Source organism: Holtiella tumoricola, assembly GCF_027857615.1.
Lineage (GTDB): Bacteria > Bacillota > Clostridia > Lachnospirales > Cellulosilyticaceae > Holtiella > Holtiella tumoricola.
Genome location: NZ_JAQIFT010000059.1, coordinates 57,672 through 106,353, shown reverse-complemented (window position 1 = coordinate 106,353; position 48,682 = coordinate 57,672). Strand labels below are relative to the sequence as shown.

At 34.9% G+C, this 48,682-nt stretch carries 45 protein-coding genes and 1 riboswitch (1 of these 46 running past the window's edge); of the genes, 4 read left to right on the top strand and 41 right to left on the bottom strand.

Translation table 11 applies throughout. From position 1 onward, the window contains the following. Nucleotides 1-158: 158 nt before the first annotated feature. From smc to pta, 8 genes are all read right to left on the bottom strand, one after another. A complete protein-coding gene (smc, locus tag PBV87_RS16760) occupies nt 159-3,749 on the bottom strand; it encodes a chromosome segregation protein SMC (protein ID WP_271013019.1) in 3,591 nt (1,196 codons plus the stop codon). A gap of 14 nt (nt 3,750-3,763) precedes the next feature. Then, on the bottom strand, nt 3,764-4,483 hold the full coding sequence (gene rnc / locus PBV87_RS16755; RefSeq protein WP_271013018.1) for a ribonuclease III: 720 nt from the start codon (nt 4,481-4,483) through the stop codon (nt 3,764-3,766). Nucleotides 4,484-4,605: 122 nt separating this feature from the next. Next, complete coding sequence (acpP, locus tag PBV87_RS16750) at nt 4,606-4,842, bottom strand: acyl carrier protein (RefSeq protein WP_053983982.1); 237 nt, start codon at nt 4,840-4,842, stop codon at nt 4,606-4,608. A 68-nt stretch (nt 4,843-4,910) separates the two neighbouring features. Further along, nucleotides 4,911-5,900: a phosphate acyltransferase PlsX gene (gene plsX, locus PBV87_RS16745; protein ID WP_271013017.1), complete on the bottom strand. Its 990-nt coding sequence runs from the start codon at nt 5,898-5,900 to the stop codon at nt 4,911-4,913. 78 nt (nt 5,901-5,978) lie between these two features. After that, nucleotides 5,979-6,155: a 50S ribosomal protein L32 gene (gene rpmF, locus PBV87_RS16740; RefSeq protein ID WP_053983984.1), complete on the bottom strand. Its 177-nt coding sequence runs from the start codon at nt 6,153-6,155 to the stop codon at nt 5,979-5,981. Nucleotides 6,156-6,174: 19 nt separating this feature from the next. Continuing rightward, a complete protein-coding gene (locus tag PBV87_RS16735; RefSeq protein ID WP_053983985.1) occupies nt 6,175-6,684 on the bottom strand; it encodes a YceD family protein in 510 nt (169 codons plus the stop codon). A 65-nt stretch (nt 6,685-6,749) separates the two neighbouring features. Continuing rightward, the gene (locus PBV87_RS16730) at nt 6,750-7,946 is read right to left on the bottom strand and encodes an acetate/propionate family kinase (RefSeq protein WP_271013016.1); all 1,197 of its coding nucleotides are present in this window, start codon (nt 7,944-7,946) and stop codon (nt 6,750-6,752) included. Between the two features lie 39 nt (nt 7,947-7,985). Next, a complete protein-coding gene (gene pta / locus PBV87_RS16725; protein ID WP_271013015.1) occupies nt 7,986-8,981 on the bottom strand; it encodes a phosphate acetyltransferase in 996 nt (331 codons plus the stop codon). A 180-nt stretch (nt 8,982-9,161) separates the two neighbouring features. Between pta and PBV87_RS16720 the strand changes: the two genes are divergently transcribed. Both PBV87_RS16720 and PBV87_RS16715 read left to right on the top strand, forming a co-directional pair. After that, nucleotides 9,162-10,397, top strand: a complete 1,236-nt coding sequence (locus PBV87_RS16720) for a nucleotidyltransferase (protein WP_271013014.1) — start codon at nt 9,162-9,164, stop codon at nt 10,395-10,397. Between the two features lie 148 nt (nt 10,398-10,545). Further along, on the top strand, nt 10,546-11,643 hold the full coding sequence (locus tag PBV87_RS16715; protein WP_271013013.1) for a hypothetical protein: 1,098 nt from the start codon (nt 10,546-10,548) through the stop codon (nt 11,641-11,643). A 124-nt stretch (nt 11,644-11,767) separates the two neighbouring features. On the opposite strand, the gene PBV87_RS16710 is transcribed toward PBV87_RS16715, so the two are convergent. From PBV87_RS16710 to PBV87_RS16685, 6 genes are all read right to left on the bottom strand, one after another. Continuing rightward, a complete protein-coding gene (locus PBV87_RS16710) occupies nt 11,768-12,328 on the bottom strand; it encodes an ATPase (RefSeq protein WP_271013012.1) in 561 nt (186 codons plus the stop codon). Further along, entirely contained in the window at nt 12,329-12,820 is a 492-nt protein-coding gene (gene coaD, locus PBV87_RS16705; protein ID WP_053983991.1) for a pantetheine-phosphate adenylyltransferase, read from the bottom strand. A 1-nt stretch (nt 12,821) separates the two neighbouring features. Then, nucleotides 12,822-13,373, bottom strand: coding sequence for a 16S rRNA (guanine(966)-N(2))-methyltransferase RsmD (gene rsmD / locus PBV87_RS16700; protein ID WP_053983992.1), 552 nt, complete (start codon nt 13,371-13,373; stop codon nt 12,822-12,824). 74 nt (nt 13,374-13,447) lie between these two features. Beyond that, on the bottom strand, nt 13,448-15,508 hold the full coding sequence (gene recG / locus PBV87_RS16695; protein ID WP_053983993.1) for an ATP-dependent DNA helicase RecG: 2,061 nt from the start codon (nt 15,506-15,508) through the stop codon (nt 13,448-13,450). A gap of 104 nt (nt 15,509-15,612) precedes the next feature. Then, nucleotides 15,613-17,247 (bottom strand): DAK2 domain-containing protein, encoded by a 1,635-nt coding sequence (locus tag PBV87_RS16690; protein WP_271013011.1) that lies wholly within the window; start codon nt 17,245-17,247, stop codon nt 15,613-15,615. A 32-nt stretch (nt 17,248-17,279) separates the two neighbouring features. Then, nucleotides 17,280-17,639, bottom strand: coding sequence for an Asp23/Gls24 family envelope stress response protein (locus tag PBV87_RS16685; RefSeq protein ID WP_053983995.1), 360 nt, complete (start codon nt 17,637-17,639; stop codon nt 17,280-17,282). Between the two features lie 232 nt (nt 17,640-17,871). Between PBV87_RS16685 and rpmB the strand changes: the two genes are divergently transcribed. Next, nucleotides 17,872-18,057, top strand: coding sequence for a 50S ribosomal protein L28 (rpmB, locus tag PBV87_RS16680; RefSeq protein ID WP_053983996.1), 186 nt, complete (start codon nt 17,872-17,874; stop codon nt 18,055-18,057). Nucleotides 18,058-18,247: 190 nt separating this feature from the next. Here the strand turns inward: rpmB and PBV87_RS16675 are convergent, their stop codons facing one another. The 15 genes from PBV87_RS16675 to PBV87_RS16605 all read right to left on the bottom strand — a co-directional run bounded on the left by PBV87_RS16675 (nt 18,248) and on the right by PBV87_RS16605 (nt 32,297). Next, nucleotides 18,248-18,388 (bottom strand): hypothetical protein, encoded by a 141-nt coding sequence (locus PBV87_RS16675; protein ID WP_198524893.1) that lies wholly within the window; start codon nt 18,386-18,388, stop codon nt 18,248-18,250. Between the two features lie 150 nt (nt 18,389-18,538). Further along, on the bottom strand, nt 18,539-19,171 hold the full coding sequence (locus PBV87_RS16670) for a thiamine diphosphokinase (protein WP_053983997.1): 633 nt from the start codon (nt 19,169-19,171) through the stop codon (nt 18,539-18,541). An 8-nt stretch (nt 19,172-19,179) separates the two neighbouring features. Beyond that, nucleotides 19,180-19,836, bottom strand: a complete 657-nt coding sequence (rpe, locus tag PBV87_RS16665) for a ribulose-phosphate 3-epimerase (protein WP_053983998.1) — start codon at nt 19,834-19,836, stop codon at nt 19,180-19,182. Continuing rightward, nucleotides 19,836-20,729, bottom strand: coding sequence for a ribosome small subunit-dependent GTPase A (gene rsgA / locus PBV87_RS16660; protein WP_271013020.1), 894 nt, complete (start codon nt 20,727-20,729; stop codon nt 19,836-19,838). The genes rpe and rsgA overlap by 1 nt, the downstream gene beginning before the upstream one ends. 5 nt (nt 20,730-20,734) lie before the next feature. Beyond that, entirely contained in the window at nt 20,735-22,846 is a 2,112-nt protein-coding gene (gene pknB, locus PBV87_RS16655) for a Stk1 family PASTA domain-containing Ser/Thr kinase (RefSeq protein ID WP_271013010.1), read from the bottom strand. Next, nucleotides 22,840-23,604 carry a Stp1/IreP family PP2C-type Ser/Thr phosphatase gene (locus tag PBV87_RS16650; protein WP_053984000.1) on the bottom strand — a complete coding sequence of 255 codons (765 nt, stop codon included), beginning with the start codon at nt 23,602-23,604 and terminating at the stop codon, nt 22,840-22,842. Before PBV87_RS16650 ends, pknB begins: the two co-directional genes overlap by 7 nt. A 1-nt stretch (nt 23,605) precedes the next feature. After that, nucleotides 23,606-24,643: a dual-specificity RNA methyltransferase RlmN gene (rlmN, locus tag PBV87_RS16645; protein ID WP_053984001.1), complete on the bottom strand. Its 1,038-nt coding sequence runs from the start codon at nt 24,641-24,643 to the stop codon at nt 23,606-23,608. Between the two features lie 12 nt (nt 24,644-24,655). Beyond that, nucleotides 24,656-25,966, bottom strand: coding sequence for a 16S rRNA (cytosine(967)-C(5))-methyltransferase RsmB (gene rsmB / locus PBV87_RS16640; RefSeq protein WP_271013009.1), 1,311 nt, complete (start codon nt 25,964-25,966; stop codon nt 24,656-24,658). Between the two features lie 49 nt (nt 25,967-26,015). Continuing rightward, nucleotides 26,016-26,708: a zinc metallopeptidase gene (locus PBV87_RS16635; protein ID WP_053984003.1), complete on the bottom strand. Its 693-nt coding sequence runs from the start codon at nt 26,706-26,708 to the stop codon at nt 26,016-26,018. A gap of 16 nt (nt 26,709-26,724) precedes the next feature. Next, entirely contained in the window at nt 26,725-27,660 is a 936-nt protein-coding gene (gene fmt / locus PBV87_RS16630) for a methionyl-tRNA formyltransferase (protein WP_053984004.1), read from the bottom strand. Nucleotides 27,661-27,669: 9 nt separating this feature from the next. Then, nucleotides 27,670-28,140: a peptide deformylase gene (gene def, locus PBV87_RS16625; RefSeq protein ID WP_053984005.1), complete on the bottom strand. Its 471-nt coding sequence runs from the start codon at nt 28,138-28,140 to the stop codon at nt 27,670-27,672. A 15-nt stretch (nt 28,141-28,155) separates the two neighbouring features. Further along, nucleotides 28,156-30,420, bottom strand: a complete 2,265-nt coding sequence (gene priA / locus PBV87_RS16620; protein ID WP_271013008.1) for a replication restart helicase PriA — start codon at nt 30,418-30,420, stop codon at nt 28,156-28,158. 47 nt (nt 30,421-30,467) lie between these two features. Then, nucleotides 30,468-30,764 (bottom strand): DNA-directed RNA polymerase subunit omega, encoded by a 297-nt coding sequence (rpoZ, locus tag PBV87_RS16615; protein WP_053984007.1) that lies wholly within the window; start codon nt 30,762-30,764, stop codon nt 30,468-30,470. A 15-nt stretch (nt 30,765-30,779) separates the two neighbouring features. After that, the gene (gmk, locus tag PBV87_RS16610) at nt 30,780-31,382 is read right to left on the bottom strand and encodes a guanylate kinase (RefSeq protein WP_330680467.1); all 603 of its coding nucleotides are present in this window, start codon (nt 31,380-31,382) and stop codon (nt 30,780-30,782) included. Between the two features lie 36 nt (nt 31,383-31,418). After that, a complete protein-coding gene (locus PBV87_RS16605) occupies nt 31,419-32,297 on the bottom strand; it encodes a YicC/YloC family endoribonuclease (protein ID WP_053984009.1) in 879 nt (292 codons plus the stop codon). 106 nt (nt 32,298-32,403) lie between these two features. Here PBV87_RS16605 and PBV87_RS16600 point away from each other — a divergent pair, with 106 nt between their 5' ends. Next, nucleotides 32,404-34,173: an Rqc2 family fibronectin-binding protein gene (locus tag PBV87_RS16600; RefSeq protein ID WP_271013006.1), complete on the top strand. Its 1,770-nt coding sequence runs from the start codon at nt 32,404-32,406 to the stop codon at nt 34,171-34,173. An 82-nt stretch (nt 34,174-34,255) separates the two neighbouring features. On the opposite strand, the gene PBV87_RS16595 is transcribed toward PBV87_RS16600, so the two are convergent. The 12 genes from PBV87_RS16595 to ytaF all read right to left on the bottom strand — a co-directional run. Next, nucleotides 34,256-35,452, bottom strand: coding sequence for an MFS transporter (locus PBV87_RS16595; protein ID WP_271013005.1), 1,197 nt, complete (start codon nt 35,450-35,452; stop codon nt 34,256-34,258). A 57-nt stretch (nt 35,453-35,509) separates the two neighbouring features. After that, nucleotides 35,510-36,928 (bottom strand): L,D-transpeptidase, encoded by a 1,419-nt coding sequence (locus PBV87_RS16590; RefSeq protein WP_271013004.1) that lies wholly within the window; start codon nt 36,926-36,928, stop codon nt 35,510-35,512. Between the two features lie 102 nt (nt 36,929-37,030). Then, on the bottom strand, nt 37,031-37,714 hold the full coding sequence (locus tag PBV87_RS16585) for a TIGR00266 family protein (RefSeq protein WP_271013003.1): 684 nt from the start codon (nt 37,712-37,714) through the stop codon (nt 37,031-37,033). A gap of 70 nt (nt 37,715-37,784) precedes the next feature. Beyond that, nucleotides 37,785-38,930, bottom strand: coding sequence for an alanyl-tRNA editing protein (locus tag PBV87_RS16580; protein WP_271013002.1), 1,146 nt, complete (start codon nt 38,928-38,930; stop codon nt 37,785-37,787). Nucleotides 38,931-39,068: 138 nt separating this feature from the next. After that, nucleotides 39,069-40,676: an aspartate 4-decarboxylase gene (gene aspD / locus PBV87_RS16575; protein WP_271013001.1), complete on the bottom strand. Its 1,608-nt coding sequence runs from the start codon at nt 40,674-40,676 to the stop codon at nt 39,069-39,071. A 41-nt stretch (nt 40,677-40,717) separates the two neighbouring features. Continuing rightward, entirely contained in the window at nt 40,718-41,539 is an 822-nt protein-coding gene (locus PBV87_RS16570; protein WP_271013000.1) for an Mrp/NBP35 family ATP-binding protein, read from the bottom strand. Between the two features lie 93 nt (nt 41,540-41,632). Beyond that, on the bottom strand, nt 41,633-42,010 hold the full coding sequence (locus tag PBV87_RS16565; RefSeq protein WP_271012999.1) for a hypothetical protein: 378 nt from the start codon (nt 42,008-42,010) through the stop codon (nt 41,633-41,635). 157 nt (nt 42,011-42,167) lie between these two features. Beyond that, nucleotides 42,168-43,115 carry a DUF7916 family protein gene (locus tag PBV87_RS16560; protein ID WP_271012998.1) on the bottom strand — a complete coding sequence of 316 codons (948 nt, stop codon included), beginning with the start codon at nt 43,113-43,115 and terminating at the stop codon, nt 42,168-42,170. Nucleotides 43,116-43,124: 9 nt separating this feature from the next. Then, entirely contained in the window at nt 43,125-43,571 is a 447-nt protein-coding gene (gene rnhA, locus PBV87_RS16555; protein ID WP_271012997.1) for a ribonuclease HI, read from the bottom strand. A 134-nt stretch (nt 43,572-43,705) separates the two neighbouring features. Next, a complete protein-coding gene (mgtE, locus tag PBV87_RS16550) occupies nt 43,706-45,049 on the bottom strand; it encodes a magnesium transporter (RefSeq protein ID WP_053984020.1) in 1,344 nt (447 codons plus the stop codon). A gap of 217 nt (nt 45,050-45,266) precedes the next feature. Then, nucleotides 45,267-45,428: riboswitch (M-box (ykoK) riboswitch) on the bottom strand. A gap of 29 nt (nt 45,429-45,457) precedes the next feature. Continuing rightward, nucleotides 45,458-48,196: a calcium-translocating P-type ATPase, PMCA-type gene (locus PBV87_RS16545; protein ID WP_053984021.1), complete on the bottom strand. Its 2,739-nt coding sequence runs from the start codon at nt 48,194-48,196 to the stop codon at nt 45,458-45,460. Between the two features lie 186 nt (nt 48,197-48,382). Beyond that, a protein-coding gene (gene ytaF, locus PBV87_RS16540; RefSeq protein WP_053984022.1) for a sporulation membrane protein YtaF crosses the window boundary here: on the bottom strand, nt 48,383-48,682 show its end. Its footprint extends 324 nt past the window's final position; the window shows 300 of its 624 coding nt (coding positions 325-624); the start codon falls outside the window, past its right edge — the gene reads right to left on this strand; its stop codon occupies nt 48,383-48,385.

Here is a 48,682-nt window from a genome sequence, read left to right as displayed (position 1 = left end):
TCCTCAGCTTCTTTAGCTTCTTCTGCTAATCTTGCTTCCTCAGCTTCTCTAGCTTCTGACTCTAGATTTTGACTTTCGTCTATATGAGCTCCTTCAACTGGCTTAGTCTCTTCTTTTCTTTTGAATAATTTCTTAAAAAATGACACGTATGGTCCTCCTTAACTTGTCTTTTTATCTAAATATTTTGTTGCCTCTTCAAGTTTAATTGAAAGGACAGTGGAAACACCTCTCTCTTGCATAGTCACACCATAAAGTGTATCTGCACGTTCCATTGTACCTTTTCTATGTGTAATAACAATGAATTGAGTGTCTTTTGAAAGATTTCCTAGATACTCTGCAAAACGTAATACGTTGGCATCATCTAGTGCCGCTTCAATCTCATCCAGTACGCAGAATGGTGATGGTTTAAGCTTAAGAATACCAAAGAGCAATGCAATAGCTGTTAGCGTTCTCTCTCCCCCTGATAGAAGGGTCATATTTTGTAGCTTCTTACCTGGTGGCTTAGCAATAATCTCAATCCCTGATTCAAGAATGTTCTCTTCATCCACTAATTGTAAGAATGCCATCCCACCGCCAAAGAGCTCTTTAAAGACATAACTGAAATTTTCTGCAATAACTGTAAACTGCTCTCTAAAGATTTCATGCATTTGCGCTGTAAGCTGATCAATAAGCTCCATTAATGTTGCTTCAGCTTTTTCAATATCTTGTCGCTGAGTAGATAAAAATTCAAAACGTGTTTTAGTCTCATCAAACTCTACTACTGCATTTACATTAACATGACCAATTACTTTTATTTGTGCACGTAATCTATCAGCTAATTTTTTCATTTCTACAATAGGCCCCATATCTTTCTTAAATGGTAAACATGCAGAATAAGTCAGTTCATACTGCTCCCACATATTATCGCTTTGTTTCTTCTCTTCTAGCTCTACCATTTCTTTTCTAGTCGTTAACCTATAATGTTCTTCTTTTAACTTCGCAACACGTTCTAATATACGTTCGATTTCTTTTTCATAATTTGATAACGTTTCTTCTAATTGAACACGCCCTTTTTCTAAGTCCACTTTACTTTGTTTGGAGTTTTCAATCTCCTCACCTAACTTTTTAATAGTTTCATGGGTATCTTCAATCGTAAGTCGAATTTTCTTCTCATCCTCAAGTAAAGAATCTTTACGTTCTATAATATTTAAATGTTGCTCATCCGAATTTGATAAGTTATGTTCAATATTTTTTATCTGCTCTTCAATATGTTTACGATTTTGAACTAACGTTGAAAGTGCAATTTTTTCTTCTGTTAATTCATTTCTTAGTGCCTCTCGCCTAGATTTAAGGCTTTCTAACTCTGCCTCTAATGCTTTAAGGCTTTCTTGATCCATAACAATAGTTTCTTCTAATGCTTTGATCTTGTCATAGACTTCATCCTTGCCTTTTGCTGCAACTTCTTTCGCTTCTTCTATGGAGAGTTTTTCTTCTACCAATTGAAGTTGAGATTGTTTTGTAAGCTTAAGACTATTTTCACCTTTATCTATTTCTAAGATAATCGTTTTTTCAGTTTCTTTTAAGCTTTCACATTGCTTGTATAGTGTTTCCCATTCTACTCTGAGGGTTTCTTTTTCTGCTTCATGGTCTTTAATCGCTTGACCTAATACTACCGTTTCTTCTTCTAACTGTACGTGTAAAGCCTGAAGCTCCTTGAGTTCTCTTGTACGAGAGAAAATATTATTCTTATTATTTTTACTTGCACCACCACTTAATGACCCCCCTGCATGGAACACCTCTCCATCCAAAGTTACAATTTTGTATCGGTATTTATACTTGCGTGCAATTTGTGAGGCATGATTCATATTGTCTACAATCAAAATACGCCCAAGTAGATTGGCTACAACAGGGCCATATATGTTATCAAAGGTAACAAGTTCACTCCCCAGTCCTAGGAATCCTGTCTCCTTGCGTAGTGCCGCTATATCCTGAACAGCTCCAAATGCTTGAATAGTATCCAAGGGTAAGAAAGTTACTTTGCTAATATTACGTTGTTTCATAAGTTGAATCATCGCTTTAGCATCTTGCTCAGTTTGTGTAACAATATTTTGCATTGCACCACCTAAAGCGGTTACAATAGCAATTTCATAGTCTTTTGGCACTTGAATGACATCGGCTGTAATACCTAGTATTCCTTGCCACTTTTCTGGCTCTTGCTTTTTAATAGTCAGAACTTGCTTGACACTTTGATAATAACCTTCAAAGTCATTCTTCACCTGTTCTAACCAAGCAATCTGCCGCTTTGCCTGATCCTTTTTCTGAGCATTAGAATGCCAGCTACGCTCAAGCTCTGTAAGGGTATCTTGAAGAATTTTTCTTTGTTCTTCAAGTTTATTAAAAGCTGTTTGTGCTTGCTCTAGCTTTTCTTTTGTTTCCTTTTCTTTTTTACGCCCCACTTGTAAACTTACTTCCTGATGCGTAATATCGCTATTTAAAGTTTGAATAGCCTCAGTTAATTGACTATAACGATAATCCATCTGTTCTTCAATCGAACTTTGCTTATCTATTTCTGACTTCAAAAGGTCTATTTGATGTATTTTATCAAATACCTCTGCCTTAGAGCTTTCAAGATTCTTTTCTTTTTGTTCCAGGCTCATTTGTTCTGTTTCAAACGCTGCCTCTTTTTTAATTAAGCGTTCTCTTTTTGTTGCTTCCTCTAATTCTAGAGCTGTTCCTTTAACTTTAAGCACTTGATGCTCATTTTGCATTGTTTCTTTATAGTCTTGTTGTTTCTTTGTATCCTTATCAATCTGATCAATCAATTGATGAATACTGCTAATACGTTCTTCGCTAATTTGAATGCTCGCTTGTTGACGCTGTTGGTCTTTTTCTAACTGACTAATATGATTAAGTAACTTTTCAAGTTCACTAAAAAGCTCTTGACGTTTTTCTTTGCATTCAGTTTGTCTAGTAAGTATGGTATCTTTTTGTGCGTTAGTATCCTTTAACTCACGTTCTATATTTTCTAACGTTTCACCTAGCTTTGCAGTATCTTGTTTAATACGCTCAACTTCTTCAATATAAAGATTAATGTCTACTTCTTTAAGTTCATCTTTTAATTTCCAATAAGACTTTGTCTTTTCTGCTTCTTTTTCTAAAGGCTCTAAACGTGATTCAATTTCACTCATAATATCATGTATACGCAGTAAATTTTCACGTTCTTTTTCAAGCTTTTTCTCTGCTTCTAGCCTTCTGACTTTATATTTATAGATACCTGCAGCTTCTTCGAATAAGCTACGTCTATCTTCTGGTTTTGAGCTTAAAATCTTGTCAATCTGACCTTGTCCAATGATTGAGTATCCTTCTTTCCCAATCCCTGTATCCATAAAGAGTTCTTGAATATCTTTAAGCCTACAATGTGACCCATTAATAAAATATTCGCTCTCTCCTGATCTATATACACGTCTTTTAATCACAACTTCTTCATATTCAATAGGAAGAACATGATCATCATTTTTAATATACATGGCTACTTCTGCATAACCTAAAGATTTTCGTTTTTCAGTTCCTGCAAAAATAATATCTTCCATTTTAGTCCCACGCAATGTCTTTGCACTTTGCTCTCCTAGAACCCATCTAATGGCATCTGCTACGTTACTTTTTCCACTTCCATTTGGACCAATAACGGCTGTTATCCCTTGTGGGATACTTAGCTTAACCGCATCACCGAAAGATTTAAATCCATGTATCTCTATTTTCGCTAGATACATATATCACCTCATCATTATTTTTCTAAAGCTTTTAAGGCTGTTTGAGCTGCACGCTGTTCGGCTTCTTTTTTACTTTTTCCTACCCCTTTACCTAGACATGCTTCACCATGGTAAACGGCAACATAGAAATCTTTATCATGATCTGGCCCTTTTTCATCAACCACCTCATAATGTAGTGGTTGAAGGCTTTCTCTTTGAATATTCTCTTGTAAAATGGTTTTAAAATCTGTATAAAGTGCATCCACTGAAAGGTGATCCACATTTTTTATAAGCGTAGCTGTCAAAAAGGCAACAACATCTTCAAACTGTCCATCTACAAAAATTGAACCTGTTACTGCTTCAAAGGCATCTGCCAAGATAGAATTACGTGTACGACCTCCAGTCATCTCTTCTCCTTTACCAAGAAGAATATAGCTTCCTAGCTCCATAAGACGTGCTGTCTTTGCTAATGAGCCTTCACAAACAATACTTGCTCTAATCTTCGATAAATCGCCTTCTGGCATACTTGGATATTTATCAAATAAATACTTACTAATAATTAAATCTAAAATAGCATCGCCTAAAAACTCCAGACGTTCATTATCTTTTATTTGTAAATTACGATGCTCATTGGCAAATGATCTATGTGTCACTGCATTTCTTAAATGTTCCAAGTCATTAAACTTATAACCTATACGAGCTTCTAACTCTATAAGTTTTTTTTGACTCATTATAGTTCCTAATTTTTTGTGCATATTAATCGCTCCTAATTTAAGTGAATAGCACACTTTAAATAGATTGTTGAATAATTAATAGATTTACCTATTCAACATTCTATTTAAGATATGCGAAAAGCCCCGCTAAGCGAGGCTATTTATTAATCTAATCCATTTGCTTGTTTAATGAATTCTACAACATCCCCTACTGTTGCAATATTTTCTGCATCTTCGTTGGAGATTTCTAAATCAAATTCTTCTTCTAAAGCCATTATAATTTGAAAAATATCCAGAGAATCTGCATTGAGGTCATCCGTAAAAGATGTTTCTAATGTTACATCTCCTTCTGAAATATTAAGCTGTTCACTAATAATTTCTCTGACTTTCTCAAATACCATACTAACACCTCTTATGAAAATTTATACTTTGATAATATTATATACATGTTTTGTAGTCAATATTATTTTTAACTAAATTTAGAAGCTATTTTCTCAACTAATTGATCTTCAATGAACTGTTCAGTTTGTAAGATTGTAGCATAAATCTGTTCTCTTTTAGAATTACCATGAGTTTTAACCACAAGTCCATTCACGCCTAGAAGTGGTGCACCACCTTTTGAGGCATAATCAAACTTCTGCTTAATATTTTTAATTCCTTTCATTATAAGTGCCGCAGCAAGCTTTGTGATGAAATTACGTTTGAATTCGGTCTTAAGCATGGAGAATACCCACATCCCGAATCCCTCCATAAATTTGAGCACTACATTCCCTACAAAAGCATCACAGACTAAAACATCAGCATGTCCAGCTGGTATTTCTCTTGCTTCAATATTTCCAATGAAGTTAACCTTGTCATCTTCTTTAAGAAGTTTGAAAGCTTCTTTTGTTAAACTATTACCTTTTTCTTCTTCTGTACCCACGTTAATGAGACCTACTTTAGGATTTTTAATACCCATACATTCTTCCATATAAACAGTTCCCATACGTGCAAACTGAGTAAGATAAGAAGGTTTTGCGTCCATATTAGCACCACAGTCAATAAGTAATGTATTGCCTGTCTTAGTTGGAATAATAGGGGCTAATGCAGGGCGTTCTACACCTTTAATTCTTCCCACTATTAAAGTTCCTCCAGCAAGTAATGCACCAGAGTTCCCAGCAGATACAAGGCCATCTACCTTTTTATCTTTAACAAGATTTAATCCAACTACCATTGATGACTCTTTTTTTGAACGAATTGCGCTAACAGGATGGTCTTCCATTGTAATACAGTCTTGGGCATCCACAATTTCAATTTTACTTGAATCATATGTAGTGTCCTTGAGTTTCTGGCGAATTACAGCTTCATTCCCTACAAGTACAAGTGTACTTTTGATTTCTTTAGAAGCTAAAATACATCCTTGAAGTACTTCGTCGGGTGCATAATCTCCACCCATAACATCTACTGCTATCCTTGGCATTTTCATCACCCTTTATCATTTACTACAATTTAACTAAATATGCAAAAAGACAGCATATAGCTGCCTTCTTGCCGAAAATTAATCTACTTTAACTACAACGCGATTTGCGTAAGAACCACATGCTTTACAAACACGGTGTGGCATCATAAGTTCACCACATTTAGAACATTTTACTAAGTTAAGTGGAGAAAGTTTCCAATTTGCTTTACGTTGGTTTCTTCTTGCTTTACTAGTCTTTCTTTTTGGTACTGCCATGTTAACACCTCCTCAGTTGCTATTCTTTGCTATTAAGACAAAAAATATCTTTTAGCGCCTCTAGTCTTGGATCGATGTCAGCTTTATCACATTTACATGTGACTTCATTCAAGTTGGCACCACATTCTAGGCACATTCCTTTGCAATCCTCTTTGCAGAGGGATTTCATTGGCATGGCCATAGCAATACTCTCTAAAATGGTATCTGACAAATCAACACTAGATTTTGTCACACGTTTAATATCCTCATCCCCTATAAGCAATTCCTCGCTTGTAGAAAATTGGTCATCAAGTATGGCATGCAGAGGATAATCAAACGTACGCATGCAACGATCACATACAAGCTTAAGTGTGATGTCGACTTCACCTTTTACAGTGTAAAGCTCACCGCTTTTTTCGACTGTCCCATATACTCTTGCAGTGTAATCTGTCACCTTGCTTAACAATCTTAGATTTGGTAAAGAAATTTGTATTTCTTTATCAAATTCTAGTATGTCTTGTTTTGTAAGTGTCTGGATATTTATTATCATTCGTTTTCACTCCACTAGGTAACACTTCTGTAATTATACATATCCTAGGATATTTTGTCAATGGATTATTTGTGAAGTAATCTTTTAGCGTCTCTTGCAATCATAAGTTCTTCATTTGTTGGTACTAATAACATACGAACTTTTGCATTTTCTGCTGATAGATCTCTTTCTACACCACGACATTTATTTTTTTCAACATCGATTTCAACGCCTAACCATGTAAGCATATTTGCAACTTCTTCTCTCATGATTGCATTGTTTTCACCAAGGCCACCTGCGAAACAGATTGCATCTACACCATTCATAAGTGCTGCATATGCACCAATGTATGATACTAAACGATGTTGGAATGCATCCATTGTGAAACGAGATGCTTCATCACCAGCTACAACACCATCTTCGATTTCTCTAAAGTCACTACCCATTTCAGATAATGCAAGTACACCTGATTTTTTGTTAAGCATAGCATCTACTTCTTTAGCGCTCATGCCTTCTTTTTCCATTAAAAATGGAATAATAGCAGGATCGATATCTCCTGAACGTGTACCCATTACAAGACCTGCAAGTGGTGTGAAGCCCATTGATGTTTCCACAGATTCACCATTTTTAACAGCACATACACTTGCACCGTTACCTAAATGACATACAATGATTTTAGCTTCTTCAACTGGTTTACCAATCATTTCAGCAGCTTTTTGTGATACATATTTATGTGATGTACCATGGAAACCATATTTACGAACACCATGTTTTTTGTAGTATTCTTGTGGAATAGCATACATAAAAGCTTCTTTTGGCATTGTTTGGTGGAAAGCAGTATCAAATACAGCTACCATAGGTACACCTGGCATAAGTTCTTCACATGCACGAATACCTGTTAAGTTTGCTGGATTATGAAGTGGTGCAAGATCACAACAATCTTCGATTGCTTTGATAACTTCATCTGTGATTACTACAGAGTCAGTGAATTTTTCTCCACCATGTACGATACGGTGACCTACTGCATCAATTTCATCAATTGAAGATACACATGCAGTTGTACCTGTTGTAATCATCTCGATCATTTTTTCTAGTGCTTCTTTGTGAGTATGGAATTCACATGGAATTTTCACTGTTTCTTGACCTTCTGTTGTGTGTTTGATGAAAGAACCATCAATACCTATTCTTTCACAGATACCGATAGCTAATACGCTTTCGGTTTCCATGTTTAATACTTGATACTTAAGTGATGAACTACCACAGTTTACTACTAAAACGTTCATTGAACTCTCTCCTTAAAAATAAATTATAATAATTTGTTACTAGTTATTTTGAGCTTGTACTGCTGTAACTGCTACAACACCAACGATGTCATCTGCGCTACAACCTCTTGATAAGTCATTTACAGGTTTAGCAATACCTTGTGTAATAGGACCATAAGCTTGCGCTTTTGCAAGACGTTGTACAAGTTTGTAACCGATATTACCTGCATCTAAGTCAGGGAAAACAAGTACATTTGCTTTACCTGCTACTTTACTTTCTGGTGCTTTTGCAGCCCCAACTTCTGGTACGATTGCAGCATCTAATTGAAGCTCGCCATCAACAGTAAGTTCTGGATATTCAGCTTTTGCAATACGTGTAGCTTCTACAACTTTATCTACATCAGCGTGTTTTGCACTACCGTATGTAGAGTGAGAAAGCATTGCTACAATAGGTTCTTCCCCTACTAATTGTTTAAAGCTTTTTGCTGAACTATCAGCAATTGCTGCAAGTTCTTCTGAATTTGGATTTTGGTTAAGTCCACAGTCAGAAAATACGAAAATACCCTTTGAACCTAAGTCACAATTTGGTACGTCCATTAAGAAGAATGAAGATACAAGTTTTGTACCTTTAGCTGTTTTTAAGATTTGAAGAGATGGTCTAAGAACATTAGCTGTTGAGTTGACTGCACCAGCAACCATACCATCAGCTTTGCCCATTTTTACCATCATTACACCTAAGAATAAAGAATCTTTTTGAAGAAGTTCAGTTGCTTTTTCAGTTGTCATACCTTTAGCACCACGAAGTTCTACAAGTTTCTCAATATAAGTATTCATTTCTTCAAATGTTTGAGGATCTACAATTTGAGCTTTTTCTAAATTTAAGCTATCTGCTTTATTTAAAATCTCTTCTCTGTTACCAATAAGAATAAGATCTGCAATTTCTTCCTTTAAGATAGCATGTGCAGCATTAAGCGTACGCATATCTCCTGTTTCTGGTAAAACAATTGTTTTCTTGTCACTTTTTGCACGTGCTTTAATTGAATCTAAAAAAGACATAATAAAACCCCTTTCAAATTTTTCCTTTTATCAATTCCTCTTTTCATATTATATAAAATGTATCTCGTGTATACAAGAGTGAATTTGAAAAAATTCGTCTTTCTTGTAAGTTTAGTCTTTAATCTGACTATACTTTAAGATAAAATAGAAACCACTTACTTTATACTTTTGGAGGTCTGTATGCATATTATTGGTATAGTTGTAGAATATAACCCGTTTCATAACGGACATTTCTATCAAATTCAACAAATACGCAAGAAGTATCCAGGATGTGCAATCGTCGTAGTGATGAGTGGTCATTTTTCTCAAAGAGGCCTTCCTTGTGTACTTGATAAATTTTCTCGTAGTGAAATGGCTTTAGCCTGTGGTGTTGACTTGGTCCTAGAGCTTCCAGTTGTCTATGCTACTGCAAGTGCTGAACGTTTTTCTCAAGCCGCTGTTAGCCTCTTACACAAATCTGGAATTGTAGATATACTCTGTTTCGGAAGTGAAACACCGGATCTTGCACTTATGCAAGAGCTTGCTTCTTTATTACTTGAAGAGCCTCCTTTCGTGTCTGCTCAAATAAAAAATTATTTGTCTCAAGGTGAAAGCTATCCCCGCGCTCGTCTTTTAAGTATAAAAGAATACTTATCCACTTATACTAAGGATACCGTAGATACACTAGAAACCATTCTTTCAAGTCCTAATAATATTTTAAGTATTGAATATTTAAAGGCTTTAAAACATTTAAACTCTCCTATTCAGCCTTTTCCTATTCAGCGTCATATAGCTGGTTATCACGAGACGACCATTGAGGGACCCATTGCTTCAGCTACAGCAATCCGACAGGATCTCGCACTTGGAGAAGGACATAAAGCTAAAGGAAGTATGCCAGAGCCTGCATATCATCTTCTTAATCAATATACACCTAAATCGATTAATCTTGATGATTATTCAGAGCTCTTTCATTATAAGATGATTATGTCCAACCTTGAAAGTTTATATGCGGTATGGGATATTCCTTCTAACTTATGTCGCTCTCTATACCATGCTAGCAAGACACTTCAGCCACTCTCAGAGATTGTCAATCAGGTTACCTCAAAAACCTATACGCGTGCTACGGTTCAACGTGCTATTATCCGTATTTTGCTCAGCGTTCAAACTGATGATTTGTTAGCTTTAGAAAAACTTAATTGGATTCCATATATTCATGTCTTAGGTTGTAATAAAACTTCTACGGCCTTACTTTCTCTCCTAAGTCAAAAATCAGAAGTTCCCCTACTTATTAATGTAAGTAAAGATGAAAATAATCTTGATGACTTAGGCCAAAAACTCTTTAACTATGAGCTTCAAGCAAGTAAACTCTATGCTTTACTTAGCCAAGATGCTATACTCTTAGAAAAAGATTATAAATATCATCCCATTAGACGTTAAAAAAAGGTATGTTGCATAAAAACTTTATGCAACATACCTTTTTTATTTTTAATTTCCACTTGTCCTAAAACTGTTATTTTTTATATAGGCTTGTCATACAATAGATAAAGCCATTAATGGCATGAATCCTCAAAAGGAGATGCATACTATGCGAAAAGCTTTTACTGCCTGTTTTATTATTTTCCTTATGCTCATTATGTTACTTGAACCAGGCATCTGCATTGAAGGAGCCACTTCAGGTCTGTTACTCTGGTTCCAAAAAGTTTTGCCTTCATTATTACCTTTTATTATTCTTATTAACTTACTCTGCTTCTTAGGAATAGTTTTCAAATTTAGCAAAGTGATTACACCTGTTACTACTAAACTTTTTCATCTATCTGGAAGTGCTTTCTTAGCCTTTGTATTAGGTCTTATTAGTGGTTATCCAATGGGTGCAAAACTAATCAAAAACTTATTAGAATCAGGTGAAATAACCTTTGAAGAAGCTCAGAAAGCATTGTGTTTTTGTTCTAACTGTGGCCCTTTGTTTATCATTGGGACCATTGGAACGCTTATGCTTGGCCAAACCAACTTAGGCTACTTTTTACTTCTCGTACACATCTTGTCTGCTTTTCTTATGCTCTTACTTAGCCGTTTCTATCATCTATCTTCTACTAACAGTGTATCAAAAAGCTTACCCACAAATAGCAAAATGAGTTTTTCACAAGCCTTTACTGCAAGTATTCAAAATGGTATGGATACGATCGTTTATGTAGGTGGCTATATTATTTTCTTCTCAATGCTTATGAAATTACTTGGTCACTCTGCATTTTATAACAAGTTCACGCAAATATTAGGTCAGCTCATACATATTGACGGTACACTTATACATACCTTTTGTTTAAGTTTATTTGAATTCTCAAGTGGAAGTGCTGCGCTTACAAGCTTACTTCCAAAAGGTGTACCCTTATTCGCCTGCCTTTCAGCTCTTGTTGCATTTGGTGGTATTTGTGTACTTTTTCAAACCCAATATGTTCTTCAGGGATCAGGGCTTTCTATTAAACCCTACATACTCTCAAAGCTTCTACAGGCACTTCTCGCTTTTATTCTAACCTTTGTACTCTTCCCTATTTGGAATTATTTCTTTAATAGTATACCTTATAATTTTAATGTAATCTGGTCTATTTTGCTTGGTATGGCACTTCTTTGTATTTGTTATTTCTTTAGAAGTTTAGCATCCTCTATGAAAGTACTTGAACGCAGTTAACATACTTTCTCCTAAAGATCATTCCACAGTAAGATATAAAAAAGATGAGTCCCATTATATAAATAATGGGACTCATCTTTTTTATATCTTACTCTTAAAACACACCTTAAATTAAGAATATTATCTATTCTTGTTCTCTCACTTCTTGAATTTGCATTGGAGCAGGATGAATCATATCTTTTAATTCTTGTCTATGATCATAAAGAATACGTAATTCACTTGTAATATAGTTTTCAAATTTTTGAGTTTCTCTATGAATAGAATCTAATGTTGCTTTAAGCTGTTGTTCTGCTACTTTTACCGTTTCATTAGCATATTCAATGGAACCAATACGAATATCTCTTGCATCTTTACGTGCATTTTCTAAAATCATTTGTGCACGTTCCTCTGCATATTTTGTAATTTCATGTTGCTCAATCATTTTTGATAGGGTTTCTTGAGCCTCTTGTATAATCAATTGCCCTTCATTATGAGCTTCTGCTAAAATTTTGTTACGTTCATCTACAATCCAAACAGATTGTTGTAATTCATTTGGAAGTTTCATACGCATATCTTTGATACACTCTAAAAAATCATCACGATCAATAGAAACTTTACTACTCATAAAGCTACTTTTAGCTTCTTCTAATAAATCCTCCATTTGATCAAGTAAAGACATAATTTCTGTTTCCTTAGTATATTCCACTTACATTTCCTCCCTTTTAAATCTTTTCTCTAGCGCCCCCGCTACATATTCTGGTACAAGTTCATGAAAACGGCCATTAAATCTAACCAGTTCACGTACTGAACTCGAGCTCAAAAATGAATATTGTGCATTTGTTACTAAAAATATTGTTTCAACTCTTGGTAATAAACTTTTATTAATTTGTGCCATCTGCATTTCATACTCAAAATCTGTCACTGCTCGTAGGCCACGAATAATTACATCTGCGTCTTTTGCTTTTGCATAGTCTACTAATAGTCCTGAGAACGTTTCTACTTTTACATTTGGAAGATGTGAAATACTTTTTTCAATAAGCTCCATACGCTCTTCAGTCTTAAACATTCCTTCACCCTTATGAGGATTTGTAAGAACAGATACATACAGAAGATCTACCAGTTTAGCTGCTCTTTCAATGATATCCATGTGTCCTTTAGTTATAGGGTCAAAACTCCCTGGATAAACTCCTATTTTCACGCTACTGTATCCTTTCAAAAAAACTTAAAGTTGTCGTTTTATATGTCTTTTCTTTAATCAATGTAAAATGATCAAATTGAGGCGTGTGTTTGGTTGTACCGCGTTCTAAAATGATATACCCTCCTTCATTAAGTAAAGCATATTCATTGATACATTCAAATACACGTTCAATGCCTTCTATTGCATAAGGTGGATCCATAAATATAATATCAAATTTCTCATTTTTGTGCTTTAATTTTTGTAATGCTGTATATATATCTATATTATACACAATTGCATCATCTTGCAATCTTGTTTTTTCTAAATTTGTTTTAATACACTTCAACGCATCTGAGTGATGTTCTACCAAAACTGCACGTTCTGCCCCACGACTAAGTGCCTCAATAGCAATTGCACCACTACCGCTAAATAAATCTAAAAATTTACATCCAGGTATATCAAAGCTAATCATATTAAAAAGTGTTTCTTTAATACGGTCTACTGTAGGACGTGTATTCACCCCTTCAGGTGCTTCTAATTTTGTTCCTCTGTTTTTTCCACTAATAACGCGCACATTCTGTCTCCTTTACATTAAACTTCATGCCGTATTATACCTTATCTCTAGAATCTTGTCATCCGTTAATCGAATTATAAGGCTTTATGCATTTGTTCTCCATCTGTATAATCTAGTAATTTCTCCTTTAAGCCTTGATGAAGAGGATGGCTTAAGTCTGGATCCTGTCTTAAAAGTTCTGAGGCTGCCTGTTGTGCTACCTTTAAAACTTTAGCATCTGTATAAAGGTTTGCAATCTTCATTTCTGGTAGCCCATGTTGCTTGGTTCCAAAGAAGTCTCCAGGCCCACGTAATTTAAGATCTGTATCTGCAATAACAAAACCATCTGTACTTTCTTCCATAATTTTAAGACGTTTCTTCGTTACTTTATTTTTAGAATCGCTTACAAGTACACAGTAAGATTGATGTTTTCCACGCCCTACACGTCCCCTTAACTGATGGAGCTGTGCAAGGCCAAAACGTTCTGCATTCTCTATCATCATGACCGTTGCATTGGGTACATTGACGCCAACCTCAACTACTGTTGTTGAAACTAAAATATGAATTTCTCCTTTTGCAAAAGCTTCCATGACTTTATTTTTCTCTTTTGGTTTCATTTTCCCATGTAAAATGCCTATTTCAAAATGTGGGAATACTTGTTCTTTCAGATACGCTGCATATTCTGTTACACTTTTTAGCTCGGATTGTTTCTCATTTTCTTCTACCATTGGACAAATAATATAACATTGACGTCCTTCTCTAATATGCTTATCTATAAATTGATAGATTCTTGCATGATAAGACGAATCCACTGCATTCGTCTTAATAGGCTGTCTCCCTGGAGGCAGTTCGTCAATAATAGATATATCCATATCACCGTATAAAATAAGTGCTAACGTTCGAGGAATTGGTGTTGCAGTCATAACAATAACATCTGGTGTCTCTCCTTTTTCTGAGAGTTTAAGACGTTGTCTTACACCGAAACGATGCTGCTCATCTGTAATAACAAGACCTAGCTTTGGTATTTCTACGTTATCCTCAATAAGTGCATGGGTTCCTACAACTAAATCGATTTCTCCAGTTGCAAGCTCCGCTAAAATACCCCGCTTCTCTTTAGCTGTTGTAGATCCTGTTAGGAGAGCTACTTTTATATCAAACTGATTAAATACTTGTTCCAAAAATTCAAAATGCTGTTTTGCAAGTACTTCTGTTGGTGCCATTAAAGCGCCTTGATACCCATTTTTAATAGCAATAAAAAGACTAGCTGCAGCGATAACCGTCTTTCCTGAACCAACATCTCCTTGTACAAGGCGATTCCCAGCGTACTCACTTTTAAGATCTTTGGCAATCTCATTCATAACACGTTTTTGAGCCCCTGTAAATTCAAAGGGTAAACCTGCTAAAAAGTCTTTAAAACTTTCAGGAAGCTTTTTGCTACGCCCCTTAGTTCTCGCTAAAAAATCTGATTTCAAAACAAAGAGACTCAGTTGCAAGAAGAAGAGTTCTTCAAACACAAGACGCTTTCTAGCTTCAAAGAAAGCTTCATCTTGACTTGGAAAGTGAATATTAGTAAGCGCAAAATTTTTGCTTTTTAGATCATATTTAGTTCTAAAATCTTCTGGAAGTGGATCTTCTATCTCAGGCAGGGCTAAACTCAACGCTTGCTCAATCAACTGTCTTATAACCTTTTGTGAAAGTTTTTGTGTTGTTGGATAAATAGGTATAATCTTAGCTGTTTTTTGAGAAGTACCCTGTTCTAGCTTCTCATATTCTGGACTTTCCATTTCTATACGCCCATATTGCCTTCTTATTTTCCCATAAAAATTATAAGTATCTCCTACTACAAAATTATTTTTCATATAAGGTTGTCCATAAAATACAATATAGATACTTCCAGTCTCATCTTTCACTCTAAACTTAACTATAATTTTATATCCCTTTTTCATAATCTCAGGTTTTGAGGTTACAGTGGCTACAATATTATTATCTTCATCCATTACTGTCTCTGATATTTTTGCAATTTGCCTTCTATCCTCGTATTCTCTAGGATAATGTTCAACTAAATCTTCAATGGTTTCTATACCAATTTTATTAAACTTTTTTATAGTTTGTTCGCCTACACCTTTTAATTCCATAATGGAATCTGTAAGAAACATATTTTCACCCCTTTACTTATAAAATGTCCTTAAACCCATAAAAAGAGAAGGCCATCACAAAACCTACAGTTTCTTTTGTGATAGCCCTTTTATTTTATTTCATGTTATTCTGCTGAAATCATGAAGTAATAAACTGGTTGACCACCTGAATGTACTTCCACATCTGCTTCTGGGAAACCACCTTCTGCAATAGCGACATAATCTTCAGCTTGTTCTTCAGTAATTTCTTCACCATAGTAAATAGTGATAATTTCTGCTTCTTCATTCATTTTTGCAAGAAGTTCAGTAAATGTTGCCTTTAAGTCACTATTGTGCACAACAATATTACCTTCTAAAATACCTAAGTATTCACCTTCTTTAATTTCTTGCCCATCAATTGTTGTATCTCTTACTGCAATAGTAATTTGTGCTGTTTCTACTGTTGAAATTGCTTCATTCATAGCTTCAACAACTTTTTTGATATCTCCACTCTCATCGTGGTTAACCATCGCAGTAATACCTTGTGGGATTGTTTTTGAAGGAATAACATGTACATGACATTCTGTTTCAATATTAGCAGCTTGTTCTGCAGCTAATATAATATTTTTGTTATTAGGTAAGATAATAACTTCTTCCGCATGGGCACGTTCAATAGCTTCACTAATATCCTCAGTACTTGGATTCATTGTTTGGCCACCTTCAATCACTTCATCTACACCTAAACTCTTCATAATTTCTACTAAGCCTTCACCTGCTACGATAGAAACAAAAGCTAAAGGCTTACGTGGTCCTTTATCTTCTACTTGTTCGCCATCAGCTAGAATAGAAGTATGTTGTTCACGCATATTTTCAATTTTTATGCTTGTTAATGAGCCAAATTCAAGACCTTTTTGAAGCGCAAGACCTGGATTATCTGTATGAACATGAATTTTAATGAAAGTTTCATCTGATACAGCTACAAGGCTATCACCAATTGTTTCTAGATACTCTCTTACTGCAGTTTCATTATAATTTGCTTTGGGATCACGATTAACAATAAACTCTGTACAGTAACCAAAAGTAATATCTTCTGTATTAAAGTTTTTAAGTGCTTGGAATGCTGCTGTATTTGGCTTTGAAACTGGCTTTTTGATGTTAATTTGAATATCACCAGTGATTACCATTGCTGCACCTTCTAAAATGCAAAGAAGACCTTGTCCACCTGCATCTACTACACCTGCTTCTTTTAATACAGGAAGCATGTCTGGCGTTTGATGAAGTACTTCATAACCATGTTCTAATACGCGCTTTGCAAACTCTTCCATATCTGTAACTTCCATGCTAAGTTGCATTGCTTTTGTAGCCACTTCTCTTGCTACTGTAAGAATGGTTCCTTCTTTTGGTTTCATAACAGCTTTATAGGCTGTATCTACGCCTGCTTGGAAAGCATTTGCTAAAGTTAAGGTATCAATAGGTTCATTTGTTAACGCTTTTGCAAAGCCACGAATAAGCTGAGATAAGATAACCCCCGAGTTACCTCTTGCACCTCTTAATGAGCCTGATGCTGCTGCATTACCAACTTCCATAACATTAGTTGGATCAACCTTTTCTACTTCCTTTGCTGCTGCAAGCATTGTGAGTGACATATTTGTTCCTGTATCTCCATCTGGAACAGGGAAAACATTTAATTCATTCACCATATTTTTCTTTTCATCTAAAAGCTTAGCTCCTGCTACAAACATACTTTGTAGAAGCTTTGCATCTATCACTTCTAATTTCACTTTTATGTGCCTCCTCAAAATTACCTCTATGATTAGTTGTCTACGCGTACGCCTTCGACATAAACTTTAATTTGTCTTACTTCTAAACCTAACATATCTTTAACTTTATATTTAACAGTGCTCATAAGGTTTTCTGTAACTGCAGAAATTTTTGTACCATATTCAACAATAATATGGAACTCGATGTTAACACCATCATCTTCGCATACTTGTACAGCAATACCTTTAGTAAGACTTTCACCTTTTAGGAGTTGCACAATACCATCTTTAACATTTCTTGCTGCCATACCTACAATACCATAACATTCTGTAGCTGTTATACCACTGATTTGTGCAATAACCTCTTCACTCATTGTAATAGTACCGTATTCATTTGAAAATTTTCCGCCCATTCTTATACCTCCTTATTTATTTTCTTGTTTATACCTTAATTTTAATGTTTATCATGCTTTTGCTTCATATTATAACATTGTTTACTTTATAAATAAAGTATTTACAGGTTAGCTTTTCTAACTATTTTATTTTTTAGACAAATAAATAGGACAACACACTTGAAATATAACTTATTATCTGTTAGAATATCAGTTGTTATGTCACGGATATTATTTTAAGGAGGTGTTTACAGTGGCAAAATGTGAAATTTGTTCAAAAGACGTACACTTTGGTATCAAAGTAAGTCACTCTCATAGAAGATCAAATAAAATGTGGAAAGCGAACGTGAAAAAAGTTAAAATCAACGCTAATGGTGTTGTTAGAACTGCTAACGTATGTACACGTTGTTTACGTTCAAACTTAGTTGCTCGTGCGTAGTATCAAAGTTTAATAGATTCCATAGTTCATTGTTTGAATGAATTATGGAATTTTTATTTCCATAAAAAAAGGGTGTATCCTTGGGATACGCCCCTTTTTTTATGCTTTACCACCTTTATAAACTTTGCCTACTATCTTTCCTAACCACTTTGGTAATTTAATTACATAAATCTTCATAAGGCACCTCCCCTTAGCCACAGGTTAATATATATCCTATTAAAATTAAAATCGCAGCTGTTGTCAGAATCCACCCAAGTGCAGGTATTACAATAACTAGTAACATGCCACATCCTACACAAAAGCAGACAAGACCTAATACATGTTTTTTCATCATTCAACCCTGCTTTCTTGTGTGTCATCTTCATTCTTATATATCCATATTATTCCAACAAAAAATAAAGTGTGCATTATTTTGCACACTTTATTTTTATGTTGCACTGGGCTTATTCTATTCTAGAGAAGCTTATACTATTTTATCATTTTAATCTCTTGCTTGAATGACAATTAAAACGCCTTCTTCTATTTTGACCTTAGCTGTTTCTTCTAACATATAGTTACTTACACCATAAGGCTTACCTATATGGAATTCACCATCTTCTAAACCATATGCAAGAGATGTAGTCTTTACCCCTTTTACAACAGGTGTAAAGGGAATTAAACTAACTAAATCCCCTTTTCCCCCTACAAGTTCTAGTTCTTTATCCAATAAACGAATAATATGCCTATCACTATATAGTGTAACTTCTACACCTTTTTGTAAAGCTTTATACATTAGATGAATATTAGCAAGCGAATGGTCCATTCTACTACCTATGCCACCCCATAAGTCAATTTGCACAGCACCTAAACTTATAGCCGTATCTAATGCTAATTCAGTATCTGTTTCATCTTTTTCACAAGGTGCCTTTGTAATTTTTACATTTTGTCTTTTAAAAAATTCTAGGTCATTTTCATTACAGCTATCAAAGTCACCCAATATTTCGTCTGGACATATACCTAATTTCTTAGCATGCTTCATGCCATTATCAGCACATAATATATAATCATAATGTTTTTGCTTCTGACAAAATGTATAATCTCCATATTCTCCATTGGTCAAAATCAAAATGTTCATTTTAAATCCTACTCATTCATTAATTTCATAAATTCTTGTACAGTTGCAGATACATCTTGAGCACCAAACACTGCTGAACCTGCTACAATAACATTAGCACCTGCATTTACAACTTCTTGTACATTTTGTAGACCTACACCACCATCTACTTGAATTAATAAATCACGCCCTGTTCGTTCTCCTAAAGCCTTAACTTGTTTAACTTTTTCTAAAGCATAAGGGATAAAGCTTTGTCCACCAAATCCAGGATTTACAGACATAATAAGTACCATATCCACTTCATCAATAAGGCATTCAAGTACTTCCACTGGTGTGCCCGGATTAAGCGCTAATCCACTTTTCATACCAAGTTTACGAATAGCTTGTAAAGTACGATGAATATGTTTTGTTGATTCATAATGTACAGTTAAAATATCTGCACCTGCTGCTTTGAAATCTTCTAGATAAGCATCTGGATTTTCAATCATTAAATGAACATCCATTATGCCATTAATATGTTTTCTTAAAGCAGCTGCTACTGGCGCACCAATTGTAATATTCGGTACAAAGTGACCGTCCATAACATCTACGTGAATATACGGTGCACCTGCATGCTCTACTAATTTTACAGCTTCTCCTAAAGCTGCAAAATCTGCTGATAAAATTGAAGGAGCTAAAGCGTTCATTACCATTTCCTCGTTTCTTTTAGTTGATTATAATAAGTTACATAGTTTTCATAACGTGGTTTAAAAAGTTCATCTCGTTCTAAAGCTTCTTTGACAGCACATTTAGGTTCATGAATATGGCTACAGCCACTAAACTTGCACTGTCCTTCATATCTTTTAAATTCTGGGAAATAAAATTTCAAATCATTTTCTGGAATTTCTTCAAATTGTAAAGAAGTAAATCCTGGGGTATCTAATACATATCCCCCCTCACTAAACGGAAGCAGCTCTACATGCCTTGTTGTATGTTTACCACGTTTAATTTTTTCGCTTACATCACCTGTTTGAAGTTTCAAATGAGGTTCTATTGCATTAAGTAAAGTAGATTTACCAACACCAGATGGTCCCGCGAAGAAAGAAATCTTATCTTTTAAAACTTGTCTTATTTCATCTAGTCCTATATTTTGTTTAGCTGAAACACATAATACATCATAGCCACTTTTCTTATAGCCTTCTACAATCCATTCATAAGTTTCAGGTTTAGTACCGTCTATTTTATTTAATATAATATACGGTTTTATGCCTTCAAGTTCCACCATAATTAAAAAACGATCAAGTAAATCTAGATGAATCTCTGGATAAGTTACTGCAAAAACAATAAGACCTTGATCCACATTGGCTACAGGTGGACGAATTAATTTATTTTGTCTTGGTAAAATATCAACAATCTGCCCTTGTTTATAGGCATAGTGATTATCTTGATTATCTTCATCTACCTCTATACATACTTCATCACCAATAAGTGGTACGAGTCCTTCTTTTCTAAACTTTCCTCTTGCTTTACACTCGAAAACTTCTTTCTCTACTCTTACGTAGTAAAAGCCTGCAATTCCTTTAATGATTGTTCCTTGCATCATTTTTATTGTGTCACCTCATTAAAATTTATGTTGTCCTTGTACTCTTCACTTCCATCAAAGTAAGTTGTCAGTACACCTTTTCCTTTACCAGTAATTTGAACAGGGAGTGGAAATTGCTCTTTTTTCACAACTTGGTCAAATACAGATCTTGCTCCAAGTTCATCTTCAAGTAATAATACAACATGATATTCATCTTTTGCTTGATCTGGTGCATTAATTACTTTTGTAATAGTTGCTAATTTTTCACTAGGTTCTTGACCTTGGTCATTATTACCTGTCTCATCATCTGTTGGCAAGTTTGGATCTTCTATAGCTGGTGGATTTGGTTCTTCTGGCACTTCTTCTGGTTCTTCTACCTTAGGCCCTTCACTTACCATGATATCCACAATTTCACCTTCTTCTAACTCACTAGAAGCTGGTATACTTTGTGTAATAATTTTACCTTTTTCTACTGTATCACTTGGTTGTGTATTCGTTTGCCCAAGTCTAAGTCCAACATTATTTAAAGCAAGTTTTGCTTCATTGACTGTCATATTTTCAAGGTTTGGTACTTTTACAAGCACTTGCTTTGGTCCTTTACTAATAACAACTGTAATAACAGTTCCTTCTTCTACACGCTCACCTGCACCTGGTGATTGCTCAATAACTTGATTCATTTCTACTTTATCATCATAGCGACGTTCTGGGAAAAATTCTAACTTATATTTTTCCAGCTCACGTTGTGCATCTGCTGCACGTAAGTCTTTCAAATCTGGTACAATAACTTCTTTTACCTCTTCTTCAGCAGAAGCCACTATCACCTCTATTGTACTTCCTGGTTTAACTACTTCTTCCGCGCCAGGTGTTTGTTTCATAATTGTTCCTGGTTCATAGAGATTACTCGCTTCTTCTCCTACTTGTTTAACCTTTAAATCTTTGCTTTCAAAAATCTTAGTCGCTTCTTCAATGGTTTTACCTAAAACGCCTGGTACAACTACTGCATCTGGTTTAGAAAATGAAGGTAGAGCAAAAAATGCAATAGCCGCTACTATACCTACTATAACAAGTGTAGCAAGAACACCCCCTATACCAGCAAGAACTTTATAACCTTTTGGCACTTCCTCATCTTCCTCTTCGTCATCATCTTGATAGAGGTCTTGTGGACTTGTCATTTTAACAGCAGACACTTGACTAGAATCAAGTTTATTGGTTGTCTTTTCATTTTGTCTAATAAATTGTGTTTGAACATCTGTTAAAAGAATGGTTTGATCAATACTATCATCCATTACTTTTGTCTCTATAATGGCTTGAGGATTAATCTGTACCTTACGAATGTCTTCTAACATACTATCTGCATTTTGATAGCGTTCTTCTTGCTGTTTTTTTGTTGCTCTTAATATAATAGACTCCAGCCCTGGCCATATTTCCTTATTGAATAAACTAGGTTGTGGTATTTCTTCATTAATATGTTTAAGTGCAATAGATACATGTGAATCTGCTTCAAAAGGTAACTGTTTAGTTGCCATTTCAAACATAACAATACCACATGAATACAAATCACTTGTTTCATTAACATATCTCCCTTTTGCTTGCTCTGGAGAAAAGTAATGAACAGAACCAATCGCATTTCCTGTAGAAACAATCGTTGAAGAATCAACTGCTCTTGCAATACCAAAATCAGCAACTTTTAGGACACATTCATGTGTAATTAATATGTTTTGTGGTTTAATATCTCTGTGTATAATATGCTTACTATGAGCATGACGTATAGCCGATACAATTTGGTTTCCAAAATCTAATACGACCTCAGAGGCTAGTGGACCATTTTTCTCGATATACTCTTTTAATGTTTCACCTTCAACATATTCCATTACAATATAATGTAAATCCTCTTCCTGTCCTACATCATAAATACCTACAATATTAGGATGAGATAAGCTTGCTGCAGCAAAAGCCTCCGATTTAAACTTTTTAACAAAATCTTCATCTTTTACAAATTCTTCGCGTAATACTTTAATGGCTACAAAACGTTGTAGTCTATTACATTTAGCTCTGTAAACGATAGACATACCGCCTGCACCAATTTTTTCTATAATTTCATAGCGTTCACCCAGTAATGTTCCAGGCTCTAACATGTTGTATTCACCTCACCTTTTTTTACAATGATAACCGCAATGTTATCTACCCCTCCAGCCTCATTAGCTTTTTCAATCAAATGATCGATTGTGCCTTCTATATCTGAATAGGATGCATAAATTAATTTGTGTATTGTCTCTTCACTCATCATAGATGTTAAGCCATCTGAACAAAGTAACATATATTCTACACCATTTAAAGATTGCTTAAGCGTATCGACTTTTACTTGTTCATATGTACCAACGGCACGTGTGATCACATGCCTTTGAGGGTGTTCTTGTGCATCATTTTGTGTAATCATGCCCTGCTCTAGCATTTCTTGAACAAGTGAATGGTCAACCGTTACTTGCTTAATTTGATTGGAATTCATACAATAAAGTCTCGTATCTCCTACATGGGCAATATAGGCATTACCATCTATAACTGTACATAATGTAATTGTTGTACCCATACCTGTATAATCAGGATTTTCAAGTCCTTTATTATAGATTACATAATTGGCATGCAAAATACCTCTCTTTAAGAGTAAAATAAGATTTTCTTCTGATCCTAAACTATTACTCTTATGTCCTTCTATATAATCGCAAAAAGCATCAATAGCTAACTTACTTGCTATTGCCCCTGCTTTATGCCCCCCCATACCATCGGCAACGATATAAAGATTAGGCAGTGGTCCAACGGATTCGTTAGACACAAATACACTATCTTCATTTTTACTTCGTCTCATGCCAATATTTACTTTTCCAACAGCAATCATGCTATTCACCTCTTTTTTGTAGATACCTTCGCCTTAACTGTCCGCATGCTGCATCGATATCTTGTCCAAGTGTACGGCGTACAGTTGTCTCTATGTGATTAGATTTTAATACGTCAGCAAAATCTTCAATACTATGATTTGTTGCTGCTTTATAGCCACGTTCTTCTATTGGATTAACAGGAATTAAATTCACATGTGCTAACATTCCCTTGAGTAGTTTAGCAAGGCGCATCGCATCTTCTACACTATCATTTTCCCCTTGAATTAATGAGTATTCAAAGGTGATACGACGTCCAGTTTGATCAATATAATACTTACATGCTTCTAAAATTTCTGCAATGCTGTATTTCTTTGCAATAGGCATAACTTCACGTCGTTTTTCGTCTGTCGTAGCATGTAAAGAAATAGCAAGTGTAATTTGGAACCCTCTATCTGCTAGTTCATAAATTTTAGGTACAAGACCACATGTTGAAACAGTAATATGACGCTGTCCTATATTTTGACCTAATTCATGATTAATAAGTTCCACAAACTTCGTCGTAATGTCCATATATTCTAACGGTTCTCCGCTTCCCATGATAACGATGTTAGAAATACGTTCTCCTGTATCAAGCTGAGCCTGATAAATTTGACCAAGCATTTCAGATACTTTTAAATTTCTAACAAGGCCTTCAAGTGTGGATGCGCAAAATTTACATCCCATACGACATCCTACTTGTGAAGAAATACAAATAGAATTACCATGTTTATAACGCATTAAAACACTTTCTATTATATGGGAATCAGACAATTCAAACAAGTACTTTATTGTACCATCTATTTGAGATTCATATTTTTCTAAGATTTTTATAGAAGTTAAAGGAAATTTTTCTTTTAATTCGTTTCTTAAAGTTGCTGGTAAGTTACTCATTTCGTCATAATTCCACACCATTTTGTTATGAAGCCAATCAAAAAGTTGCTTTGCTCTAAACTTACCTTGTTTCATTTCTTGCATTAATAATTCAAGCTCTGTCAAATTCATGCTAATAATATCATTCATGTTTCTACTCCTTTACTTTCTAAACCTAGCAATAAAAAAGCCATCTGTTTCTTCTAAATATGGTAAAATCTCAATATAAGCATTGTCATGTACCTCAGATTTTAAACACTCTGGTAAGTTAAAAGGTATAGAATCTGTTTTTAAACCTAATTCTTTGGCATAAATGACCATATCTTGGTTTTCTTCTCGGGTTAATGTACATGTACTATAAACAAGTATGCCATCTTCTTTAAGATATTTTACAGCTTGATCCATTAATCCTTTTTGAATCTCATTAATTTCTTTAATGGCTGTATCATCTTTTGTATACCGTATATCTGGCTTACGCTTCATAATACCTAATCCAGAACAAGGTGCATCAAGTAAAACTTTATCAAACTGCCCAACCCACTCTTTACACTCTACAAGCCCATTTTGTAATGTTCCTTTTATAATCGTAGTGCCAAGTCTTGTAGCATTTTTCTCAATAAGTTCAATCTTATGTTCATGGACATCACACCCAACTACTTCTCCCTCATTTTCCATAAGAGCTGCTAGATGTGTTGTTTTACCTCCTGGTGCACTACACATATCTAATATACGTTCACCTTTTAGTGGTGCTAATACATGCCCCACTAACATAGCACTTTCATCTTGTACAGTCCATAGTCCTGCTTTATAAGATGGGCTATGATGAATACCTAGTCCTGTCTTGATATAAAAGCTTTCAGGTACAAAACCTTCTTCTAGAATTTCTATACCTTCTTTTTCAAGTTCTCCTTTTAATGCTTCTTTTGTAATTTTTAAGGTATTTGTACGAATACAAATCTTAGCACGTTGTGATAAACTTTCACAAATAAGCTTTGTTTTTTCTTCACCATAAGCTTCTACCCATCTATCAATAATCCATTCTGGTATAGAATAGTACACACTTAAACTTGGATAAGTAATGGTATCCTTTTGTCTTTCAATATTTCTAAGTGTTCCATTTATAAATCCAGCTAAATTACTCATTTTACGCTTATGCATAATTTTTACTGCTTCATTGATAACTGCTGAAGCTGGTACCTTATCTAAAAAAAGTAATTGATAAACACTCATGCGCATAATACTACGTACTAAAGGCTTCATCTTCTTAACAGGTGTCTTTGAAAATTGATTAATAATATAATCTAAACGAAGTCTCCATTTAATAGTTCCATAAATAACTTCATTTGCAAAACTTTTATCTTTACCTTCTAATTGATCTAACTCTTTTTTTAGTGCTAGTTGTAAATAAGTTTCATCTTTTTCTAAATCCGTTAAAATTTGTGCAATAACTTCTCTTATCGGTTTTGCTTTCATACTTTATCCTCTTTCCTAAAAAAAAGAGGCTATTAAAAACAGCCCCTTTTTAATCTCTATCATTTCCACCATAAATCAGCAATAGTCTAAGTAGCATCATTAAGGAAGTGGCAGCACCTGCTACATAAGTAAGGGCTGCAGCTTGAAGGACCTCTTTTGCTCCATCTAACTCTTCATCTGACAAAATACCGCTATTTGAAAGTGCAACAAGCGCACGCTTAGAAGCATTAAATTCTACAGGTAATGTCACAAAACTAAAAAGTGTTGTAAAGCTAAAGAGAATAATACCAATCCATAACAGTCCATTCAATGAAGTAATGGCACCTAAAAATACCATTGGTAAGGATAGACTGTTTGCAAAATTAGTAACTGGGATAAGCTTATGACGTAAGTTCAAGAATCCATATTGCTCAGACTCTTGTAATACATGCCCCACTTCATGGGCTGCAACACTTACGGCCGCAATTGAATTCAGGCTATAAGTTGTCTCTGAAAGACCAATCTCTTTTTTCATTGGGTTATAATGATCAGTCATAGAACCTCTGATGGGTCTAATACCAATATTCCCCAAATGATGAATCATCAAAATTCTTCTTGCTGCCTCTTCTCCCGTATATCCTGACAAGCAACGCACTCTAGAATATTTACTAAATGTGCTTTGTAACTTCATACTTGCCCATAAAGGTACAATTGAAATCCCTAAAAATAAAATCCAATATAAAGAATTGGAAGTTCCATGCATACCATCAGCTCCTATCTTAGTTCCCTAATAGTCTGCCCTTTTCAATACTATTCCCCTTAATGTATTCTGATACAGGCATTCTCTTTTTATTAGGTGCTTGTATCTCCTCAATAATTAAGATCCCATTTCCAGTTTGCACATGCATCCCAGCCTTATCAACTTCAATAATTGTACCTGGTGCATAATCGGTATTTTCATTGGTCATACTTGTTTGCCATACTTTCATTGGTTGCCCTTCATAGTAAGTATAGGCTACAGGCCATGGATTAAGACCTCTGACTTTAGCATCAATTTCATGGTTAGATTTTTCCCAATTAATCTCACCTAATGCTTTTTGAATCATAGAGGCATAAGTTGCTTGGTTATCATCTTGCTTTTCTCTTTCTTTTCCACCAGCTTCAATCATAGGCATAGCTTCTTTAAGTGCCTGTGCACCTACAATTTTCATCTTATCATGTAAAGATTCATAAGTATCACTTGGATCAATTGGCATAGACTTTTTATAAAGCATATCCCCTGTATCCATTCCTTTATCCATATACATAATGGTTACACCAGTTTCTTTTTCTTCATCTAGAATACTCCATTGAATTGGTGCAGCACCTCTGTACTTAGGAAGGAGTGAGCCATGAATATTAATACATCCAAGACTTGGTACTTCTAATACGGATTCTGGCAAGATTTGACCATATGCTACTACAACCATAACATCTGGATTTAAAGTTTTTATGTGGTTAAGAAATTCTTCATTACCTTTTACACGTTCTGGCTGTAATACAGGTAAATCATATTTTAGAGCAAGCTCTTTAACTGGTGGCATTAAAACTTTGTTTCCACGACCTTTTGGTCTATCCGGTTGTGTAACAACAGCTAACACATTATGTCCTTCATCAATCAACATTTGTAGTGTAGGAACTGAAAAATCAGGTGTTCCCATAAAAATAATATTCATGATTACCTCCTACTGGTTATCTTCTGTAAATTCTACTAAATCGCCTTCCACTAAATCCACAAAAAGTTTACCATTTAAGTGATCATTTTCGTGTAGCATTGCACGTGCCATAAGTTCTTCGCCTTCTACTTCAAACCAATTTCCATGACGATCTTGAGCACGTAACTTCGCATAATTTGGTCTTCTTACTGCACCGTATTTTTTAGGTACACTTAAGCAACCTTCTTCACCAAATTGTTCGCCTTCTACTTCAAGGATTTCTGGGTTTATAAATTCAATAACACCTTCACCAATATCTACTACAAAAATACGTTTTAATAACCCAATTTGTGGAGCCGCAAGACCTACCCCATCTGCATGATACATAGTTTCTGTCATATCATCTAATAACGCCCATAAAGATTCATCAAATTTTGTAACCTCTTTAGATACTTTTCTAAGTAATGGGTCACTTTCTATACGTATTGTACGTGTCGCCATAATTGCCTCCTTCATTTAAAACATACTTCTTGGGTCTATATCCCAATTTATTTTTATTGTACCAGTATTTTCTCGATTAATAAACTTATTTAAACAATATTTTCCATAAATCAGCACTTTTTCTCGCTCTACACCCATCATAATCAATTGCCATCTATATTCATCCGCAATTTTACTAATGGTTGCTGCTGCTGGTCCAACAATACGAAAAAGTCCTTTTTTATTGTAGTATTCATAATAATACTTTAACGTATGCACTTTTTGAATGACTTCTGTCTCATTTTTACCAGAAACAACTAAACTAAATAAATGGGTATAAGGTGGATAACCAAGTAATTTTCTTACTTTAAGTTGATCTTCATAAAATGCTTGTTGCTGATTATATTTAATTTTCTCTAACACCATATTCTCTGGACTGTAAGTTTGGATAATAACTTCACCCTTTTTATCTCCTCGTCCAGCTCTTCCTAGTGTCTGTGTAATAAGCTGATACGTTCTTTCTTCACTCCTAAAATCTTGAAGATAAAGCGCTTGATCTGCTGCAATAATTCCAACTAAGGTTACATCTGGAAAGTCATGTCCTTTTGCAATCATCTGCGTCCCTACTAAGACATTAAAATCATGCTTTTGAAAAGCTTCAAGCACTTTACTATGCCCTTCTTTACCAGAAGTCGTATCAAAGTCCATACGTCCGATCCCGTAGGCCCCAAAATAATTTTGCAAGTACTCTTCCACCTTTTCTGTTCCACTGCCAAAAAATCTAATATGACTGCTTCCACAGCTTGGACAGATCGTTGGAATCATTTCTTTATGTCCACAATAATGGCACTCTAAATAACCTGATTGTCTATGATAGGTCATGGCAATATCACAGTGTTTACATTTTACAACATAACCACAGTTACGGCAGTTAATAAATGTAGAATGTCCTCTTCTATTGATCAGTAACATAACTTGATTCCCAGCAATAAGCGTTCTTTCTATAGCTTCATGTAATGCACCACTGATAATCTGCATATTGCCATTTTGAAGTTCTCGTCTCATATCCACAATCTGAACATAGGGCAGTGTGGCCCCACCAATACGTTTTGTAAGTGGAACCAATTCAAGTTCACCCTCTTGCATTTGATAGTAACTTTCAAGACTTGGGGTTGCCGAAGCTAAAATCAGTGTCCCCCCACATTCTATCATTCTTCTTCTCGCTACATCTGTCGCATGATATTTAGGTGTAGTCTCTGATTTATAAGTTGCTTCATGTTCCTCATCAATTACAATCAGCTTTAAGTCAACCATTGGCATAAAAACTGCACTACGTGGACCAATCATAACACGTATTTTACCTTCTTTTGCCTCTTGATAAAGTCTTTGCCTTTCTCCACTCCCCATACGACTATGGGTAAGGGCCACTACATTTCCAAAACGCTCCCGAAAGCGCATTAAAGTCTGCCTAGTGAGTGCAATTTCTGGTATCAGTACAATAGCACTACCACCTTCTTCGAGTACTTTACAAATAGCAGTTAAAAAAACTTCTGTTTTACCACTACCTGTAACCCCTTCAAGAAGTACACCTTTGTAATAAGGACTTTCAATAGCCTGATAAATTTTATCTTTGGCCATTTGTTGCTCTTCATTAAGCACTTTAAAAGCATCGTATGCAATAGGATTTGGAATAAAAACCTTAAGTCTTTCTTCTTTTCTTAAGATTTCCTTTTTAATCAGCGTATTTAAACTAGATGGACTAACCTCTTGACTCTTTTTAAGCTCCTCAAGCGAAATAGCTTCTTCCATCATAAATAGCGTTAAGATCGCACGCTGTTTATCAAAGCTTTTCTTTGTACTTTCCTTTGTACTTTCCTTTGCAATATACTTCTCTAAGTCATTTAGACTTAACCCACGACAAATATAAGTTTCTGTTTCCGGCAAAGGCCTATAAGGTGTCTTTGCCATACCTGGTGGTAAAATAAGTTCTAATGCCATTGCAAAAGTACACCCATAATAATTCACTAAAAATCGGGCCAGATTCACCTGTTCTAAACTTAAAAGGGGTTCCTCATCAAAAAGCTCTAAAATGGGCTTAATCCTATAGTTTCCTTCTGTTAGGTTGTCTAGTAAATGTATAACAAAAGCAACTTGTGTACGATTCCCTTGTCCAAAAGGAACCTTCACTCGTTGCCCAATAGATACTTTTTGTGCTAAATGAATAGGAATACTGTAAGTAAACAAACGATCGATTTCTTCTGTTTTAGCAAAGTTCATAATCACTTGTACATACTTACTCATACTTAACGCCTACCTTACATAAAGAATAAACAAGTGCAAGCACTTGTTTATTCTCCTAATTCTTTAATTTTAATTTTCCCTGCGTAAAGTTCGTCTACTGCAATTGATGTAGATTTTTTATGTTTAAGCTTTTCATTTAATTCAGCTGCTTCTTTGATACGAATTGGATCAATTGGTGTATCTTTCTCTGCATTTTTGCTGTTTGATTCTTCATTAACGATATCAATGATTTGTCTTGCACGTCTCGCTGCAGCAATAATGATTGAGTAACGGCTTGTAACGACTTTCTCGTTTGCGTCCTCATTTAATTTTTCCATAAGTTGAGTGTATGATGGTTGTAACATGGATTAATCCTCCTTTTATTTTGTGAGCATTTCTTCAATATAAGTTTTATATCTATAACTTTTTAGTTTCTCAGCTCTCACAATATTTCTAATGTGTTCCACTGCATCTTCTAAGCGGTCATTAATAACAATATAATCGTATTCTTTATACATTTTAAGTTCATCTACTGCACGTGCTAAACGTTTTTCAATCACATCATCAGTTTCTGTTCCACGTCCAATAAGTCTGCTTTTCAACTCTTCAAAAGTTGGTGGCATAATGAATACAAAAATAGCATCAGGGTATACACTTTTAACTTGCATTGCTCCTTGAACTTCAATCTCAAGAATAACATCTTTACCTTCTTCAACACTTTTATCAATGAAACTTTTTGGTGTTCCATAATAATTGTTGCAGAAATTAGCATACTCTAAAAGCTCGCCTTTTTCAATCATTTCTTCAAATTCTTCTACAGATTTGAAGAAATAATGCACTTCATCTTGTTCCCCTACACGTGGTTGTCTTGTTGTAGCTGAAATAGATAAGATAAAATCTTCTTTGATTAATTCTTTTACGATCGTGCCTTTACCTGAACCCGATGGGCCAGAAAGGATGATCTTAAGTCCTTCACTTTGCATCATTATCTCCTTAAAATCAAAATATTATTCTTTTGCTTATTCTATATTTTGAATTTGTTCTCTCATTTTTTCAATCTCTGTCTTTAGTTGTACAGCATAAGATGTCACTTGATATTCATTGGCTTTAGAAGCAATAGTATTGGCTTCACGATTCATTTCTTGCATTAAGAAGTCTAACTTACGTCCAACACTACCTTCTTCTTCTAAAATAGCCTGAAGCTGATTAATATGACTTCTTAATCTTGTAAGTTCTTCATCAATAGCTGTACGATCTGCAAAAATCGCAAGCTCCGTTGCAAGACGTGTTTCATCTACTGGAATATCTTCAAGTAGCTTTTGAAGGCGTTCTTCAAGCTTTACTTTATAGTGGGCAACAATTTTGTCACTCACTTGCTCTAGTGAACCCACTACTTCTAAAAGGAAAGTTGCTTTTTGAAGTAAATCTTCTTTTAAGGCAATACCTTCTTTTTCTCTCATTGTAATGACACTGTTTAAAGCTTCATCTAAAGCTTCTTCTATCATTGGCCATATTTCTTCTATATCTGATGCTTTCTTATGAATAGATATGGCATCACTTAAATTCATAAGTTCAGAAAGACCTATATTATCTATGAGCCCAAGTTTTGTTCCAACTTGTCTAAGTGCTTCTACATATGCTACACAAGCTGCTTCATTTACAACGACTTCAATATCGTCTTCTGATACACTTGTCATAAAAAGGTTGAGTTCTACTTTCCCTCTTGCAATAAGTGATTTTACTTTTTTACGTATTGGGTCTTCAAGTGATGTAAGGCCTTTTGGCATACGTATAGAAATCTCACAGTATCTATGATTCACTGTACTGATTTCAACATTGACTTTTCGGTTATATGCTTCTTTTTCACATCTACCGTATCCTGTCATACTTTTTATCATGAGGTTACCCCTTTACTTATTAATCGCTACATATTATAGCATACCTTACTTCTATTTTCAAAAAAATTATGCTATACTTCGGGTATTAATTAAAGGAGGTCCTATTATGGCATTAGACGGCATTGTTGTATCTCACATCGTCTCTGAACTTCAAGAAGCCCTTATTGGTGGGCGTATCGATAAAATTTATCAACCTGAAAAGGACGAGCTCTTACTCTCTGTACGTAACCAAAAAGAAGCTTTAAAACTTTTTTTAACTGCTGGAAGTAACTACCCTCGTATTCACCTTACAACACGTGTTAAGAACACTTCTAATACACCACCTATGTTTTGTATGCTTCTTCGCAAACATCTTTCTAGTGGTCGAATTATGAATGTCTCTCAACCTGGTTTTGAACGTATCGTTCAGCTAGACATTGAAGCTACAAATGAATTAGGTGACCGCGAAAATAAACGCCTTATTATCGAAATGATGGGAAGACACAGTAATATTATTTTAACTAAAGCTGATGGTACAATCATTGATAGTATCAAACATATTTCAGCCTTACAAAGTAGTATGCGTGAACTTTTACCTGGAAAACCTTATTTTCACCCTAATAATCAAACCAAACTTGATCCAAGTGCTTTAACAAAAGAAAGCTTTATAGACCATCTTAACAGTTTAGAAGTGCCCCTCTTTAAAGCACTTTATACAACGTATCAAGGATTAAGTCCAATGGTTAGTCATGCACTTTGCCATGCGGCTGGTATGAAAGATGAAACCCTTTGTAATCTCTTATCATCTGAAGAAAGCCTAAAACTCTATAAAGTTATGAAAAACTTTATGGACGGTGTTAAAAAACATGAATTTGTGCCAACCCTTTTCTTAGATGAAACAGACCATAGCGTAGATTTTTATAGTTTCCCACTTAGCGAGTCTTTCCCTAAAAGTGAAACTTACCCGAGCTTATCAGAACTTCTAGAACATTTCTACTATGATCAATCCACACGCTCTGTTGTCTCACAAAAAACAGCAGATATTAAAAAGTTACTTTTAAACTTTATTGAGCGTAATGTACGTAAAAAAGCTATTCAAGAAAAAGCCATTGAAAGTAGTGAAGATGCAGAGATTTATAAAATTTACGGCGAGCTCCTTACAGCTTATTCGTTCCAAGTCCCTGCAGGTGCTAAGTCTTTTGAAACTGCAAACTACTATAGCGAAAACTATGAGATGATTGAGATTCCATTAGATCCACAGTTAACAGCTATTGAAAACGCCCAAAAATACTTTAAACACTATAATAAAGCTAAGCGTACACTAGTTGCAGCTCATGAGCAATTAGAACATATTAATGAAGAACTGGACTATTTAAATTCTGTGCTTGTCTCATTAGATTTCCTTCAGACACAAGCAGATATTGATGGACTGCGCTTAGAACTGATTGAAATGGGTTACCTCAAAAAACGTAAGGTAGCCAAAACAAAAGTGCCTAAAAATGTCATTCCTTATATGCACTTTGAATCTAGTGAAGGTCATACTATCTATGTAGGTAAAAACAACTATCAAAATGATGAATTGACTATGAAATTTGCTAAAACAACAGATATGTGGTTGCACATTAAAGATGGTCCTGGTTCACACGTTATTATTAAATTAAATCCTGGTGAAGCACCAAATGATGTGACGCTGATTGAAGCTGCTATGCTTGCTGCTTACTTTAGTAAAGCTAAATTCTCTAGCAATGTAGCCATTGATTATACCTACCGTAAAAATGTTAAAAAGGTTCCAAATGCGAAACCTGGTATGGTTATCTACACAAACTTTAATACAGTTTATGTCACACCAGATGAAAAACTCATTAAATCTTTAGAAAAAGGGATTCAAGGAAAATAAACCTTATCCATCACTTAAATAAAAGTCCTATAGAAGCAGGTATTTCTCCTGTGTTCTATAGGACTTTTATTTAAGTGAAAATTTATTTATTTCCTTCTTTAAACCTACCAAGAATGACAAATGCTAAAATAGAGGCTATACCTGCAAAAACAAAAGGTAGTTTAGGGCCAATTCCAAAAATAAATCCTGAGACAAGTGAACCTATGACCATCCCTAAGGCTTTAGCTGAACCTTGAACACCCATTACTGTTCCATAGTCTTTATCTGCTAACTTAGAAACCATACTTTGTTGAATAGGCATAACAAGTGCACTCACAGCTACAAATCCTACGAGGCAAAGAAGTGCTACTACCATAGAGCTTACAAGACTTGCTATAATTAAAAATATACCTGTTAAGCATGTTGTGTAACGAATAAGTGTTTTCTCCGCTACTTTCGTACTAAGCCATGGACCTATAAAGACATTCATAATAAGTCCAATAACGCCTGCTATAGCCAGTACAAGTCCATTTACTGTACTTGGCATATTTAGTACTGATTCAATATAATAATTAATGGTTGAGTTATAAGATGTTGTGGTCATATTAATAAGTGCCATAACTACAATCAATATACCTATAGCCGAATGGTAATCTAATGTCGTTCTACGTGGCTTTAAGTGTTCTAAGTAGATCACTATCTTTTCATGCTTTTCACTTTTAGTTGCCTTTTGATAAATAAATGGAATGAGTACAAGTGCTAATACAAAACAAAAGCTCCCTTGTGCTAAAAATGTATATTGGTAATTATTTTGTCCAATAAATCCACCTAATAGCGATCCTATTGAAGCCCCTAGTGAGAGTGTGGCTGTGTAATACGATAAATAACGCATACGTTCTTTAGGGCTCGTTAAGTCTGTTAAATAAGCTAATGCTGTTGTTATATAACAAATAGAAAATGTACCTCCTACCAATCTAAAAATCATAATCGGTAAAATTTGATGACTAAGTCCAAATCCCCATTGACTGAGTCCATATCCTATGACACCTAAAATAAGAAATTTCTTTCTCCCTTTTTGATCGGATAAAGAGCCCCATACAGGAGACATGACATAGTTTGCAACTGCCATTAAGGCAAAGAAAACACCAAACATATAGCTTGGAAAACCATTTTCATTAATTAACTTTGGCGTTACAGGATGAGCCATATTAAATGCAGCCATAATAAATAAATTTAAAATGAGCAAAATGTGTATTTGCTTCCTATTCGCTTTTTCTTCTGTTTGAATTAATCTGTCCATTGTTTATTCCTTCAATTCTAATGATAGTCCCTTCTATTGTAGCAAGGTCATCTACCTTTATTCAATATATACTTTTGTTTTTTCAGGAATATTTTTATAGATCCAACCACTATCTTCTTCAGATAAGCGAATACAGCCATGAGATACACGACTTCCTAACTGATAAAGTCCTGATTTAACATACTCTCCTGTTTTATCAAATAAAATAGAGTGATACATATAATCTCTAAATATAACAGAAGCATTTTTACAACGATAGCCCTTTTCCATACCAAAGTAAGGTACTTTATATTCTATCTCAAAATGTCCTGATGGCGTTAAACTTTTATCTTTACCTGTTGAACATTTCATCACTTTAACAAGTTCCCATTGATTTTTTTCTCCCTTAAAGGCATAGGTACGTTGTCTTAAAAGGTCTGTCCAAAGTAAATACTCTGTTTGACTTTCATAATCTTTAAGATTCACATAGTCTTCTAACTCCTTTTGTGTTGCTTCTCTAAGCCACTGTCCATTATCTCCTATAATTGTAATGCTTCCTAAAGGGACTGTTACTTTTTTCCCCTTTTCATCTAATATAACGTGATACTGACCTTTCTCACTTCTCCAAAGTTCTACTTCTTCACCATTTTCAAACTGGCCTACTTTATAGTTTATTTTAGCTGTCACTTTAAATTTAGGAAAAATTTTTTCTAAAGCTTTAATACGCTTTACCTTCATATAACCATTATAAAGAGGAATAGGCCTTTGCCCATAGCTTTCTGGAGAAGGCATCTGGAAATCTTGTATGGTTTCTATATAGGTATTAAGATAGATGACCGCCTTACCTTCTATAGTGGGTTGTATCTCTATCTTTTTCTCACATCTAGGGGGTAAAACTTGATTTTTCATATAAAGATCAATAAAGTTTTCACCATCCCAATACATATCAATATAATCAAAATAAATAGGATACGCTGAGCAGTTAACAATGGACCCATTTAAAATTTTCAAATAGTTTGCTTCACTGTATACTGGCTCTTCTAACCTATAGCCATCCGATGTTGCCGTTAAATCATAAAGTACCCCAAGTGTCTCTACAGGAATCATGATAGTCTTCTCTACTTTTATATGATACGTCGGTATGTACCCTATTAAAATAGGCTGCTCACCAAGTCTGACATCAACCTCAGTTCCACTATAAGGTACAATTTCTGCTAAAGTTTCTTCCTTACCTAATCTAGAAAACACTAATGTGTCTCCTATTTGGTCAAACTTAACCCCTATTGTAAGGAGTGTTTCTATAGGTAGAAGGGTTGTTTCATTGACCTCATATAAGCTAAATGTTTCCTCTTTAAACTTTAAAGTTTGTCCACTCTCTACTAAGTGTCCGATTACTAAGTTTGTATCAAAGCCTTTTAGTTCCTCACCATATAAGACATTACAACTTAGCCCAATAATGCATATAATTAAGATAAAAAAATTTGGGCGTCTCATCATCTCATTCCTCGTTTTTTCTTTTATGTTGCCCGATTGCCTATCTAAACATACAAAAAAAAGCGCTCTTACATTTTAAAATGCAAGAACACTTCTATTTATTATTTAATTTCCTGATGTTGGTATGAATGGTATAATACGACTCGCAAAGTTTTGCATTGTAATCGTTTGAAGCCATATTGTCCCCGGGCCTGTTAGTTTTGTTAAAAAGAGCCCTTCTCCACCAAAGAAGATATTCTTAAACCCTTTAACTGTCTCAATTTCATAACGTACACCACGTTCAAAACCAACTACATTTCCTGTATCAACTTTTACAACTTCACCCGGTGCTAAGTCACGTCTTACAACACTCCCTGCAACTTCTAAAAACACCATTCCATGTCCACTAATACGTTGGAGAATAAATCCCTCTCCACCAAACATACCTGCTGAGAAACGTTTTGTAAATTCCACACCTAATTCCACACCCGTTGTTCCACATAGGAAAGCACTTTTTTGGCAAATGTATTCTTTTGAACCATCTACTTCTAAAGCTAAAATTTTACCAGGAAAAGTTGAAGCAAATACGATTTCCGCATCAGGCTTTCTAGAAGTATAAGTCGCCATAAATAAGGATTCCCCTGAAAACATACGACCAATCCCTTTCATAAGACCACCTTTTACATTGGTATCCATGACAATACCATCATCCATCCAAGCCATGCCACCAGATTGTGTATAAATACTTTCGCCTGAATTAAGTTTTACTGATACCGCTGGTAAATCATCTCCAAAAACACGATACTCCATATTATTCCCCCTTTATCTCATTTCATGTTTATTATACAGCCGTCTATTTCTCCATGCAACTTAAGATTTATTAAGAAATAACTTTTAAATACGCTTCTTTAATTGCTTCATAACTTCCTTCAAGTGTTCCTTGGCAAATTTCTCTCCCTCCACCTTTACCTTTAAACTGACTATTAAGCGTTTTCGCCCAACCGCCTACAAGTTCACTCGGTCCACCCAATGCATATTTATAACCTTTCTCATCACAGGTAAGTAATAAACATGGCGCTGTAGAACGCTCCATCCATATACTTGCAAAAAGGCGTAATTCAAAAGGTGTTGCTTCTTCAAGGGTACATAAAGGTTCCTGAAGGTCTACTTGGGCCATTTTAGTTTCAAACACTTGACGCTTAAGTTTAGCAACTTGTTGCTTTAAGTCCTCTTTTTCTTCCACGAGACGACAAACTCCCTCTACCACTTCTTCGCTCTTAACAGACAATTTATCCATTAGAGCATAAACTTGATTATTTTTTAGTTGATAATCTTTTAAAGCACGCCCCCCACATAATAAGGTCAACCTGGTTCCACTTCTATGCTTATCGGCTGTTATTATTTTGATTACACCAATTTCACCTGTTGTTTCAACATGTACACCGCAGCACGCACAACAGTCATATCCTTCAATATCTACTAAGCGAATGATTCCTTCTAATCTCTTTTTAGAGCGATATGGAATCGTTTCAATTTCTTGTTGTGTATAGCCTTTTCCTTGTATAGGAATATTTTGATAGACTGCTTCATTGGCTAACCGCTCAACTTCTTCTACTTGCTCTTTGGTGAGTACACCATCAAAGTCTGCTGTCATCTTTTCTTCTCCAAGACTAAAACCTACATTGTTATAGCCATAGAGTTTATGAATAAGACCAGAGACAATATGTTCTCCGCTATGTTGCTGCATAAAGTCACGTCGTCTCTTTGCGTCCACAATGCCTTCTACCTCTTGTCCTACTTCTAGTGGTTCCCCTACAATATGATAAATATGCTCCTCTTCTTCTAGAAGCTTAACTACTGGCAATCCATTCAAAATCCCTTGGTCTGCTGGTTGCCCACCTCCTCCAGGGAAAAATGCTGTTTGATCGAGCAATACACAATAGCCTGCTTCACTTTCTATACATTTTATAACTTTTGCCTTAAAAGCCATCTCATAAGGCTTTTTATAATAAATTAAATGCGTCATCTGTACACCTCCATTAAATTTATTTTAATCCAAGCTAATTATTTCGTCTATGTATAAATATAACAGTTCTACCTCATTCATACTCTCAATACAAAAAGAGCTATTACATTTCACTGTGTAATAGCTCTTTTTTATATTCTATTTAACTTCTTTTACCCATTGATTTAATACTTTATACATTGCACGTCCAATTCTTAAATAGGCACCTTCATCTAAGTTAGCTAAAGATACACGCACACCCCACTTAGAGGATGCAAAACCATCAGCTGCAAGCAAAATCACATTATGTTGATGTGCTAATTCATAAAGGAAATCTACACATTTATAGCGTGAAATAACAGCATCTGCTACTTCTTGTCCCCATTCCTCTACTAACCACTCCTTGAGATTAACTTCTGTGTAGTAGTATGCATCATAAGGATCTTTTTTTATTACACGTTGCATCCCTTCATAAAGAGTGCGTTTACGTTTTTTACAAATACGTCTTGTAAGCTTCTTATAATGGTCACCTTCATCTAGAAGCGCAAAACCGCTAAAGAAAGCCATCTGTACTTGTTGCGGTGTAGAAAGTCCTGCTGTATGATTAAGGGCAACAAGACGACTGTCTGCTACCATACGATCAATAAACTTTACATCACAGGCATGTGTACCAAGTGATGTATAACGTTTTTCTAACTCTTCATGTTCCCATGGTTGTAATTTTTTAATTTGATCATCAAAAACATTACGCTCATGTAAGAGTACTGTCCCAAGTCTCCAGCCTGTTACACCAAAGTATTTTGAGAATGAGTAAATGCAAAGTGTATTATAAGGTAAATCTGCTAGTAAAGAACAAAATTGAGGTACAAAAGTACTATACACATCGTCTGTCACAATCATTAGATCTGGACGGTCATTTTTGACAAGATCAATAAGGTATTGCTTACTTGTTCCACTTAATGCAATAGAAAGTGGATTGTTTGGATTAACAATAAAGACTGCTTTTACCTCATTATCTTTAAGCTGATCAAGTGCTTCTTTTGTATATTGCATACTTGTATGACCATCTTCTTCAACTTCAGTTGCACGAATATAGATGGTTTCAAACTCGTAATCTGGAAGTTCTGGTATTTCTAAGTATGGTGTAAAAATAGGGGTCATAAGTGCAATTTTATCCCCTTTATGTAAAAGATGATTATGCATCAGAGAATCAAATAAATAACACATTCCTGCTGCGCCACCTTCCACACTAAACATATCAAACTTACCTTCAATTTCTCTATTAGGACAGAGTTCTTTAAGTAAATAGGCTTTTACAAGCTTTTCAATATGTACTAAAGAACGATCTGGAAACGGATATTGATCTCCAATAATCCCATGGGCTAACTCATGAATCCAAGCCTCTTCCTTAAATCCTAATGTTTTAACACCATAATCTACAAACTCACGGATAAAACCTGCAACTTTACGATCTGGGTATGCACTTAAAAAGCGAGTAAGTCGGGCGCCAATACCATCTCGGCTTGGCATCCCTGCTAAGTTTTCTTCTTGCCATGTACGTTGTGTTTCAAGTACTGCAAATTGGCCAAAAGCAAAGAAAGCTTGTCTTGGAAGAGTAGCAGTCCAGTTTGGATTCCCTCTTCCTGCATCTAAAATAGGTTGTTTTTCTTTTGAACTTTTAGCAATGTTGATTAAAATTTCCTTAAATTCAAAGCCGCTAATTTTATCGTATAACGACTCTACTTCTCCTCTTGTTGGACAAGACATGATGTGACCTCCTAGTGTTCTTCCCGCAAAAAGCTTACACTTTATAATTGATTAATTTTATTTGTTGTATAATCTAATACTTTTTGTACTTCTTCTTCATACTGAGTTGTTTTTTCCATAGATAAGTTTCCAACAGTTTGTGTCATTGGAAGTTCACCTAAAAGTTCAACATCCATCTCCTTGAAGAATTGATCCATACCCTCTTGATTAAACATTCTAATTTTCTTGCTACAATCTGGGCAAAGGATATAGCTCATATTTTCAATAACCCCAATAATAGGTACATTCATTTTACGTGTCATGTTAATAGCCTTAGATACAATCATAGAAACCATATCTTGTGGTGTAGAAATCATGACAACACCAGTCATTGGAATAGATTGCATTGTTGTAAGAGCAACATCACCTGTTCCTGGTGGCATATCGATTACTAAGTAATCTAAATCTCCCCATACAACATCTTGATAAAATTGTTTAACTGCACCTGCAATCACTGGACCTCTCCAGATAACTGGTTGATTTTCATCTTCCATAAGAAGATTAACAGACATCACACGAATGCCTTCCTCTGTTTCAACTGGGTAAATTAATTCACCTTCTGTTCTAACATTAGCTTCTTTAATGTGTAAAAGTCTTGGTATACTTGGTCCTGTAATATCAGCATCCATAATACCCACTTTATGACCTTGGCTAGCAAGTGTTTTTGCAAGTAATACAGACATTGTAGATTTACCAACGCCACCTTTACCACTCATGACACCAATAATCTTTTTAATACTACCATGTGTATTTAATTCTATTTGACAAGATGATTCACTTTTGTTGCATGAACCATGACTTGGACAACTACTACAATTTGACATCTTTAATCACCTCGTATTTTATGTTTCTTTTTTATTCTAGGTCTCTTATTCTCAACTGTCAAACCTATTTAAAAAGATGTAATTAATTTATTATTAAAAACTATCATACAGCATTTCATCATCATCTACCCATTTATGACTACATGCATTACAGCTATAATATTCATCTACAACAAAACGTACTTCATTGCTCTCTATTTCAAAAGATTGGCGTACTTTATCTAACACATCTTCCTTAAGACATTTATCATAATAGATGACATATTGTTTACTATTGGTATTATAAGCTACACGACCTCTTGGCCAAAAATCATATTTTTCATTGAATTTGGCTTCAAACTCATTACGCCATACACGGTCATGTCCTTCTGGTGGATTATAGAAAACACCTTGAATGGTTCCTTGCTGTCTGTCGTATTTTTTAGTTAAAATATCGTCTTGTTGACAAAAAAACACGCCTATTTGTGCCATGTTTGCGCCCCCTTATTCATATATTATGTCTATTCATTTCTATCCATTATGTCTAACTTTCATCTATTTGTCAAACATCTTTTTTGAATCCTTTTAAGCAAATAAAAACCACATCAAAACTTTTCTCCTGCAAAAGAAATTTTTGATGTGGTTCACTTTATCTTAAAATAGATTGTGCCATACGTCTATAAGTATGACGAATGCCACGTATAGCAATAGAGAGTGTCTTAATATTTTCTGGAAGTGCCATACCAAAGGTACCGCAATCTCCAATGTGTTGAATATCTGCACCTGCCATTTTTGAAAGGAGTGCCATTTGCTCAATCACACTTTCACTTGATCCCTCTTGTGAAGTGCCTATTGTTGTCATTGCCAATGCACCCGCTTCATGAATCGTATTTGTCATTTGCTTTGCTAGTTCTAAATCAAACCCTGGCACTGTACCTGGCGCCGGGAAAAGTACAATATCTGCACCACACTCTACAAAATCCTTCACACAAGCTACATCATATAAGTTACCACTACCTGCGCCATGCATTTTACCTGCAATAATTAAAACTTCTTCTCCCAATACCTCTTTAGCTAGCTTAATACCTTCACAAATAGTTTCATGGGTTACACCTGTATTCGGATTTCCTGTAAGGACTATATAATCAAAACCATAGGCTAAAGCACGTTCTAAATTCTCACGACTTAAACAATAGCCTGGTTCATAAGTGCTTCCTTCTGGCACCGGTTCTAAGTTTACACCAATTAAGCGACCCACCATTTTTTTTAATTTTCGAATATAATCAGTATCCACCAAATTATCTGCAATTTGCTTTTCTAACTTCTTAACTAATTCACCCATTCCTTGCATAGCATCTATTTCCGGATGCACACCCCATATAAATGGTGCATTAAAATTAAAAGTATTGAGTGTAATCATATCTGCTCCAAAACTTGCCGCAAGCTCTAAGTTAGATACTTCTCTAATATAAGGGGTATAGCTTACAATCGTTTCAGAAACAACAGTACGCCCTTCTGATGTGGCAATAATCTGTTTAAGTTCCTTCTTACTTAGTGATTCAATATCTTTAGTTGTGAGCTCAAAAATTCTTTTCATTTTATCCTCCTATTGTTCATCCATTGCACGATTGGCAAGCGCATCTGCTTTATTATTTCCAAAATTATCACTGTGCCCTTTAACTTTTACAAATTTAATATCTTTAAATTTTTGTTTTTCCGCATACAGCTGTTGCCAAAGTTCTTTATTTTCTACAGGCTCTTTCTTTGATGTCACCCAGCCTTTTTTCATCCAATTATAAATCCAACTTGTAATCCCATTTAAAACATAGGCGCTATCTACCATAACTTCTATGGGTACATCTTTCCATTTAACTGCGCGTAAACCTTCTATACAAGCTGTAAGCTCCATAATATTATTGGTTGTTCCACGGGTTCCACCATAAAGTTCTTTTGTTTTATCTTGATAGGTTAAATATACACCCCATCCACCTATATTATTATTTTTCCCATTTCCACGACATCCACCATCGCAATAAATGATTATTTTATCCATAGTTCACCTATTTTCTCATCTCATTTAGTTTTAGTCCATTTACCTTTATTATATCTAACTTATCCCTGAAATTAAACACCTAATAAAATACAAAATCCCTAGAATTCCTTCTAGGGATCATAAATTCTTTTAAATTATACGAGGTAATGAATAAAAGCTGTCGCAAGCCCAAGGAAGAAGAAGAAACCAAGTACATCTGTAAATGTGGTTACAAATACTGAAGATGCTAAAGCAGGGTCTATCTTCATTTTCTTAAGAACAATCGGCACAACAAGTCCTGATAATGTCGCTACAATCATGTTAAGAATCATAGCAATACCTATGACTGCTCCAAATATAATATTACCTTCCCATAAGTAGCCAAGCACTGCTATAACAGCACCAATAGATACCCCTGTAATAAGACCAATTCCAAGTTCTTTAAGTAAGGCTTTTTTAAAGTGTTTTAAATCTAATTCTCCCAGTGCCAATCCACGTACAATAACAGTCAGTGTTTGTGTACCTGCATTACCACCCATCCCAGCTACAATTGGCATAAAAGTAGCCAGAGAAACAACTTTTTCAATTGTTCCTTCAAAAAGTCCTACTACAGCAGAAGCAAAGATTGCTGTGAGTAAGTTTACAAATAACCAAGGCAATCTACTTTTAACAGATTCTTTTAAAGTACCATTAACTTTTTCACCTTCACCAACACCCCCTAGTTTATGGATGTCTTCGGTATTTTCATCACGTAAGATTTGCATGACGTCATCAACTGTTACGATACCAAGTAGGCGCCCAACACGATCTACAACAGGTAGTGTTAAATAACCATATTTCTCAAATAAATGCCCTACTTCTTCTTGATCCATATCAAAAGGAATGGTCTCTACATTGGGTTGCAAAATTTCCCCTATAGTTGTATCAAAATGAGTTGTTACTAACTCTTTAAGTGTTACAACTCCTTTTAATTTATCAAAATCATCAACGACATATAAGTCATAGGCATGATCAATTTCTTCTTTATTATCTTGTAAATATCTTAAAGTTTGTTTTACTGTCATATAAGCTTTAACACAAACAAACTCTGTTGCCATAATCCCTGCTGCAGTATCTGGATCGTAACTTAAAAGTTGGCGTACTTTTCTTGCATCTTCTTCTGTCATCTTCGCTAAGATTTTATTTGCCTGTGTTTCATCTAGCATTCCTAATAAGTCTGTAAGCTCATCAGACGCCATTTCTTCAATAATATTGCGTTGTCTATTTTCACTAAAACTTGTAAGTAAGTTATATTTTTCTTCTGGCTCTGCCTCATCAATAATTGAGGCAATATAATGTTCTGGTAGTCTACTTAAAATATCTAATCCGTTTTCTTCATCTTCTTTTAAGATATCTAAAATATCAACTGGGTGGATATTTTCAATGTATTCAATAATTCTTGCTTGTGGTGCGTGAAGAAGAAACTTTTTAAGTTCTTCTTGGCTCATGTTTGTTTTCATTATCTGTCCCCTCTCTCAGGGAGCACCAGTTCCTACTGTGGTATGACTGGCCGCATCCCCGTCTATCTGATTACTTCCCGATTGTTCGTTGCTACTCTTTGGCGAATCCAATCATACCACCTCCTTTTATCTTCTACTTATTCCTATAACATTTTTATTCATTATATAACTTCCTAGACACATAAAAAAGGCTTCTTGCTAGACGCAAAAAGCCATAAAATACGGACTTCACAACGTTTTAGCACTATAAAGCGTAGACGATTTGTCAGCTACATTAAAAATAACCTTGTGGATCATTTCTGTTCACCCATTGGAATCTCTAGATTTTTCTGGGCAGCAGCCTGTGTCTTTATAGGAGCCTCACCTAAAAAATGTCACTCTTCTTTATTCATCATACAAAATCCCTTTTTATCTGTCAATAGAATGTCTTAAAAGCTTACTTGTAAAACGCATAATTAATTTTAAGATTTCATTAACTAAAATAACTGAAGTACCTACTAAAATAATTTTACCCCACATATTTTGATTAAGTGGTACGGCATTAAAGAACTTACCTGCAAATTGAGTAATAATAATTTGTACAGCACCTGTTGCTGCAATGACTTGCAATGCAATTTTATTCTTTGTAAAGTTTGGGAAAATACTTGCAATACCAAATTCTCTACAGTTAAAAGCATTAAACAATACTAAAAATGCAAATAAACTAAAGGTTACTGTTTGCATTTCACTGGCATGTCCAATGACACGTGTTGGATCTGCGCCAAGGAAATTCCACTTAATTTGTGCATAAAGTACGCCTGCGATATACAAACTGTTAAGGGCAATAGTCAAAATCATAAAACGGTTAATAATACTCGCTTTACGATCAATAGGTTTACGTTTCATAACTGTTTCACGAATCGGTTCAAGTCCCAGTACTAAAGCAGGTGGTCCATCCATAATAATATTAATCCATAAGAGATGGATCGTTGTAAATGGCATATCATGTCCCATCAGTTGGCTAAGAATAGCCATTAAGAACGCAATAATGTTAACCGTAAGCTGGAACTGAATAAAGCGTTGGAAGTTATTATAAATCCCACGTCCCCATTTAATAGCTTGTACAATGGTACTAAAACTATCATCTGTCAAAATAATATCTGCTGCATTTTTACTCACTTCTGTCCCTGCAATACCCATGGCTACACCTACATCTGCTTTTGTAAGAGCAGGGGCATCGTTAATACCATCTCCAGTTACAGCTACAACTTCACCATTGCGTTGTAAGGCTTGTACAATACGCATTTTAGTTGTAGGTTTTGATCTTGCTACAATACCAATTGTTTTAATTTCTTTACAAAGGTCTTCTTCACTAAGCTCATCAATATAGCTTGATTCAACTGCTCTTAATTGATTTGGTCCTCCTACAATGCCAAGTTGTTTACCTATAGCAATAGCCGTTTGAATATTATCCCCTGTAAGCATTTTCGTTTCAATACCACCATCTGCGGCAATTTCAATAGATTCTTGTACACCGTCGCGAAGAGGATCTTGTATACCTACAAATCCTTGGAAGATTAAAGTTTTATTCCAATTTTCTCGTGTCTTATAGTCTTTGATTGTTTCACTTTCTAAATAGCCAAAACCTAATACACGCATGGCTTCTTTTTGGAGACATGCCATTTCCTTTAAAATTTCTTGTTTACGTGTTCCTGTAAGAGGTACAACATTATCACCACGTCTTTCATACTGGCATTGTTCTAATATAACTTCTGGCGCACCTTTTGAATAAATTTTATACTTTTTAGGTGTGTGAATAATGGTAAGCATATATTTGTTTTGAGAATTAAATGGCATTTGACGTACTAAGTCACTTACCTCTCTTGCTGTTTGATAATTAAAATCTTTGCAAAGTCTTAAAAGTGCACATTCCGTAGCACTTCCTATGTATTTAGGTTCTTGTCCACTATATTCTACATCTGCTGTACTATTGATAAGGCAATTATGAATGAAATCTTTGTATTTAGGAAAAGCATTCTTATCAATATATTTCCCCTCTAAATAGACACGCTCAACTTGCATACGATTTTGTGTCAATGTTCCTGTTTTATCACTACAAATAACACTTACACTACCGATTGTTTCACAAGCTTCTTTTTTACGTACAAGTGCATTTATTTTTGCCATTTGTTTCATTGTAATAGCAAGAGTAATATTGATCATTGTTGTTAAACCTTCTGGTACTGCTGCTACAATAAGTGCAACACAAACAACAAAAGCTGTTTTAATATCTGGGAAACACGTAGCGAGCCCACCCAGTGAAGCCTTTAGAGCCTCTCCATTTCTAAAGTCTAACTTGATAGAAGATTCCTGTATAATTTGGCAAAACATATAGACAAATAACATAGCTGCAATCGCTGAAGAAATTTGTGAAATACGTTTCCCTAAATGATCTAGTTTGATCTGAAGTGGCGTATCTGTATCACGTTCTCCAAGTTCACGTGCAATATGCCCCATCTCTGTTCCATCTCCTGTTGCAGTTACAACCATTATAGCTGTTCCTTGGGCAACTAAGGTACCACCAAAAAGCATATTTTTCTGATCTGCTAAATGGTCTGATTCTATAATACAATCATGCTTTACAACGTCATCTGATTCTCCAGTCAGCATGTCCTCTCTTACTTTAAACTCAAGTGCTTTGAGGATACGTCCATCTGCTGGCACCATATCTCCTGTTTCCAAGAAAATAATATCTCCAATAACTACATCACTTTTATGAATAATTTTTTTTACACCATCACGCATGACTTTAACTTGTATATCTTCTGTCATCTGAGCCAGTGCATCTGCTGCTTTCTTAGATTTACTTTCTGTAATAAAACCAATTGTACTACCAATTAAAATAGCCAAACAAATACCTATTGCATCATGGTACTCTTTAATAAGCAAGCTAATCCCTGCTGCAATCAGCAAAATAATAATCAATTGTTGGCTTAAAAGTTCTTTGACCTCTTGAATGAGACTACTTTGTTTGGGCTTAGTAAATTCATTTTTTCCATAGGTTTGAATACGATTACCCGCTTCTTTTTCTGTAAGTCCCTTTTCTTCTAACACCTTGAGTTGCTTTAGAACTTTATCCTTAGGTTGTCTGTAAAACTTATTTTCCACAGTATCTTGTCCTCCTTCTCCCTTAAGTATAGGTAATGTATTATATGCCTACATTTTCACAAATATGCCAACTTGTCCTCTATTTTATCTCTCTGTCCTCTCTTCCTCCCAAAACCATTCTCATCACTGAAAAATACCTTCGTACAATAAAAAAAGAGACTACTTTTAAGTAATCTCCTCTACTAATTAAAACAATTTCATAAAAGCTAAAATAATTAATGTCACACCACTTAGCCATGAAATTTGTATGTTTTTAAGTTTAGCTAATTTATGTCCTAGCCAGCAACCTAATAAGATTGCAACCATACTGACAATCATAGAAACAATAGCTGTTTCTAGATAAGGTGTTTCTACAAGACCACTTCCAAATCCTGCAGCAATACCATCTAAAGACAATACAATCCCTAAAGATATGGCTTCTTTAACACTTAAAACTTTTGAATGGTCTTGATCAGCTTTTGTATTATCCATATAAATGTCTAATAT

What these genes read in the sequence shown, in the direction of transcription:
- smc (WP_271013019.1), bottom strand. Translation starts at nt 3,749, where the DNA reads ATGTATCTAGCGAAAATAGAGATACATGGATTTAAATCTTTCGGTGAT.
- rnc (WP_271013018.1), bottom strand. Translation starts at nt 4,483, where the DNA reads ATGCACAAAAAATTAGGAACTATAATGAGTCAAAAAAAACTTATAGAG.
- acpP (WP_053983982.1), bottom strand. Translation starts at nt 4,842, where the DNA reads ATGGTATTTGAGAAAGTCAGAGAAATTATTAGTGAACAGCTTAATATT.
- plsX (WP_271013017.1), bottom strand. Translation starts at nt 5,900, where the DNA reads ATGCCAAGGATAGCAGTAGATGTTATGGGTGGAGATTATGCACCCGAC.
- rpmF (WP_053983984.1), bottom strand. Translation starts at nt 6,155, where the DNA reads ATGGCAGTACCAAAAAGAAAGACTAGTAAAGCAAGAAGAAACCAACGT.
- PBV87_RS16735 (WP_053983985.1), bottom strand. Translation starts at nt 6,684, where the DNA reads ATGATAATAAATATCCAGACACTTACAAAACAAGACATACTAGAATTT.
- PBV87_RS16730 (WP_271013016.1), bottom strand. Translation starts at nt 7,946, where the DNA reads ATGAACGTTTTAGTAGTAAACTGTGGTAGTTCATCACTTAAGTATCAA.
- pta (WP_271013015.1), bottom strand. Translation starts at nt 8,981, where the DNA reads ATGTCTTTTTTAGATTCAATTAAAGCACGTGCAAAAAGTGACAAGAAA.
- PBV87_RS16720 (WP_271013014.1), top strand. Translation starts at nt 9,162, where the DNA reads ATGCATATTATTGGTATAGTTGTAGAATATAACCCGTTTCATAACGGA.
- PBV87_RS16715 (WP_271013013.1), top strand. Translation starts at nt 10,546, where the DNA reads ATGCGAAAAGCTTTTACTGCCTGTTTTATTATTTTCCTTATGCTCATT.
- recG (WP_053983993.1), bottom strand. Translation starts at nt 15,508, where the DNA reads ATGTTTCTTACAGATTCCATTATGGAATTAAAAGGTGTAGGCGAACAA.
- PBV87_RS16685 (WP_053983995.1), bottom strand. Translation starts at nt 17,639, where the DNA reads ATGGGCGGAAAATTTTCAAATGAATACGGTACTATTACAATGAGTGAA.
- PBV87_RS16675 (WP_198524893.1), bottom strand. Translation starts at nt 18,388, where the DNA reads ATGAAAAAACATGTATTAGGTCTTGTCTGCTTTTGTGTAGGATGTGGC.
- PBV87_RS16670 (WP_053983997.1), bottom strand. Translation starts at nt 19,171, where the DNA reads ATGAACATTTTGATTTTGACCAATGGAGAATATGGAGATTATACATTT.
- rpe (WP_053983998.1), bottom strand. Translation starts at nt 19,836, where the DNA reads ATGAACGCTTTAGCTCCTTCAATTTTATCAGCAGATTTTGCAGCTTTA.
- rsgA (WP_271013020.1), bottom strand. Translation starts at nt 20,729, where the DNA reads ATGCAAGGAACAATCATTAAAGGAATTGCAGGCTTTTACTACGTAAGA.
- pknB (WP_271013010.1), bottom strand. Translation starts at nt 22,846, where the DNA reads ATGTTAGAGCCTGGAACATTACTGGGTGAACGCTATGAAATTATAGAA.
- PBV87_RS16650 (WP_053984000.1), bottom strand. Translation starts at nt 23,604, where the DNA reads ATGATTGCTGTTGGAAAAGTAAATATTGGCATGAGACGAAGTAAAAAT.
- rlmN (WP_053984001.1), bottom strand. Translation starts at nt 24,643, where the DNA reads ATGAATGATATTATTAGCATGAATTTGACAGAGCTTGAATTATTAATG.
- rsmB (WP_271013009.1), bottom strand. Translation starts at nt 25,966, where the DNA reads ATGAAAGCAAAACCGATAAGAGAAGTTATTGCACAAATTTTAACGGAT.
- PBV87_RS16635 (WP_053984003.1), bottom strand. Translation starts at nt 26,708, where the DNA reads ATGCATGGAACTTCCAATTCTTTATATTGGATTTTATTTTTAGGGATT.
- fmt (WP_053984004.1), bottom strand. Translation starts at nt 27,660, where the DNA reads ATGAATATTATTTTTATGGGAACACCTGATTTTTCAGTTCCTACACTA.
- def (WP_053984005.1), bottom strand. Translation starts at nt 28,140, where the DNA reads ATGGCGACACGTACAATACGTATAGAAAGTGACCCATTACTTAGAAAA.
- priA (WP_271013008.1), bottom strand. Translation starts at nt 30,420, where the DNA reads ATGAGTAAGTATGTACAAGTGATTATGAACTTTGCTAAAACAGAAGAA.
- rpoZ (WP_053984007.1), bottom strand. Translation starts at nt 30,764, where the DNA reads ATGTTACAACCATCATACACTCAACTTATGGAAAAATTAAATGAGGAC.
- gmk (WP_330680467.1), bottom strand. Translation starts at nt 31,382, where the DNA reads ATGCAAAGTGAAGGACTTAAGATCATCCTTTCTGGCCCATCGGGTTCA.
- PBV87_RS16605 (WP_053984009.1), bottom strand. Translation starts at nt 32,297, where the DNA reads ATGATAAAAAGTATGACAGGATACGGTAGATGTGAAAAAGAAGCATAT.
- PBV87_RS16600 (WP_271013006.1), top strand. Translation starts at nt 32,404, where the DNA reads ATGGCATTAGACGGCATTGTTGTATCTCACATCGTCTCTGAACTTCAA.
- PBV87_RS16595 (WP_271013005.1), bottom strand. Translation starts at nt 35,452, where the DNA reads ATGGACAGATTAATTCAAACAGAAGAAAAAGCGAATAGGAAGCAAATA.
- PBV87_RS16590 (WP_271013004.1), bottom strand. Translation starts at nt 36,928, where the DNA reads ATGATGAGACGCCCAAATTTTTTTATCTTAATTATATGCATTATTGGG.
- PBV87_RS16585 (WP_271013003.1), bottom strand. Translation starts at nt 37,714, where the DNA reads ATGGAGTATCGTGTTTTTGGAGATGATTTACCAGCGGTATCAGTAAAA.
- PBV87_RS16580 (WP_271013002.1), bottom strand. Translation starts at nt 38,930, where the DNA reads ATGACGCATTTAATTTATTATAAAAAGCCTTATGAGATGGCTTTTAAG.
- aspD (WP_271013001.1), bottom strand. Translation starts at nt 40,676, where the DNA reads ATGTCTTGTCCAACAAGAGGAGAAGTAGAGTCGTTATACGATAAAATT.
- PBV87_RS16570 (WP_271013000.1), bottom strand. Translation starts at nt 41,539, where the DNA reads ATGTCAAATTGTAGTAGTTGTCCAAGTCATGGTTCATGCAACAAAAGT.
- PBV87_RS16565 (WP_271012999.1), bottom strand. Translation starts at nt 42,010, where the DNA reads ATGGCACAAATAGGCGTGTTTTTTTGTCAACAAGACGATATTTTAACT.
- PBV87_RS16560 (WP_271012998.1), bottom strand. Translation starts at nt 43,115, where the DNA reads ATGAAAAGAATTTTTGAGCTCACAACTAAAGATATTGAATCACTAAGT.
- rnhA (WP_271012997.1), bottom strand. Translation starts at nt 43,571, where the DNA reads ATGGATAAAATAATCATTTATTGCGATGGTGGATGTCGTGGAAATGGG.
- mgtE (WP_053984020.1), bottom strand. Translation starts at nt 45,049, where the DNA reads ATGAAAACAAACATGAGCCAAGAAGAACTTAAAAAGTTTCTTCTTCAC.